Source organism: Flavobacterium sp. RNTU_13, assembly GCF_046614455.1.
In the GTDB taxonomy this organism is placed as follows: Bacteria; Bacteroidota; Bacteroidia; order Flavobacteriales; family Flavobacteriaceae; genus Flavobacterium.
In genome coordinates this window covers 1-57,671 of the sequence record NZ_JBKJHB010000003.1, presented here as the reverse complement: position 1 = coordinate 57,671, position 57,671 = coordinate 1, and the positions used below count along the sequence as shown (strand labels likewise).

General features: G+C 41.6%; 44 protein-coding genes (1 of these 44 running past the window's edge). 25 read left to right on the top strand and 19 right to left on the bottom strand.

All coding sequences use genetic code 11. The features are described 5' to 3' along the window. From ACLI08_RS08500 to rpmH, 3 genes are all read right to left on the bottom strand, one after another. A protein-coding gene (locus tag ACLI08_RS08500; RefSeq protein ID WP_411428053.1) for a CotH kinase family protein crosses the window boundary here: on the bottom strand, positions 1–1,628 show its 5' portion. The gene continues 442 nt to the left of window position 1, outside the view; the window shows 1,628 of its 2,070 coding nt (coding positions 1–1,628); its start codon is at positions 1,626–1,628; its stop codon lies beyond the left edge, outside the window. A gap of 170 nt (positions 1,629–1,798) precedes the next feature. Further along, positions 1,799–4,651, bottom strand: coding sequence for a carbamoyl-phosphate synthase large subunit (gene carB, locus ACLI08_RS08495; protein ID WP_411428052.1), 2,853 nt, complete (start codon positions 4,649–4,651; stop codon positions 1,799–1,801). Positions 4,652–4,835: 184 nt separating this feature from the next. After that, on the bottom strand, positions 4,836–4,997 hold the full coding sequence (rpmH, locus tag ACLI08_RS08490; RefSeq protein ID WP_411407396.1) for a 50S ribosomal protein L34: 162 nt from the start codon (positions 4,995–4,997) through the stop codon (positions 4,836–4,838). 176 nt (positions 4,998–5,173) lie between these two features. On the opposite strand from rpmH, the gene ACLI08_RS08485 reads away from it, so the two are divergent. From ACLI08_RS08485 to ACLI08_RS08465, 5 genes are all read left to right on the top strand, one after another. Beyond that, positions 5,174–5,713 carry a DUF2892 domain-containing protein gene (locus ACLI08_RS08485; RefSeq protein ID WP_411428051.1) on the top strand — a complete coding sequence of 180 codons (540 nt, stop codon included), beginning with the start codon at positions 5,174–5,176 and terminating at the stop codon, positions 5,711–5,713. Between the two features lie 192 nt (positions 5,714–5,905). After that, the gene (locus ACLI08_RS08480; protein WP_411428050.1) at positions 5,906–8,284 is read left to right on the top strand and encodes a TonB-dependent receptor; all 2,379 of its coding nucleotides are present in this window, start codon (positions 5,906–5,908) and stop codon (positions 8,282–8,284) included. 18 nt (positions 8,285–8,302) lie between these two features. Continuing rightward, positions 8,303–9,121 (top strand): DUF4249 domain-containing protein, encoded by an 819-nt coding sequence (locus tag ACLI08_RS08475; protein ID WP_411428049.1) that lies wholly within the window; start codon positions 8,303–8,305, stop codon positions 9,119–9,121. Positions 9,122–9,386: 265 nt separating this feature from the next. Then, positions 9,387–10,049, top strand: coding sequence for a thiamine diphosphokinase (locus tag ACLI08_RS08470; RefSeq protein WP_411428048.1), 663 nt, complete (start codon positions 9,387–9,389; stop codon positions 10,047–10,049). A gap of 15 nt (positions 10,050–10,064) precedes the next feature. Then, positions 10,065–10,562, top strand: a complete 498-nt coding sequence (locus ACLI08_RS08465; RefSeq protein ID WP_411428047.1) for an N-acetyltransferase family protein — start codon at positions 10,065–10,067, stop codon at positions 10,560–10,562. Positions 10,563–10,619: 57 nt separating this feature from the next. Here the strand turns inward: ACLI08_RS08465 and ACLI08_RS08460 are convergent, their stop codons facing one another. From ACLI08_RS08460 to corA, 4 genes are all read right to left on the bottom strand, one after another. Further along, positions 10,620–11,420, bottom strand: coding sequence for an AraC family transcriptional regulator (locus ACLI08_RS08460; RefSeq protein ID WP_411428046.1), 801 nt, complete (start codon positions 11,418–11,420; stop codon positions 10,620–10,622). A gap of 96 nt (positions 11,421–11,516) precedes the next feature. Beyond that, positions 11,517–12,395, bottom strand: coding sequence for an oxidoreductase (locus tag ACLI08_RS08455; RefSeq protein ID WP_411428045.1), 879 nt, complete (start codon positions 12,393–12,395; stop codon positions 11,517–11,519). Between the two features lie 96 nt (positions 12,396–12,491). Continuing rightward, positions 12,492–13,196, bottom strand: a complete 705-nt coding sequence (locus ACLI08_RS08450; RefSeq protein WP_411428044.1) for a DUF1003 domain-containing protein — start codon at positions 13,194–13,196, stop codon at positions 12,492–12,494. 4 nt (positions 13,197–13,200) lie between these two features. Further along, complete coding sequence (gene corA, locus ACLI08_RS08445; RefSeq protein WP_411428043.1) at positions 13,201–14,283, bottom strand: magnesium/cobalt transporter CorA; 1,083 nt, start codon at positions 14,281–14,283, stop codon at positions 13,201–13,203. Between the two features lie 76 nt (positions 14,284–14,359). Here corA and hutI point away from each other — a divergent pair, with 76 nt between their 5' ends. From hutI to ACLI08_RS08395, 10 genes are all read left to right on the top strand, one after another. Beyond that, the gene (gene hutI, locus ACLI08_RS08440; RefSeq protein ID WP_411428042.1) at positions 14,360–15,595 is read left to right on the top strand and encodes an imidazolonepropionase; all 1,236 of its coding nucleotides are present in this window, start codon (positions 14,360–14,362) and stop codon (positions 15,593–15,595) included. 74 nt (positions 15,596–15,669) lie between these two features. After that, on the top strand, positions 15,670–15,957 hold the full coding sequence (locus ACLI08_RS08435; RefSeq protein ID WP_411428041.1) for a DUF3817 domain-containing protein: 288 nt from the start codon (positions 15,670–15,672) through the stop codon (positions 15,955–15,957). Next, positions 15,957–17,204 carry a mechanosensitive ion channel family protein gene (locus ACLI08_RS08430; RefSeq protein ID WP_411428040.1) on the top strand — a complete coding sequence of 416 codons (1,248 nt, stop codon included), beginning with the start codon at positions 15,957–15,959 and terminating at the stop codon, positions 17,202–17,204. The genes ACLI08_RS08435 and ACLI08_RS08430 overlap by 1 nt, the downstream gene beginning before the upstream one ends. Before the next feature lie 39 nt (positions 17,205–17,243). Continuing rightward, complete coding sequence (locus ACLI08_RS08425; RefSeq protein ID WP_411428039.1) at positions 17,244–17,831, top strand: hypothetical protein; 588 nt, start codon at positions 17,244–17,246, stop codon at positions 17,829–17,831. Positions 17,832–18,255: 424 nt separating this feature from the next. Beyond that, entirely contained in the window at positions 18,256–18,954 is a 699-nt protein-coding gene (locus ACLI08_RS08420) for a TlpA family protein disulfide reductase (protein ID WP_411428038.1), read from the top strand. A gap of 160 nt (positions 18,955–19,114) precedes the next feature. Next, a complete protein-coding gene (locus tag ACLI08_RS08415; protein WP_411428037.1) occupies positions 19,115–19,666 on the top strand; it encodes a sigma-70 family RNA polymerase sigma factor in 552 nt (183 codons plus the stop codon). Between the two features lie 128 nt (positions 19,667–19,794). Beyond that, positions 19,795–20,724 carry a FecR family protein gene (locus ACLI08_RS08410; RefSeq protein ID WP_411428036.1) on the top strand — a complete coding sequence of 310 codons (930 nt, stop codon included), beginning with the start codon at positions 19,795–19,797 and terminating at the stop codon, positions 20,722–20,724. Positions 20,725–20,848: 124 nt separating this feature from the next. After that, positions 20,849–24,253 carry a SusC/RagA family TonB-linked outer membrane protein gene (locus tag ACLI08_RS08405; RefSeq protein ID WP_411428035.1) on the top strand — a complete coding sequence of 1,135 codons (3,405 nt, stop codon included), beginning with the start codon at positions 20,849–20,851 and terminating at the stop codon, positions 24,251–24,253. A gap of 27 nt (positions 24,254–24,280) precedes the next feature. Then, positions 24,281–25,798, top strand: a complete 1,518-nt coding sequence (locus ACLI08_RS08400) for a SusD/RagB family nutrient-binding outer membrane lipoprotein (protein ID WP_411428034.1) — start codon at positions 24,281–24,283, stop codon at positions 25,796–25,798. A 361-nt stretch (positions 25,799–26,159) separates the two neighbouring features. Beyond that, positions 26,160–26,606, top strand: a complete 447-nt coding sequence (locus ACLI08_RS08395; protein WP_411428033.1) for a response regulator — start codon at positions 26,160–26,162, stop codon at positions 26,604–26,606. Between the two features lie 70 nt (positions 26,607–26,676). On the opposite strand, the gene ccsA is transcribed toward ACLI08_RS08395, so the two are convergent. After that, a complete protein-coding gene (gene ccsA, locus ACLI08_RS08390) occupies positions 26,677–29,823 on the bottom strand; it encodes a cytochrome c biogenesis protein CcsA (protein WP_411428032.1) in 3,147 nt (1,048 codons plus the stop codon). A 206-nt stretch (positions 29,824–30,029) separates the two neighbouring features. Between ccsA and ACLI08_RS08385 the strand changes: the two genes are divergently transcribed. After that, positions 30,030–31,955 (top strand): M1 family metallopeptidase, encoded by a 1,926-nt coding sequence (locus tag ACLI08_RS08385; protein WP_411428031.1) that lies wholly within the window; start codon positions 30,030–30,032, stop codon positions 31,953–31,955. Between the two features lie 32 nt (positions 31,956–31,987). On the opposite strand, the gene ACLI08_RS08380 is transcribed toward ACLI08_RS08385, so the two are convergent. The 4 genes from ACLI08_RS08380 to rlmD all read right to left on the bottom strand — a co-directional run bounded on the left by ACLI08_RS08380 (position 31,988) and on the right by rlmD (position 35,392). Continuing rightward, a complete protein-coding gene (locus tag ACLI08_RS08380) occupies positions 31,988–32,332 on the bottom strand; it encodes a hypothetical protein (protein WP_411428030.1) in 345 nt (114 codons plus the stop codon). A gap of 320 nt (positions 32,333–32,652) precedes the next feature. Next, positions 32,653–33,456: a DUF6048 family protein gene (locus ACLI08_RS08375; RefSeq protein WP_411428029.1), complete on the bottom strand. Its 804-nt coding sequence runs from the start codon at positions 33,454–33,456 to the stop codon at positions 32,653–32,655. After that, positions 33,437–33,967, bottom strand: coding sequence for a DUF6452 family protein (locus ACLI08_RS08370; RefSeq protein ID WP_411428028.1), 531 nt, complete (start codon positions 33,965–33,967; stop codon positions 33,437–33,439). The genes ACLI08_RS08375 and ACLI08_RS08370 overlap by 20 nt, the downstream gene beginning before the upstream one ends. Positions 33,968–33,979: 12 nt before the next feature. Next, on the bottom strand, positions 33,980–35,392 hold the full coding sequence (gene rlmD, locus ACLI08_RS08365; RefSeq protein WP_411428027.1) for a 23S rRNA (uracil(1939)-C(5))-methyltransferase RlmD: 1,413 nt from the start codon (positions 35,390–35,392) through the stop codon (positions 33,980–33,982). Positions 35,393–35,507: 115 nt separating this feature from the next. Between rlmD and ACLI08_RS08360 the strand changes: the two genes are divergently transcribed. The 6 genes from ACLI08_RS08360 (at position 35,508) to ACLI08_RS08335 (ending at position 40,512) form a co-directional block, all read left to right on the top strand. Continuing rightward, on the top strand, positions 35,508–36,359 hold the full coding sequence (locus ACLI08_RS08360) for a tetratricopeptide repeat protein (protein ID WP_411428026.1): 852 nt from the start codon (positions 35,508–35,510) through the stop codon (positions 36,357–36,359). Between the two features lie 6 nt (positions 36,360–36,365). Continuing rightward, entirely contained in the window at positions 36,366–36,923 is a 558-nt protein-coding gene (locus tag ACLI08_RS08355) for a DUF1697 domain-containing protein (RefSeq protein WP_411428025.1), read from the top strand. 2 nt (positions 36,924–36,925) lie between these two features. Beyond that, positions 36,926–37,903 (top strand): helix-turn-helix transcriptional regulator, encoded by a 978-nt coding sequence (locus tag ACLI08_RS08350; RefSeq protein ID WP_411428024.1) that lies wholly within the window; start codon positions 36,926–36,928, stop codon positions 37,901–37,903. A gap of 132 nt (positions 37,904–38,035) precedes the next feature. Continuing rightward, complete coding sequence (gene rocD, locus ACLI08_RS08345; RefSeq protein ID WP_411428023.1) at positions 38,036–39,280, top strand: ornithine--oxo-acid transaminase; 1,245 nt, start codon at positions 38,036–38,038, stop codon at positions 39,278–39,280. A gap of 19 nt (positions 39,281–39,299) precedes the next feature. Continuing rightward, complete coding sequence (locus ACLI08_RS08340; protein WP_411428022.1) at positions 39,300–39,761, top strand: hypothetical protein; 462 nt, start codon at positions 39,300–39,302, stop codon at positions 39,759–39,761. Between the two features lie 181 nt (positions 39,762–39,942). Next, positions 39,943–40,512: a Smr/MutS family protein gene (locus ACLI08_RS08335; RefSeq protein WP_411428021.1), complete on the top strand. Its 570-nt coding sequence runs from the start codon at positions 39,943–39,945 to the stop codon at positions 40,510–40,512. 50 nt (positions 40,513–40,562) lie between these two features. Here the strand turns inward: ACLI08_RS08335 and ACLI08_RS08330 are convergent, their stop codons facing one another. The 4 genes from ACLI08_RS08330 to ACLI08_RS08315 are packed head-to-tail and all read right to left on the bottom strand — an operon-like array spanning position 40,563 to position 44,731. Further along, positions 40,563–41,207 (bottom strand): alpha/beta hydrolase, encoded by a 645-nt coding sequence (locus ACLI08_RS08330; RefSeq protein WP_411428020.1) that lies wholly within the window; start codon positions 41,205–41,207, stop codon positions 40,563–40,565. A gap of 3 nt (positions 41,208–41,210) precedes the next feature. Then, positions 41,211–41,558, bottom strand: coding sequence for a hypothetical protein (locus ACLI08_RS08325; RefSeq protein ID WP_411428019.1), 348 nt, complete (start codon positions 41,556–41,558; stop codon positions 41,211–41,213). Continuing rightward, positions 41,548–42,804 carry a dihydroorotase gene (locus ACLI08_RS08320; RefSeq protein WP_411428018.1) on the bottom strand — a complete coding sequence of 419 codons (1,257 nt, stop codon included), beginning with the start codon at positions 42,802–42,804 and terminating at the stop codon, positions 41,548–41,550. Before ACLI08_RS08320 ends, ACLI08_RS08325 begins: the two co-directional genes overlap by 11 nt. Position 42,805: 1 nt before the next feature. Continuing rightward, positions 42,806–44,731, bottom strand: a complete 1,926-nt coding sequence (locus tag ACLI08_RS08315) for a BatA domain-containing protein (protein ID WP_411428017.1) — start codon at positions 44,729–44,731, stop codon at positions 42,806–42,808. A gap of 116 nt (positions 44,732–44,847) precedes the next feature. Here ACLI08_RS08315 and ACLI08_RS08310 point away from each other — a divergent pair, with 116 nt between their 5' ends. Further along, positions 44,848–45,954, top strand: coding sequence for a lactonase family protein (locus tag ACLI08_RS08310; protein WP_411428016.1), 1,107 nt, complete (start codon positions 44,848–44,850; stop codon positions 45,952–45,954). 73 nt (positions 45,955–46,027) lie between these two features. On the opposite strand, the gene ACLI08_RS08305 is transcribed toward ACLI08_RS08310, so the two are convergent. After that, positions 46,028–47,374 carry a DEAD/DEAH box helicase gene (locus ACLI08_RS08305; RefSeq protein WP_411428015.1) on the bottom strand — a complete coding sequence of 449 codons (1,347 nt, stop codon included), beginning with the start codon at positions 47,372–47,374 and terminating at the stop codon, positions 46,028–46,030. Positions 47,375–47,547: 173 nt separating this feature from the next. Beyond that, the gene (locus tag ACLI08_RS08300; RefSeq protein WP_411428014.1) at positions 47,548–53,031 is read right to left on the bottom strand and encodes a T9SS sorting signal type C domain-containing protein; all 5,484 of its coding nucleotides are present in this window, start codon (positions 53,029–53,031) and stop codon (positions 47,548–47,550) included. A 450-nt stretch (positions 53,032–53,481) separates the two neighbouring features. Between ACLI08_RS08300 and ACLI08_RS08295 the strand changes: the two genes are divergently transcribed. Next, the gene (locus tag ACLI08_RS08295) at positions 53,482–53,751 is read left to right on the top strand and encodes a hypothetical protein (protein WP_411428013.1); all 270 of its coding nucleotides are present in this window, start codon (positions 53,482–53,484) and stop codon (positions 53,749–53,751) included. 65 nt (positions 53,752–53,816) lie between these two features. Here ACLI08_RS08295 and ACLI08_RS08290 read toward each other — a convergent pair whose 3' ends face one another. Then, a complete protein-coding gene (locus ACLI08_RS08290) occupies positions 53,817–56,201 on the bottom strand; it encodes a T9SS type A sorting domain-containing protein (RefSeq protein WP_411428012.1) in 2,385 nt (794 codons plus the stop codon). A gap of 216 nt (positions 56,202–56,417) precedes the next feature. Here ACLI08_RS08290 and lysA point away from each other — a divergent pair, with 216 nt between their 5' ends. After that, on the top strand, positions 56,418–57,650 hold the full coding sequence (gene lysA, locus ACLI08_RS08285) for a diaminopimelate decarboxylase (RefSeq protein ID WP_411428402.1): 1,233 nt from the start codon (positions 56,418–56,420) through the stop codon (positions 57,648–57,650). The last annotated feature ends 21 nt before the right edge of the window (positions 57,651–57,671 follow it).

Sequence of the window (57,671 nt, the reverse complement as noted above, 5' to 3'; positions counted from 1 at the left end):
CGCTGAAACTCCCCGAACGGCGCAAAACCAAAACGCTGCTGAAATACCGCTGCATTATTCGCTATATAGGCCACAGCTCCTGCCTCTAGGGTACTGTTAGCAGGGAACTGGTACGACACCCCAAGCTCCCTTAGGTATACCCCGGTAAGGTTTACGGTAGTAGTGCCGGTATTTTTTATTCGTATAAATTCTAAATCTTCAGACACGGTAAACTGGCTATCGGTAGCCGGGTGGTAACTAATACCATTTATTACCAAAGATGGCAACACAGGATTATCGCACGCGCTATGACTACCTATATGGTTAGTAATCCATGAAATACGGGTTTGTATCCAAGATTTCATGTTGTTCACTTCGCCATGCCAGTTAGGTACCGTACCCCACGCCTGCTGTTCCCTTTGGGCTGCTTCGCCTATAAGGGCTGTGGTATTGTTTATTAGGGTTTCAATAGCTGCATGACTTAGCGGGCCTCCCGCCGCGGTAACCTGGTGCCAGCGGCGCGACAGGTAACAACGGAAAGTGCTGCTGTTGTACAAGTCCAACCAGAATTTAGACCCGGTGTTATCCCAATTATCAAATTGCCACACATCAGTAAAGCTGCGGTTTAACCCATACATAAACAGGTCGTTGCCAAACGTAAGGTTAAAATCCCATATAGGCCCAGCGCGGAGTTTTCCGCCAATATCTTTATGGAAGTAGGTACTTATCTGGTAACCGTCTACGTTAGAAGCCAGCTCGTTCATAACCATAAAATCTACAAACGTAGGTATATCTATAACCGACGGATAACCGGTAGCAAGATCTGTATTGTTGCTTCGCGATGTACCCGAAAGCGTGTTAAACTGCTGGTAAATGTAGTTGTTCTGCGTTACGGTAACGTCTGCTGGTTTAGGCAGTTCGTGTATATAATCGGTTGTACCGTTGTACGATGACATGGTCCACGCCACAGGGTCTCCCCCGGTGGTTTTATCTGCCTTCGTAATGTAACCGCCCGTAAGCGCCACCCCCGAAGCCGCTGCTGCGTCTATCTTTTGTATGTTTATGCGGTTGCTGTCGTCTTTAAGCTTTTCCTGTATTATGTAGAGCCCTTTGTACACCCCGTTTATAATAACCTCACAGTACTGTGTGCGTGTGGTGTAATACCCCATAGCACGCGAAAGATTGTACGCTATATAATCCCGCATTAACGATGGATCGAATGCCAAACCGTTTAGTATCCAGTCTTTTTCTTTCGGCATACCCATTATACTTACGCTTTTCTTGGTGGTATTGTCATTTTCGTAGGTCGTCCAGCTGTATTGTTTTTTTGGCAAATCCTGAGACGACGAGCCACGTATTTCTATCTTAATACGCCCGTTATAGTTAAGGTAACCCGATGTGTTTTGGTCGCTAACATAGTTAGTAGTGCCATCGGTATGGTAAATTATTTTCATGCCGGCGGCAATCTTAGGCTCGTCGGGTATTTCCATAGGCTGCCCTGTGTTTGGGTCAACATCGGTACTGATAATTACAATGGGTAAGTTACTTTGGGTAAAGTTAACGGCGTTTTGTGCAAGGGTTTTTATCCCGGTACAGCAAAACAGCAATAACAATAACGCCTTAAATGAGATAGGTAGTTTGTGTTTCATGGAAAGGTATTCTGTTTAAACAAATATAACGTTAATTTAATGTAAACAAAATACACATTAGCCATCATACTGATTTATAACAAAATATATTTTCCGTTACCAAAAAAATAAACGGAGCCACCCAAAATGGCAGCTCCGTTCCTATTCAAAAGATATAAAAGATACAAAGATTACTTGCTCAGGTACATTTTCCTGCGGCTGTACAGCTCGTAGAACTGGTCATCTTTAAGGTCGTCTATAAACAGGATGCTTTCTCCTGTAGACTTCATTTCAGGCCCAAGTTTCTTATTAACACCCGGGAACTTGTTAAACGAGAACACCGGTTGCTTTATAGCAAAGCCTTTTAGCTGAGGGTTAAATGTAAAATCTTTCAGCTTCTTTTCGCCCAGCATCACTTTGGTTGCAAAGTTTACATAAGGCTCTCCGTATGCCTTGGCAATAAACGGTACAGTACGGCTTGCCCTTGGGTTAGCTTCAATAATGTATACCGTATCATCTTTAATGGCAAACTGTATGTTTATAAGGCCTACCGTTTTTAGCGCAAGGGCTATTTTTTTGGTATGGTCTTTAATCTGCTGCATTACAAACTCGCCCAGGTTAAACGGTGGCAGCGTAGCATTACTGTCGCCACTGTGTACACCACACGGCTCTATGTGCTCCATGATACCGATGATGTATACATCTTCGCCATCGCATATAGCATCAGCCTCGGCTTCTATGGCACCATCAAGATAGTGGTCTAAAAGCAGCTTGTTACCAGGTATGCTCTTAAGCAGGTCTATAACGTGCTCCTCAAGTTCCTGCTTGTTGATTACAATTTTCATTCCCTGGCCACCCAATACGTAACTTGGCCTTACCAGTAGCGGAAAATCAAGCGTATCAGCAAGCTGGCTTGCTTCTTCGGCACTTTCTGCCACGCCAAACCTTGGGAAAGGAATTTCCAGTTCGGTAAGCAGGTCAGAGAAGCGGCCACGGTCTTCAGCAAGATCCAGTGCGTCAAAGCTGGTGCCTATAATTTTTATGCCGTAGCGATCCAGTTTTTCGGCAAGCTTAAGGGCGGTTTGCCCACCAAGCTGCACTATAACACCTTCAGGCTTTTCATGGCGGATGATGTCGTATATGTGTTCCCAGAACACCGGTTCAAAGTACAGCTTGTGTGCCGTATCAAAATCGGTAGATACCGTTTCCGGGTTACAGTTTATCATTATGGTTTCGTAACCGCATTCGGCTGCAGCCAGTACACCGTGTACGCACGAGTAGTCAAACTCTATACCCTGGCCTATACGGTTTGGCCCTGAGCCTAAAACAATTACTTTTTTCTTGTCGGTTACTACACTTTCGTTGTGTACGTAGCGGGTACCATCTGGCCTTTCTATTTCAGCCTCAAATGTTGAGTAGTAGTACGGCGTTTTAGCGGTAAACTCTGCAGCGCAGGTATCTACCAGCTTGTACACACGTTTTACACCAAGCTCATCTCTCTTGTTGTATACCTCGCTCTCTTTACAGCCCAGCATATGTGCCAGCTGCCTGTCGGCGAAACCTTTTTGTTTCGCCTCAAGAAGTAAATCTTTCGGAAGCGTATCTATAGTATAGTTAGAAATCTCTTTTTCAAGAAGATAAAGCTCCTCGTATTGCTTAAGGAACCACATATCTATCTGGGTAATCTCGTGAATACGGCTTAATGGGATACCCATTTGTATGGCATCATAAATCACAAACACACGATCCCAGCTGGCATGTGTAAGTTTTTCAATGATTTGCTCATAGTTGGTATAGCCTTTTCCATCTGCACCCAGCCCATTACGCTTAATTTCAAGCGATTGTGTAGCCTTATGCAGGGCCTCCTGAAACGAGCGGCCTATACCCATAACCTCCCCTACTGATTTCATTTGCAGGCCAAGGGTACGGTCTGCACCTTCAAACTTGTCAAAGTTCCAACGCGGTATTTTTACAATTACATAGTCAAGCGTAGGCTCAAACAAAGCCGATGTAGACTTGGTAATCTGGTTTTGCAGTTCATCAAGCGTGTAGCCAAGTGCCAGTTTAGCGGCAATTTTAGCAATCGGGTAGCCCGTAGCTTTAGAAGCCAGCGCCGACGAGCGCGATACCCTGGGGTTAATTTCTATGGCTACAATGTCTTCTTTTTCGTCCGGGCTTACGGCAAACTGCACGTTACACCCTCCGGCAAAGTTACCTATGCTGCGCATCATTTTTATAGCCATATCCCTCATTTTCTGGAATGTGGCATCGCTAAGCGTCATGGCAGGCGCTACGGTAATACTGTCTCCGGTATGGATACCCATAGGATCCATGTTTTCTATAGAACAGATAATAACTACGTTATCGTTTTTATCCCTAAGCAGCTCCAGCTCGTATTCTTTCCAGCCGAAAAGCGCTTTATCTATAAGTACTTCGTGTATTGGCGAAGCTTCAAGGCCACGGGTAAGCAGCTCATCAAAATCTTCTTTTTTATGTACAAAAGCAGCCCCTGTACCACCAAGCGTAAACGAAGGGCGTATTACCAGCGGAAAGCCAAACTCCTGTGCAATTTCTTTACCCTTAAGGAAAGAGTTGGCCGTTTTAGCCGGTGCAGCAGGTATCTCGATTTTCTCAAGCAGTTGTTTAAACTGCTCACGGTCTTCGGTAACGTTAATGGCATTTACATCAACCCCTATAAGGCGCACGTTAAAATCCTGCCATATCCCCTTATCTTCAGCCTCAAGGCAAAGGTTAAGTGCGGTTTGCCCGCCCATGGTAGGCAGTACGGCATCAATATTTGGGTGAGCCTTTAAAATCTCTATGATTGATTTTGTGTTAAGCGGCTTCAGATATATATGATCGGCCATAGAAGGGTCGGTCATAATGGTAGCCGGGTTAGAGTTAATCAGTATAACTTCTATCCCTTCCTCTTTTAGGGAACGTGCGGCCTGTGAGCCCGAGTAGTCAAATTCGCAGGCCTGGCCTATGATAATGGGGCCCGAACCTATAATCAGTACAGATTTAATGGAATTGTCTTTTGGCATTGTGTGTTGTAGTGTTGTGTTTAGTATTAGCCTGAGGCTGTGCAAAATTACGTAATAATAAGCTTAAGTGTAACTGCCAAAATTACTTTAACAATAAAGTTTTAAGCAGTTTAGGGCACAAAAGGGTATAAAAAAAGGCGTTACCAAAAATAAGTAACACCTTTATGTATGTTTTATACAAACATTATTTCTTATGTCTTGGTTCGCTAGACACAGTTAGTTTGTGACGGCCTTTAGCCCTTCTGCGAGCAAGCACTTTTCTACCGTTGGCTGAAGCCATTCTCTCCATAAAACCGTGCTTGTTTCTTCTTTTTCTTTGTGATGGTTGAAAAGTTCTCTTACTCATTGCTTTTGTATCTTTAAATCTTTATGAATATCTTTAAATCGGGACTTGAAATCCTTTTTCCAAAACCGAGTGCAAATATACAAAGGTTTTTTTTTCTCACAAGTGCTTTTATAAAAATTATTTAAAACCAAATTTGCTACATTTGCAACCGCAAATTTAAACATACTATATATAATATGTTCAATAAAAATATAAAGCTGGTGCTTGCAGTAGCAATACTGGCAATAGCCGTGTGGCAATTTACCGAAAATAACATAGGAAACGGCATTTTTCTTATACTTATAGCAGCACTGGTTGTACTTACCTATTTTAAGAACGAAGTAATAATAATGGCGTTCTTTAAACTTAGGAAGCAGGACATGGAAGGCGCCGACAGGATTCTTAATAAAATTAAAGACCCGGCAGGCGCGCTGGTACCTAAGCAGGAAGGCTACTATAACTACCTTAAGGGCATTATAACCAGCCAGACCAACCTTAATGCAGCAGAGAAATACTTACGCCGTGCCGTAGAACTTGGCCTTAACATGCCCGAAGACCTGGCTATGGCGAAATTGCAGCTTGCAGGCATTGCCATAACTAAAAACAGGAAGGTTGAAGCCGAAAAGTTATTGGCAGAAGCCAAAAAACTGGACAGTAAGGGTATGCTGAAAGACCAGATAAACATGATGAAGGCTAACCTTAAACGTGGGCCTGTACAACAAATGAGAAGATATTAATGCTAATATTTACACCAACCGCCTTTATGGCGGTTTTTTTATGCATTGAACTCGCGTGCCTATATGGGCAACGACTTTCTAAACGAAAAAATACTATGTAGTTTCTTGTTAAATTTTGGTAAATTACGGTAACAAAGGGCACTAAAAAGCGTCTAACCATCGTTAAAAATCGTCAATCACTAAAAAAACGTTATGAGAAAACCCTTTAAAGAGTATTTATGGATATTCTTTCTGTTTTTATCCTTCGGGATGTTTGCGCAGGAAAAAGTTACACTGAGTGGTACCATTACCGATGCCGCAACCACCGAAACCCTGATAGGCGCCAGTGTGTATATTAAGGAAATACAGGCAGGCACTACAACAAATGAGTATGGTTTCTATTCGCTCTCTGTTCCTAAGGGCACCTACACGCTACAGGTTAGCTATGTCAGTTTTGGTACCATTGAAGAAACCATTAACCTTACTACAAACGTAAAAAAGAACTACAGCCTTACAAGTAGTGCCAGCGAACTGCAGGAAGTGGTAATTAATGCAGACAAACCCCGTGCCGATGTACGTACACCACAAATGGGGCTTAATAAGCTTACGGTAGCAGAAATAAAAAAGATGCCGGTAGTACTGGGAGAGGTAGACGTTATAAAATCGATACTACAACTACCTGGTGTAACTAACGCAGGCGAAGGCTCATCTGGCTTTAACGTACGCGGGGGTGGTGCCGACCAAAACCTTATCTTACTTGATGAGGCTACGCTGTTTAACTCGTCGCATCTTTTCGGTTTCTTTTCGGTTTTTAATGCCGATGCTATTAAAGACCTTAAACTGTACAAAGGCGGCGTACCGGCCCGTTACGGAGGCCGTGTGGCCAGCGTACTGGATATTTACCAAAAAGAAGGTAATAAAGAAAAATTTCACGCCAACGGAGGTATCGGCCTGATTTCGAGCAGGCTGTTACTGGAAGGCCCCATAGTAAAAGACCGCGGATCGTTCCTTATAGGCGGACGTACGAGCTACGCGCACCTGTTTCTGAAACTGGCCAATAACGACAACTCGGCATCATTTTACGACCTTAACACCAAGCTGAGCTACAAGCTAAACGATAACAACAACCTATACCTTTCAGGGTACTTTGGGCGCGACTTGTTTAATATCAGCAGTAATTTTGATAACACGTATGGCAACACGCTATTGAACCTGCGCTGGAATCACCTGTATAACGATAAGCTGTTTAGCAACATGAGCTTTATTTACAGCGACTACTACTACGGGCTTACGCTTGATTTCATTGGGTTTAAATGGGATAGCGGCATAAAGAACTTTAACTTTAAGTACGACTTTAAGCACTACGTGTCTAACAAAATGAAGCTAACCTATGGTGTTAATGCGCTGTATTACGACTTTAACCCCGGCAAGATAACTCCTACCAGCAGCAGTTCTGCCATTAACGCAGACCAACTGGACAAAAAATACGCGTTTGAACCCGCCATTTACCTTGATGCAGAACATCAGCTAACCGACAAGTTAACGGTAAGTTACGGCCTGCGCTACAGCCTTTTCTACAGGCTTGGTAACCAAACAATAAATACCTACGCTAATAACCAACCTGTAGCGTATGACCCTGAGCTGAAAATTTATGAAAAAGCAACCCCCACAGGCACAAGGCAGTACGGAAGCGGCGATGCTATAGCTTCATTCAGCAACCCGGAACCCAGAGCCGCGCTGTCTTACCAGATTAATGATGACGCATCTATAAAAGCCAGCTATAACCGCATGGCACAGTACCTGCATCTTATAAGCAACACGGCCTCTCCTACCCCGCTTGATGTGTGGGCGCCAAGCGACAACTACCTGAAACCACAACTACAAGACCAGTGGTCTGCAGGGTATTTCAGGAATTTAAAAGACAACAAGTATTCTATTGAAACAGAGGTGTTTTACAAAAAAGTAAAAAACAGGCTGGACTATATAGACGGTGCCGATCTTATTGCTAACAACGCCATAGAACAAATAGTACTAAACGGACGCATGAGAGCCTATGGCCTTGAGTTACTGGTACGTAAAAACGAAGGCAGGCTTACGGGATGGGTATCGTATACGCTGTCGCGTTCAGAACAGCAAACTCCTGGGCGTACCGCTGAAGAAATAGGTATAAACAACGGAAAATGGTACAAAACAGGCTATGATAAGCTGCATAACCTGGCGGTAACCAGCTCTTACGAACTGAGTAAAAAATGGAGTTTCGGGGCTATATTTACCTTGCAAAGTGGCAGGCCGGTTACCTACCCTAACGGGCAATATCACTACGGAGATATTACCATACCGAGCTATGGCCTGCGTAACGAAAACAGGCTCCCTGCGTACCATCACCTTGATGTATCGGCAACCTTAACACCTCAAAATCAACAAGGTAAAAAATGGCAAAGCGAATGGGTATTCAGCATATACAACCTCTATAACAGGAAAAATGCGGCCTCTATAACCTTTGCCCAAAACCAGGACACAGGAGTTAACGAAGCTACCCGTTTATCTATATTCGGTATAATACCAAGCGTTACATACAACTTTAAGTTTTAACTTAATAAAGCATTGAAAATGAAGAAGATATTCTACCTATATATACTGGCAGCAGCCCTGTTTACCTCTTGTGAAGATGTAGTACACGTAGACCTTGAAACCGCTGCACCTAAGCTGGTTATAGATGCCTCACTGGACTGGACAAAAGGCACAGACGGCAGTAACCAGGTTATAAAACTAACAACCACAAGCAGTTACTATTCAGATACGGTACCGCCAGCCACAGGCGCCACCGTATATGTAACCGATGATACAGGAACGGTTTACAACTTTATAGACAGCACAAATACAGGCACTTACACGTGTACTGATTTTGATCCTGCTATAGGGCGCAGCTACACCCTAACCATATTATACCAAAACGAAACCTACACTGGTACTGAAACACTTTATGAAGTTCCTGATATTGTGAACATTACACAAATAAACGACGGCGGTTTCTTAGGAGATGAAACAGAGGTACGCTTCTATTTTCAGGACAACGGCGAGGAAGACAACTACTATTTAACCCGCTTTGACTCTCCTACGCTGCCTTATCCTGCTTATGGCGCCAGCGACGACCAGTTTACGCAGGGAAACCTGGACTTCAGCCTGTTTAGCGATAAAGACCTTAAAGCAGGTCAAACACTTGGTATTAAGCTATATGGAATCTCTAAAAGATACAAAAACTATATGGATAAACTTATAGAAGTATCAGGCGGCGGTGGCGGAGGCCCCTTTAGTACGCCACCGGCAACCGTGCGCGGAAATATGGTAAACCGCACTAACGAGGCAAACTATCCTTTTGGGTATTTTAGGGTTACGCAGGTAGACAGTCAGCAGTACACCATTCAGTAAGTAAATTCGTAGCTATTAATTTAGCATAAAAAGATATTCCGCAATCCGTTTGTTTTTTAATGAAAAAAACAAACGGATTTTGTGTTTTCTGTCATTCTATAAAAAATAAAAAACTACTGAAAAACAAATATTTAAAAAATATTCTTCCGCTTATTATATCACTTTTTTTAAAAACCTGCCGTATATAGCCTTTACACTTCACTGCACAACTGCCTTCAGTAAAATATAAATATTACTTACTACCTTTGTAAAAAACGTAAACTGCATGTCATCTCACCACATTGTACGCGACGACCAAGAGCCCGCACTTATTATAGCCAACGGAGCCGCCTGCTCTAAAGAACTCCTGGGCCAGTTGCTGGAATGGTCGCCACTGGTTATAGTGCTGGACAGCGCCATGGATAGGGTGCTGGAGCTGGGCATTAAGGTAGACGTGCTCCTGGGTGATTTTGATAGGGGCTTTAATCCGGAAAAATACCTGGAACAGCAATATCCGTTGGAAATTGTGCATACACCAGATCAGGAAAAAACCGACCTGGAAAAAGCATTTGATTACCTGATTACCCGCAACATACCTGCGGTAAATGTAATCTGGGCCACCGGAAAGCGCGCTGACCATACCATAACTAACATTACCAACATTGTACGCTTTAGAGACAAGTTAAAAATAGTAGTGCTAGACGACCACAGCAAGATTTTTTTGCTCCCGCAGAAATTTGAAAAATGGTATCCGGCAGGCACGCCTATTTCCCTGATACCCATAGGAAAAGTAGATGGCATAACCACTAAAAACCTAAAATACCCATTACATAATGAACCCCTTACCATAGGCTATCGCACCGGCAGCAGCAATGAGGCCGATAAAGATGGCATAGTGGTTATAGAGCACAGCGAAGGCGATTTATTATTAATGGAATGTTTTGATTAAACCTAGAGCTAAATAATGCAAACTGTAAGACAAGCCACCATTGCCGACCTGCCGTTTATAAGGCAGGTAATGAACCACAATATACTGCACAGCACTGCTCTGTATGATTACCAGCCAAAAACCGAAGCTGAAATAAACCAGTGGTTTACTGATAAACTACACGGTAACTGGCCCGTTATTATTGCAGAGCAAAAGGGTACCCCTACCGGCTTTGCGACCTATGGAACCTTCAGGTTTAAAGACGGTTTTAAACCCACTGTAGAGCATTCTGTGTACGTGGACGAAGGGCAGCATGGTAAAGGTGTGGGGCGCATACTCCTCTCCCACCTTATAGACCTGTGCCGTAGCGAAGGCTACCACTGTATGGTGGGCTGTATTGATGCGGATAACGCGGGCAGCATAGCATTCCATAAAAAATTTGGTTTTACCGAAGCCGGGGTTTTAAAGGAAGTAGCATATAAATTTGATAAATGGCTGGATTTACTGTTTATGCAACTGTTATTAGAGGAGTAACTGCTTTTTGGCTTTGTAATCCCATCGGATTCAAACTGTGTATTTTTATAAGGTGTATTAAAATAACTGCGTAGGCGCTTTACCAAAAGCCTTTTTAAAGGCGAATGAAAAGTGAGAAAGGTTTTCAAACCCTACTTCTATGTATACATCGGATACTTTTTCGCCTTTTTGAGTAATTCTGTACAGTGCTTCTTCAAGACGTTTTTGCTGTAGCCACCGGCTGGGTGTACTACCAAAGAGTTTTTGGAAATCGCGTTTAAAAGTAGACAGGCTTCTACCGGTTAGATAGGCAAAGCGCTCTAGTGGTACGTTAAACCTGAAATTACGCTGCATAAAATCCTTAAGGTCTATCTTGCCCGGCTCGCTAACATCCAGTAAAATTCCGGCCAACTCCGGTTTTGTCTGTAATAGTAACAATGCTATTTCATTCACTTTTAGTTGCTTAAGCGCATCCGTCATGGGCGCACCACTGTTTAGGTAAGCAATGAGCGACTGCGCATAACCCGCATATAACGGATTGGGATCCAGTTTTATAACAGCCGTATCATTAGTAGGTTTATGTAAAGCATTGGTATGTTGTAACTTTATGCCTTGCAGCACATTACTATCAATACGGATAGAAAGCGATTTATATTCAGACCCATCGGCACCGGGCATTTTAGAAAACTTAGCCAGCTGGTTACGCACATAAAAACCGCTGTCGCCTGCGTTAAGCACGTACTCATTTTTGCCATCGTTAATCCGCAACGTGCCCGACTCCACGTAATTAAATACATGAAAGGGTATAAAGTTTTCTCCCTCACGGCTCAGCCGCGTATAGCAGGAGTATATAATCCCGTCTATTACCGAAGTATTCATGTTATTCATTTTAGTAGTACCAACACTTCACAGATTGCTTCTAACATACAGTTTTATACTATTTGTTAGAAGCAATCCGCAAAATGCTGTAACTATTTATTTTTTCAGATATGCTTTACCCATTTCCGTCTCCAGGAAATTTTCAGCGTCATCATGGTCTGTACTCAGGCTTACATCCATCCAATCCTCCATTTCCTTAGCGCGCCATGCATCGGCACTTTTAAGAAAACCTATGGCTTCGCTGCCCAGCACCAGATGCACCGGAGGATTAGTATGAACAGCCAAGTCTAACAGTACTTTGGCAGCTTTATCAGGATCGCCCACTGGTACAAAAGTACCGCTTTGAAAAAAGTCCATACGCTGGTTAACCGTAGCATACTCTTCTATACGTGGAGCATAGGTCATACTATTGCCTGCCCAGTCGGTACGGAAACCTCCCGGCTCTACCGAAGTAACTTTTATACCAAGTTCAGCCACTTCATTTGCCAATGATTCCGTGAATCCTGTTAACCCGAACTTAGCTGCCTGATAAATACTTACCCCAGCTGTACCCATGCGCCCGCCTATAGAACTGATTTGTAGTATACGCCCGCTGCGCTGTTTACGCATATAAGGCAGTACTGCCCTTGTAACTTCTATGGGTGCGTACAAATTGGTTTCAAGCTGGCTGCGCACCTGTTCGTCAGTAAATGCCTCGGTAGCACCGGTAATTCCAAACCCAGCGTTGTTTACCAAAACATCTATCTTGCCGAAATGGCTTACGGCCTCGGCTACCGCCAAATGTACTTTGTCATAATCGGTAACATCCAGTTGAATAGGCAATATCTGATCCGGGTATTGTGCTACAAAGCCCTCTAATTGTTTCACATTACGCGCTGTAGCCGCCACCAAATCACCACTTTTTAGCACAGCTTCGGTAAGGCTTTTTCCTAAACCGCGCGAGCTTCCTGTAATGAACCATACTTTTTGCATCATATTTTATTTAAAGATTATGATACAAATTTCGGGCTATTAAGGAATTGGCATTTTGTTGAAACGTTCAATTTTACTTTGCTGAAAAGTCCACTTTTCTTATTCCTCCTTCTTCTCTACCCTTGCCAGTATATCGTTCATCATATCTATCTGAACTTTTTGTACCTCTATAAGTGTTTGTTCCTGGTGCAGTATCAAGTGATCCAGTTTTTCGTGCAGCAGCCTGATTTCCAGTTCTGATTTAAGGTTTACCATATAGTCGTTTTTGGCGCGGCTGCGGTCTTTTTCCTCCTGCCTGTTCTGGCTCATCATAATCACAGGTGCCTGTAACGCAGCCACACAAGACAATATAAGGTTAAGAAGTATAAACGGGTAAGGGTCGAATCCTTTATTAAAGAACACAAAGGCATTAATAAAAATCCACACCAACAGAAATACCACAAACGAAATGATAAACGTCCAGCTTCCGCCAAAGTCGGCCACCTTATCAGCTACGCGCTGCCCCAGGGTTAGGTTGGCACTATCTTCATCTTCATCAGGGTTGCCACTTACCAGGCTTTTATCGCGCATGGCCTGCACCACCCTTTTTTCAAGGTCGTCCAGCTGGCCTACTTCCCGCTGCAAAAACTCAGATATATACCGCTCCCGGTAGTCGTTTAGCTCACTAAGTGCAAGGTGGCAGTTTTCATCAAAATCAGGGTTATCCCTCTTTATCAGTTCAATAATTGGCTTCCGCACCAGTTTAGCCAAAACCTTTTCGCTTTGCGGAAACTCTTTTTTAGAAATATCGCTTATAAAATTCATACCGTTAAAACCAGTCTTTTTTCTTAAAATAAATTACCATCAGTATAATGGTAACCAACATAACGCCCAGCACTATATAGTAACCGTTATGGGTATGCAGTTCGGGCATGTTGTCAAAATTCATACCATACACCCCTACAATAAACGTAAGCGGCATAAAAATAACCGAAAACACCGTAAGGGTTTTCATAATCTCATTCATACGCTGCCCCTGAGCCGCAAAATGGAAGTTACTGGCACTATCGAGCGATACCAGGTCGTAATCGGTTTGATCCAGCAATTCCAGGCACTTTTGATGCAGGCGTGCAAAATATACGTGGGTAGATTTGCGAATGGTTTCATACTCCTCCTCATCGCGCACACTTTTAAGGCTCAGTAATGCCTCGCGCAATGGCGTTATGGCACGTTTTAAGAATACAAGATTGTCTTTGGCGTGTTCTATACCTTCAATAAAATTAGCCTTGTAATTTTCACGAGCCTGGTCGTTTAGCATGGATATACGTTCTTCATAACTTTCTATAGTTATAAAGAAATTCTCCATAATGGCATCGAGCATAAGATACAGCAGATAGTCGTTTTTCTTCTTCCTTACAATACCGGTGCCGGTACGTATGCGCTCGCGAATGTGGCTAAAGTAATCCCTCCGTTTTTCCTGAAACGAAATTATGGTGTTTCCCTTTAGCAAAAAGCTTACCTGTTCGGTTTTCACCATGCCTGCCTGTTCTTCAGGCAATACTGATTTTACACTAAAAAACAGTACATCGCCCAGTTCCTCTATACGGGTACGCCGGTGCACGTTAAGGATATCGCCCACTATAAGCGGCTCTATTTTTACAAGTTCGCCTATACGTTTTATAAGTTCTACATCGTGCAACCCATGCACGTTAAGCCACTTTATATCATGCTCTTGTTTAGGGTCGGAACACTCCTTCACTACCCGTTCCAGGTTTACGTTTTTATACTCCTCGTAGCCATCCTCATTAAAAACAAAGAGCTGCATTTGCACGGGATCTTCTTTATATTCGCCGTTATATTCAAAGTTATTGGGCTGTACCTTACGTACTTTGCTGTATTCTATCCTTTTCACAAAAAGTGCGGTATTTCTTTAGCATAAATATAGGAGTTTTTTAAAAGGGATGTTATTTTTACCAAAACTTTAAACCATGGCTTTACTTATAACCAACATAAAAGAACTATTACAGGTTAGGGATACGCCCACCGAAAAAGTGAGTGGCAGCGAAATGGCTACACTACCCACCCTGCACAACGCCTGGCTGCTGATGCAAAACGGTACCATAACCGGCTACGGTACTATGGAAACCTGCCCGGCCGACTTTAGCGGTGAAATAATAGATGCCACCGGAAAAACCGTACTACCCACCTGGTGCGACAGCCATACCCATTTGGTATACGCCGGTAACCGCGAGCAGGAATTTGTAGACCGCATAAACGGACTTAGCTATGAGGAAATAGCCAACCGTGGCGGGGGTATTTTAAACTCGGCAAAAAGGCTTAATGAAACCCATGAAGACGAGTTATACGAACAAAGCCGCAAGCGCCTGGAAGAAGTTATGCAACTGGGCACAGGAGCCATTGAAATAAAGTCGGGGTACGGGCTTACAGTTGAAGGCGAACTTAAAATGCTGCGCGTGATTAAACGCCTGCGCGAAAATTACCCTGTTGCCATAAAGGCTACGTTCTTGGGTGCACATGCGTTCCCAACCGAATATAAAGAAAATCACACTGCTTACATAGACCTGATTATTAATGAGATGCTTCCGGCTATTGCAAGTGAAGGATTAGCAGACTATATAGATGCGTTTTGCGAAACGGGTTACTTCTCAGTTGCCGAAACGGAGCGTATTATGGAGGCCGGAAAACAATACGGTCTGGAGGCCAAAATCCACGTAAACCAGTTTACAGCCATAGAGGGGATTGCCGCCTGTGTAAAGCACAACGCCCTAAGCGTAGACCACCTTGAAATTGTAAGCGATACGGATATTGAAGCCCTTAAAAACAGCCGTACCATGCCTGTGGCTTTACCTACTTGTTCGTTTTTTATAAGTATACCGTATACCCCGGCAAGGAAGCTGCTTAACGCAGGGCTACCCCTGGCACTGGCTACCGACTATAACCCCGGCACTACACCCAGCGGCAACATGAACCTGGTTGTAGCCACCGCCTGCATAAAAATGAAAATGACCCCGGAAGAAGCTATAAATGCCGCCACTATAAACGGCGCTTATGCTATGGGGCTAAGCAGCACGCATGGTAGCATTACGGTAGGCAAAAAAGCAAGTGTAATTATTACCAAACCGCTTAACTCGTTTTACGAACTACCGTATGCATTTGGCTCTAACCTTATAGATACCGTAATAATAAACGGACAAAAGATTTAACAGTATAACTAATGGTTTGGGCTTCTTAATACCAGTGTCCTTACCTACCTTTGCTAAAATTAACGACGTACATCATGACAAAATTTTTTAAGCTAATAGCCACACTGGAAGGGCTTTCGTTACTGGGTCTGTTTTTTGTAGCCATGCCCATGAAATACATTTACGGAAACGACAGCCTGATAAACCCCATAGGTACCGCGCACGGCTTACTGTTTGTAGCGTATATAATTTTGGCGTTTCTGCTAAAAGTGCAACAAAACTGGTCCATAAAAAAGTTTTTAATTGTAGCCCTGGCATCGGTAGTGCCATTTGGTACGTTTTACATAGAGTGGAAATACTTTAAAACACCGCAAAGCAACTAATGGATTTATTCCGCTGGGCATATCATCTGCTAAGGAAGCTGCATTTTACGCAGAGCGCTGCCGTGTATGGCAACCTTGCCGTAAACCTGATTGGCATAGCACTACTATCGTTAGTACTTTACCACGTGGCACGCCGCGCTTTTAAGTGGGTAGCCATAGTTATGGCCAGGCGTACAAGTACTTCGTTTGATGATTTTCTGGTGTTAAACGGTGTGCCTAAACGCACCGCATGGATAGCACCTTTGCTGCTGGTACAAAACACCGTTCCTTTAGCCCTGGAGGGTTTTGTGTACTGGGAATACCTTTTCAGTAAAGGCTTTACCATACTTACCCTGCTACTCGCCATACGTATTATAGGCAGCGTTATGCGATCGCTACGCGATTACCTGAAACAGCAACCCGGATATAACGACAAGCCCATAGACAGCTACATACAGGTAGTAATGATAATGCTGTGGATTTTTGCAGCCATTACCATGCTGCTTATTTTGTTTAACGTGCAGTTTGGCGCCCTGCTGGGTACCCTGGGTACGGTATCGGCAGTAATTATCCTTATTTTTAAAGATACGCTGCTGGGCTTTGTGGCAAGCATACAAATATCAGTTAACGACATAGTACGCATAGGCGACTGGATAACATTTGAAAAATTTGGTGCCGACGGCTATGTTACCGAAATTAACCTGGCTACCGTACGCGTACAAAACTTTGACAATACCTTTACCACGGTACCTACCTACAGCCTGATTTCCGACTCGTTTAAAAACTGGCGCGGTATGCTTAATTCGGGTGGCAGGCGTATAAAGCGCCACATACTGATTAAGGCGAACAGCGTTAAGTTTATTACCGAACCCGAAATTGAACGACTGAAAAAAATACAGCTGGTTACCGAATACCTTACCCACAGGCAGGCCGATATAGAAAAATACAACACAGACAACAACGTAGATAAATCGCTTGCCATAAACGGGCGTAACCTTACTAACCTGGGCGTGTTTCGTAAATACATAAACAGCTACATAGAAAACCACCCGGGCGTAAACAGCGAACTTACCATAATGTGCCGCCACCTGCAGCCTACAGATAAGGGTATACCGCTGGAAATTTATATGTTTACCAAAGACAAACGCTGGATAAACCACGAGTACATTATGGCGGATATTTTTGACCATATTATAGCTGCTGTGGGGTATTTCGACTTAGAGGTGTTTGAACTGCCCTCGCAGGGAAAAGAGGTTGTTGAGGGATAAATTATTTTATCGCATGCAAAACCAAAACCATCCACAAAAATGATTACCATTTCGAAAACTCGCTTACTCGCCTACATACTCTACACCTGTCTTGCACTGTTTATCATAAAGCTATTAATACCTGTAGGCGACCATAATTTTGGTATGGGAAAAGTAGTATTACTACTTTTGTTCGGTACTATATTTACTTTTCTGTTTTTAATGTCAGCAAGTAAGAGTATCTTCCGTATTATTAAAAAACAAGGAAGCTTCCGCTGGTATACTGCTGTTGTATTCTTCGTTACGTTAACTATTGCATTAATTACTTCGGAAGCCGATTACGGTAAATTTTGGACATCGGTACGCTTAGTAGGAACCACTAACTATGAACAATACAGCAAAGACGGAGAACTTATATTATTTAATAACGGAACATTTGAGGCACGTGTTATACATGTAGACTTTGGTGAGGTTTATACAGGAGATTACCAAATAAGCCACGACACAGTAACATTGATAAGACCAAACGTTATAACTAAAACTGAAAACACATTTTGTAACCGATATGTATTTGATGTAGCCCGTACTACACTATTACCCTTACAAAGTGGCTTCCGTGAAATACAAATACAACAACAGGGTAAATAATAAGTAGTACGGCTATAACTTCTCCCCATTAAAAAACCCCAACTGAATTCGAACAAACTTTTAACAAAACAATCAAAATACGATTAAATTTCCTACTAAATAAGTAAAATGTGTTATTTTAATCACAAACAAAAGGCAATAAAATCAGGTAAATAGTTAACGAATTGTATTTTATATACTACTTTATTACACATAATACAAAATACACTGGTTCAGTAAAATCAATTTTTTGTAATCAATTTTTAGATATTAGCATCATTACAATTTAACATTTTAACATTTCTACAAGGTTTTCGTGCATACACTTAAAAATATTCAAATTCATACTGATTATGAACATCTTAAAATATGCAAAAGTAACTGAGGCTGAATTTTATATACATTTATTAGGTAATTTTATAGTACCCCAATCACCGTATATATTATGAAGCAAATAATTACATATTACCTTCTATTTTTACTGCCGCTGTTTGGCTACAGCCAGGCAGACAGTTTGCAGTTTTCTAATGCCATACGCATCAATTTTGCCAAATACAAACAAGAGTCGGAAACTGCATACCGCACCGGCGATACAGAGCGCGGACAGTACCTGTTTGATTCGCTGGTGCAAAACCGCCTAAAGGGCACGTACTTCAACGAGTTTAAGTTTAAAAAAGTACACGGCGGCAAGTTTAAGCTGGAAAAAATTACCAAGCCCGTGGTGCTTATCACCTATGCATCGTGGTGCATACCGGGAACCGGCGAAATCCCTGCCATAAATAAACTGGCACAAAAGTACCGTAAAGAGGTGCAGTACGTAGTGGTATTTTGGGACAGGCGCCATGAAATGAAAAAAATGGCCGGTAAGTTTAGCCATAACGTAATTGTATGTTATGCACATGAATCGTACCGAAATGATGCCCCTATTGTAGCATCGTTAAAACATACACTGGGCTTCCCTACTGCTTTTTACCTTGATGACCAGCACCGGGTGGTAGACATAGAGCGCTGTGGTGGTGGCATCTCACTAAAAAAAACACAGTACCAAAAAGGATATGCACTTAACTACAATAAATATCTCGAAGGGCTACACGGGTTATTAATGAACTTCGAGCTTAAAAAAGAAATGCTGGCTGTAAAATAGCCGGCATTTCTTTTACTTTAATGTTACTTGTCCCCTAACCCTCACCTGCTTATAAGCAAACACCACTGCGGCTAAAACTTAACCAAAACATTACGTTCTGTTCTGCTGAAAAATAAACCACGGATTTAGCTTTGTCATATTTTTAACCGATAAGCTAAAAATGGCTACGAATACTTTTTTAAACAAAAAGTTGGTTTTTAATACCATATACACCGAAAACTGGAGGGGCCTGTACGTATTTGCATTAAAAATACTTCAGAATAAAGAATCTGCCGAAGACGTTCTTCAGGAAATATTCACCGATTTTTGGGTACGGATGGAACATACCGAAATTGCCAGCCACAAAGCCTATCTGTATCAGGCGGTAAGAAACCAGTGCGCCAAAAAATTTGCCAGTAAAAGCCTAACCACTGTAGAACTTGAACTGCTGGCGCAGTCTTTTTTACTTGCCGATGAAGAAGAAACTGCAGCAATACCCAGTGAAGAACTGGTTGAAGAAGTGTACAAGGCTGCCGAAAGCCTGCTGCCGCCCAAGTGCCACCAAATATTTACCCTGCGTTTTAGCCAGCAAATGAGCATAGCCGATATTGCATTGTTGTTAGAGATTTCTAACAGCACGGTAGAAAACCAAATTAATAAAGCCCTTAAAATACTCCGTAGCGAAAACATAGGTAACCTTGCTTTTGCTTTACTTATTGCCTGCGCAAACTAAGATTTACGTTACCTCAACGTTACGTGTTTTAACAAATTGTAAGGTTTCATTTTTGCAGTAGGTGCATAGCCTTTTTGCGGTACTTATATATAAACAAAGCTCATTTATATATAAAGCACATGGGTAACATGCATAAAAACATTTTTAAAAAATATAGCACCGGTAACGCCACGCCGAAGGAAGAAAAGGCGGTAAATATTTTCTTTGACGCCCTTGCCGAACAGCAAACTTTTGCTGCCGATGAGCTTACACCACAAACCGGCGCATTACTACTTAGTAAAATAGAAAAGCGCATAGCGCAGAACAACCGAAGGCCATACTTTAGGGTGGCTGCTGCTGCCGTGTTATTAATAACAGCAGGATTGTTATACTCAGTTTATTCAACGGAGCACCAGGCCGAAATGAAAACCGTTTCGGCACAGCTGGGCAAGCAGCAAAAAGTAATCCTGCCAGATGCATCTGTAGTATACCTTAATTCGGGTAGTAGCCTTACATACCCTGTAGCGTTTGATAAAGAATCGAGAGAGGTAACGCTAACCGGCGAAGCTTACTTTGAAGTAGAGCATAAAACCACGCACCCTTTTATAATTACATCCCGCCATTTAAAAACCCAAGTACTAGGAACGCGCTTTATAGTATCTAACTATTGCGGAGATGTAGCTGCGGTTACTGTAGTATCCGGAAAAGTAAAAGTTACAGACAAAAAATCAAATGCCTCAGAAATTATTACCAAAGGGCAACGGGTGGTTTATAATCCGGAGAAAGCGGCATTAACTAAAACCACTAATGTTAATACTACTAACTATCTCGCTTGGAAAGACGGTCGTATCTTCTTTGACCACGCCAATATTAAACAGGTATTGCAAACACTGCACCGCAGGTATAACGTAACGCTAAGTGTTAACTCGCCATATTACAACTGCAGTACCATAAGCGGCAGCTTTAAGGGTAACGACCTGCAAGGGGTACTTAGCAGCATTCGCTTTATAAACAACATGGACTATACCAGCCCACAAAACGACACCATTAAAATCACTCTTAAACCTTGTAAAAACTAATATGCCTATGATTGTATAAAAGACTACTCCCTGTTTACAAACAAAAAACCCGAACATGGCGGCCACCAATTATCGGGTTACAATTAATCGTTACAATTAACTAATAAACAAAGATATTACAATTATGTATCTTGACAGAAAAAAAAATACCGCAAGAAAAATTCTGCTTTTATTTTTTCTAACGCTGGGCTGCCTGCAACAGGCGCTCGCTATAAACACACACAACGCCCCCGGGCTGGAAACCACAAATGTAAAATTAACCACTAACGTTACCGACTTAAAGGTACTTTTTAAAGCCATAGAGAGTCAGACTACGTATTCTGTACTTTACACAGACGAGGTTACGTATCAAAAAACGAAAAACGCCGTTACTGCCGGAAACAAAACGCTTAAAGACCTGCTTGATGAAGCTGCGTTAAAATTTAACCTTGCTTACCTGGTAGCAGATAACGTAATTACTGTTAAAGTAAAGGCAGGCAATCAGGTAAAGAGCCAACAAAAAATAAAAGTTACAGGAAAAATTACCGACAGTAAAAACGAGCCGCTTCCGGGCGTTAGTGTTCTGATAAAAGGCACAGCTCTTAGTAGCCAAACCGATATGGACGGTAGTTACAGCATCATGGCAGAAGTAGGCCAAACCCTTGTGTTTTCTTACATAGGTTTTAAAACCGAAGAAAAAACTGTTACGCCTAACACGCTACTAAATATAACATTACAGGAAGAGGCTTCTCAGCTTACCGAAATGGTAATTACAGCACTAGGTATAAAACGTGAGGAAAAAGCACTGGGCTATGCCGTACAAAAGGTAAAAGGAAGCACCGTACAAACGGTTAAAGGTGTAGATGTAGCTACATCATTAACCGGAAAAGTATCAGGCCTTCTGGTAAAAAACAGTACCGAATTTACCGAAGCGCCTACCATAGAGTTACGCGGCGAAAATCCTTTGCTGGTTATAGATGGTGTACCTTATGGCAATATGACACTAAGAGATGTACCTGCAGATGACATAGAAACGGTAAGCGTACTTAAAGGTGCTACGGCATCGGCGCTATACGGTTACAGGGGTGCCAGTGGTGCTATTGTGGTTACTACCAAAAAAGGCGGCACAGACAGAGATGGGCTTAGCGTAAGCTTTAACAGCAGTACCATGCTTACCGCAGGCTATCTGGCAATACCGAAACAGCAAACCACCTTTGGCCGACAAATAAATGCGGCTACAAATACCTATACAGGCACCGGAGCCTGGGGCGTACCTATGGAAGGCCAGCAGGTAATACAATGGGATCCTGTTACAAAATCATACCAGTCTATGCCTTACCTGGCACGCGGTAAAGACAATTTTAAAAACTTTCTGCAACAAGGCTATATATTTAACAATAACCTTAGTATAGCGCAACACGGCGAGCACGGAAATATACGCTCATCGGCTACGTGGGTAAACAACCGCGGCCAGTACCCTAACTCTGAGTTTGACAAGTATACCTATACGCTGGCAGGAGATATAAACATAGATAAATTTAAGTTTACATCATCTATATCATTAAATAAGCAAACTTCGCCAAACATAGGTTTTAGTGGTTATACCGCTTACGACCCTATGTACAACATTTTGGTTTGGTCTGCTCCTGATTACGACATCCGCCAGTACAAAGACTATTGGCTGGTAAAAAACGAATCGCAAAACAATAGCTATACCGGCACAAACAACAACCCTTATTTTGACCGTAACGAGCGTATACACAGCCTGGACCGCCAGGTGTTTAACGGGTTTATGTCCGGTACATACGAAATCGCTCCCTGGCTAAATGCCACACTACGCGCCGGTTTTGACACCTATAATAACCAGCAGGTAATACGGGTTTCAAAAGGATCGCTGGTTTCGGCCGGGGCTGCTACGGTAATATTAAACGGAGCACAGGTTTGGGGAGAATCGTTAAAGGGTTCGTACAGCGAGGGTTTAGGCACAGGTTACAGTGTTAACCAGGATTTCCTTTTAACGGGTAACAAAAAATTTGGCGATTTCGACATCGACGGGCTTTTTGGAGAAACAATTTATTACACGCAAGATAAAGGTATAGAATCTCAAACCCAGGGCGGGCTTTCTATTCCGGGATTCTATTCTATTAAAGCGTCTATTAATGCACCACTGGTAAATTCATCGGTTTCAAAAAGACAGGTAAACAGTATATACGGGCGCCTGGGCGCATCATGGAAAAGCATGGTGTTTTTAGAAGGAACCCTTCGTAACGACTGGAGCTCTACCCTACCGCAAGCCACACGTTCTTACCTGTACCCATCGGTAGCGGCAAGCTTCCTTCCATCAGAAATATTACCGAAATACGACTGGCTTTCGTTCTGGAAACTGCGCGGCTCATGGACGTCATCTAAAACTCCTGCCGGCGTGTACGATATTAACTCGGTGTATACTATTAACAACAACGCATGGGGAAGCAACACCTCTGCAACCTACCCAGATACGGTAAGAAACAGTACAGTAAATCCGCAGGCGTCAGACACGTGGGAAATTGGTACTGCATCGAGCCTGTTTAAAAACCGTTTTTTGTTTGACTTTACCTACTACTCTAAGCGTATGTATGATTTCCTTACCGCTACAGGGGTAAGCAGCGCTTCGGGCTTTAGCTCTAACTATGTTAACACAGGTGAAGAAATAACCCGCAGGGGAATAGAAATTACGGCTAACATAACACCTGTAAAACTACAGGACTGGCAGTGGGACATTACGGCAAACTGGTCTAAATACGCCCGATACTATACAAAACTGGATAGTAAGTTTTCTGCAAACAACCCATGGGTAAAGGTAGGTAATCGTGTAGATGCCTTTGTACTAAATGATCTCCAGAAAGATAACAACGGAAACATGATCTATGAAAACGGATTACCGGTGTACTCTGCTTATCAATCGGTGTACGGATATGCAGATCCTGACTGGATATGGGGACTATCATCTGCCCTACGATACAAAAACTTTACGCTAAACGTGTCGTTAGACGGACGTGTAGGAGGCCTTGCGCAAAGTACTACCGAAATGTACATGTGGCAATCAGGTAACCACCCTGATTCTGTAAACGACATACGCTATAAAGATGTAACAACAGGAACCGCTAACTATGTGGGCAGTGGAGTGAAGGTAGTTTCGGGTAGTGCCACCTACGATGCTTTTGGTAATATCACTTCAGATACAAGGCAATACGCACCAAATGATGTTCCGGTAACGTACCAAAGCTACATACAAAGAATACACAAAGGTACAGCATGGGGCGGCGCGCCATCTCCGTACGATACTTACAGTACAACATTTATAAAACTACGCGAACTATCTATAAGCTATAACGTACCACAATCGGCATGTAAGTTTATAGGCGCTAAGAGCGCAGCGGTATCTGCCATTGGTCAAAACCTGTTTTTATGGGCTAAAGACTTTAAATACTCTGATCCAGACAGCGGCGTAGACAATTTTAGCGATCCATCGCAGCGCTTTATAGGCGGTAACCTGAAACTTGAATTTTAATAGTCGACATAATAAATAATGACGGACATGAAAAAAATTATTGGAGCAATAGCCATAATGCTTACAATTACCGGCTGCAGCAATTTTGACGATATAAATACCAACCCTAATACACCTACCGAAGTAAGTGCTTCATTATTGTGTACAAATATTATACTTAGTGTAACCAAGTATCAGGGCGCCGATGCAAAAGCGTACATATCAGACAACGCCCTGCCAAAATATGTAGCCTATGCTAATGAAGGGCAATTGGGCACCCAGTACAACTTTATAAGTAACGCAAGCTTTGGCAGCATGACCATACTGCCCGATGTAGAGAAAATGCTACAGGCAGCACAAGGAACACCAGCCGAAAATTCTTATAAGGGTATTGCGTACTTTGTAAGGGCTTACACATTTTATTTGCTTACCATGAAAATGGGCGATATACCGTACAGCGAGTCAGGACAAGGGGCTTTAGGCAACTTTAAGCCAAAGTACGATACCCAGAAACAGGTTTTCCAGGGAATACTAACAGAGTTGGAGGAAGCAAGCGCAGCCTTTGCCGCCGGGGCTACATTTGCGGGAGACCCTACCCCTTTTGCCGGGGATAATACTAAATGGCAGCGTGCGGTAAACGCTTTTGAGCTTAAAGTATTAATGAGCCTGAGCAACAAAGCTAACGATGCAGAACTACGCATACCGCAGCGTTTTGCAGCTATTGTAAACGACAATAAACTGCTGGAAAATGCTAACCAATACCTTGGGCTGGAGTATAACAGTGTAAGCAGGCATCCGTTATACAGCACTAACGATATGTTTACGGGCCGTACAATTTTAAGTACCACGGTGGTAGATAACCTTAAATTGCTTAACGACAAACGCCTGTATTATTTTGGGGAGCCTGCCGAGGCTAAAAGGATAGCAGGTATACCGGCTACAAGTCCTGATGCGTATGTAGGGGTAGATACTGCCATAGACTACGCAGGGCTAAATGCTACGTATGCTACAGGCACCTACTCCAGGATAAACCTTAAATACCAGACCGATCAGGCCAGCGAACCGCGCCGCATGCTTACTTATGCAGAACAGCAGCTTATTTTAGCTGAAGCGCGCATACGCGGATGGATAAGCAGCGGTACTACACAGCAGTATTACGAAAGTGGGGTTAAAGCAGCACTTACTATGGTTATGAATTCTAATGCGGCATACGCGCATGGAAACGCCTTAACCCAGGCCGATATTGACGGTTATTTTACCGGACAGGCTGCTTTTGCTACGTCTCAGGAAAACCAGCTGATGCAGATAGGGCTGCAACGTTACCTGCTTAACTTTTTAATGGACGCAGATACCGCTTATTTTGAATACAGAAGAACGGGTTACCCTGCGCTTTCTATAAATCCGGCTACAAGCCTTAATGTAAATAATCCTGCTGCAGTGCCGGTGCGTTACCTATACCCCGCTTCAGAACTTACATTTAATGCAGAGCACTTAACCGAAGCACTTAACGGGCAATTTGGCGGTTACGATGAAATAAATAAGCGTATGTGGATTTTATCGCAATAAAAAAGTACACTTTATTACATAGTGGTTGTTTATTATTTTAATGCGTGGGGCTGTTTATTAAGTTAAACAGCCTCTTTTCATATACATAGTTTTAATAGTAATTATACTACAGAAACAATGTTGCTTTTAAAAAAATGCAACATTGCCAAAGGTATGTTATAAAGATGAATTTAAACTAATAAACTAAAGAAAACGCTACATTTGAAATAATATTTTTCACATTTTTTTAACACAAAAACAAAAAAATATTTACGCATAACTTAAGATCAAAACTAATTTTTATTTCCCATTAAATTTTTATTAATTTGCAGTAGCATTTGAGATTTCTCAATGTCTTAACAATCAAAAAAACCAAAATTTGATGAGACCAAATCCTCTGCACATAATGCTTGCCGATGACGATGAAGATGACCGTTTATTTTTTAAAGAGGCTTTTGAAGATGTAAAAATTGAGTACGCCTTAAGCACATTCCATGACGGGGAACAGCTTATGAACTACTTAAACGACCATGCCAACGCGCTGCCACACATTATTTTCCTTGATTTAAATATGCCAAGGAAAAGCGGTTTAGAATGTTTACGGGAAATACGGGCAGATGAACACCTTAAAAAAATCTCGGTAGCCATTTACTCTACCTCTTCTGCGGAACAGGATATTGAGGAAACGTTTGAAGCCGGAGCTAACGTATACATAAGGAAGCCTAACGACTTTAACATGCTTAAAAAAGTACTTAGTGATGTAGTACACATTAACTGGCAATACATAGCCGATGGTTTAAATAAAGATAACTTTATACTTAGCCTTTAATTTTTTATCGTATAAAACAAAATACCCTGATAGTTTTCTATCAGGGTATTTTGTTTTATACGGTATGCTGTTACTTGGCTTTCTTCAGGTACTTGTTGTATTTTACGTAAGCAAACCCTCCTATTACAAATGCGCCAAGCGCCATATAAAAGAAATACGCCGGTGTACGAACCTCGCCGCTGGCGTAGCTGTGTAGCCCGGTAAGGTAGAAGTTAACCCCAAAATATGTCATAAGTATAGAGGCAAACGCAAGTACGGTAAAAAAGTTGAAAATCCAGGTACCGCGTAGCGCAGGTACAAATCGCATGTGTATAACAAAAGCATATACCATAATACTTACAAGCGCCCAGGTTTCTTTAGGATCCCAGCCCCAGTAACGGCCCCAGCTTTCATTAGCCCACTGCCCGCCAAGAAAGTTACCTATGGTAAGCATAACCAGTCCTATGGTAAGCGCCATTTCTGTAACGTAGGTAAGCTCTTTTATATTAAGATCCAGTTTTTCTTTATTGTTTTTGTTTACAAACATCATTAACACTAACGACACTAAACCTAAAATTGTACTTAGTGTAAAGGGACCGTAACTACCTACAATAACCGCAACGTGTATCATAAGCCAGTACGAGTTTAAAACCGGTACAAGATTACCTATCTCAGGGTCTGTCCAGCTCCAGTGCGCTACCATCAATACCATTGATGTTACAAAGGCTGTAGAAGCCACCGTAAGTTGCGACTTACGCCCAAACGCAAGCCCGAAGAACATTGTAGCCCACGCTACATAAATAACCGATTCGTAAGCGTTACTCCACGGTGCATGCCCGGAAATGTACCAACGAGCAATAAGCCCCAGTGTGTGCAGTAAAAACAAAAATCCTATGATTCCGTGGAATGTATTAACTGTTATATTAATCCATTTACGGGTATAAAAAATCTTTAAAATGGTAAATACTAACATCAGTAATCCGGCATACAGGTAATACTGAAACAACTTTTTAAAGATATCGTACTTGTTGTACATTATCTCTGCTTCTACTTTATCTTCAGATGGTATTACCGAAGCACCAAATTTCTTTTGGTAAGCAGAAAGTGCTTTAAGTATATCATCGGCGGTTTTATAGTTCTTGCTCTGTACTGCGGCGCCCAACGATGAAAAATAATACGGAACAATGTTACGTATGGTATCCAGCCCTTTTATATTACCCTGCGCGGCTTCCGGGTACGATGCCCATTTGTTACCCTTATCGCCGGGTATAGGCAGTATGCGCATTACCTGGCCGGTAAGCGCCCAGTTAAGCAGGCGTATACGCTTATCCAGGTTTATAAAGTCTTGCTGTACAGAAGTAACTTCTCTTTCATGGCTGGCATCGTTTAGTATCTTATCCAGCTTGTAGTTACCCTGCTCGTCAAAAAAGTCGGCTAGTGCTGCATACTTTGTCCCCTTTTCTATACCGGCAACTTTATAAATGCTGTCGTTTTTTGTTACCATGTATATTACCGGCACCTCGTACCACATACGGTCCATAAGTGCCATAGATAAAAATGCCTGGTCAGCATTCATACCACGATAAGTATCGCTATGGCTTACTTTACGAAGCAACTCTGAAGAAAAGGTATTGGCAGGTTTCATCCTTCCACCGGCATCCTGTATAATAATACGGCCAAATTTAGCCGCGTGTTCTTCGCTAACTTTATACTTTTCAAAAATAGAATCAAGCTGTTTATCTGTAGGGCGCTGGTGTGTATGATTATGCCCATCGCCTTCGGTATGGTTGTGCTGTGCCGAAGCAAACAAGGACACAAACAAAAGAATGGCACTGGCCATAGCCGCTTTCTTTTCTTTTATTTTGTCGAGCTTCTTTTTAAGGTCGCCAAAACGTGTATTTTTATCAAACATAATTACCATAAGGCCTGTATATAAAAGAAAGTAACCAATGTAAGAAAGCCATGTACCCCACTGGTCGTGGTTTACCGAAAGCTTAGTACCCTTTTCATCAGGATCGTAACCGCTCTGGAAAAATCGGTATCCCCTGTAATCCAGCACGTGGTTCATATAAATATGGGCGTCAAATTTCTTTTTGTCCTGCGCGTCGTCTACCACCACTTTACTTTCAAAGGATGCATAGCCACCTTCGCTGCCCTGCATACCCGGGTATTTGTTTGCTATAAAGTCTTTTAACGTAACCGAGAACGGAAGCTCATAGGTTTTACTACCGTACATAAGTGTAAAATCAAGCTTACCGATTTTAAATGCTACCGGCACACCTATTTTTTCTTTACCGCCAAGCAGTGTAATTTCTTTTTCTTCGCCCTGGCTTTTTACAGTAAGTACAAGTGCAGCATCATCTTTGGTTTTAAAATTACCATTTGATTCATACGCCACCTTACCCTTAATGGCAGGCTCAGGAAATACAAACATAGCCCCAGCCACCTGGTACAGTGAACGGAACATAAGCGGCTGTGCCGCATCTTTCAGCACTTTACCCTGCATCCTGTCAGCCATGCGCATAAAGCTTCCTTCAAAAGGAGTGGTAATAGTGTAGTTATCTCCGGCTTTTGTAATGTTTACAGCACCCGCAGTAGGTTTATTAAACGCAAAAAGTATATTGTTAATACTCTGCACCTCGCCAGCCTTCAGGAAACGGTCTTTACGCTGCCCGGTGCTTTGCTCTACCATTTTTATATACTCAGTACCATTAGGGTCTGTTTTAACCACTTCTTTAGCGCCAAGTATAAATTTTTTATATTCTACCTCAAAAGGAATATCAGCAAAGTCATTCTTTATGCTAAAGTAGTTAGAGGCTATAAAAGGCACCTCGTGGCTGCTCATTAAAATCTTTTCTTCAAATGTGCGGCGCATGGTCTGTCCTTTATAGTCGCCATCTACCATTATGGTAAGATAGGGCCTGTCGCTGTAAAAATGCGTTTCGGTGGCACCTTCACGTATCGGCATCATGCCCTCGTAACTAATATAACGGGTAACAAATGCACCTATCAAAATAAAAATAAAGGAAAGGTGTAGCAATAGCGTAGCCCATTTTTCTTTCTTATGAAGGCTGTAGCGCTTTATGTTCCCGAAAAAGTTTAGCACAAACACAAACATTATTGCCTCAAACCACCATGCATTGTAAATGAATACACGTGCGGTTTCGGTGTTATAGGCATCTTCTATAAAAGTTCCTATGGCCATTGCTGCGGCAAAAACCACAAATAAAACGGCCATTAATCGGGTTGATGAAATGAAGGATATAACTTTGTTCATTGTAGTATACAGAGGTATTGAAAAAACGATACAAAAGTACTCAAAACTTTAGTTTTTCGTGGCTCATCATATCTTAAAATTCGTAATTATTTAGATAATTCAGTATTCAACTTACAGGCAAGTTAGGTATCTTTGGCGCAAGCATAACCTTGTATAATTGTATATTGATGAAAACATCAAAAATTGCCCTGCTGGCCTGTTTTAGTTCTATGGCTGTTTTTTCGCAGGAGTTTGAACCTAATAACCAACAGAAATTTGACGATGCTTTGTACAGCCGTGGCAATACCTACCGCGCTGCAAGCGGCGTGCCCGGCCCGCAGTACTGGCAAAACAGCGCCAGCTATGTAATAGAGGCCGAGCTGGATGATGTAGCAAACACGGTTAAAGGTAAAATGACCATGACCTATATAAACAACAGCCCGCAAGAGCTGGATTATATATGGATGTATGTAGAGCAAAACAGGTTTACCGAAGACTCCAGAGGTACCCTTACCACCCCAATAAAAGGTAACCGTTACAATGGCGATACCGATGGCGGATTTAGAATAACATCGCTATCAGCCAAAAGCAAAGGTGAAGAAAGCAGCCGTTTCCTTATAGACGACACCCGTATGCAGGTATACTTTAATGCCCCTATTAAGGCAAATGGAGGCAAAGCTACCGTATCGTTAAACTTTGAGTTTAAAATACCTGAGGCCGGCATGGACCGTATGGGCCGTCTTACTACCGAAGGTGGAACCACCTACTCTATTGCACAATGGTATCCTAGGGTAGCCGTGTATGACGATGTTAACGGGTGGAATGTGGAGCCGTACCTGGGTGCAGGAGAATTTTATGTAGAGTATGGCGACTTTGATTACAAGGTAACAGTGCCTTATAACCATATTGTAGTAGGTTCAGGAGCGCTGGTTAACGCTAAAGAGGTACTTACTAAAGAGGAGTACAACAGATACGTGCAGGCACAAAACAGCGATAAAACGTTGTACATAATATCACCTGACGAAGCGGGGAATGCTGCAGTAACGCGCCCGGTAAAAAACGGAAAAGTTACGTGGCATTTTAAAATGGAAAACACGCGCGATGTGGCTTTTGCTTCGGCGAAGAACTTTATTTGGGATGCCGCACGCATAAACCTGCCCAGCGGAAGAAAAGCATTGGCGCAATCTGCCTACACTAAAGAAGCAGATGGCAAGGAAGCATGGGGCCGAAGTACAGAATATGCTAAAGCCAGTATAGAGCACTACAGCAATACCTGGTTTGAATACCCTTACCCGGCTGCCGTTAACGTTGCGAGTAATGTAAGCGGTATGGAATACCCGGGACTGGCGTTTTGTGGCGCTACAAGTGCAGGAGCCGAATTGTGGGACGTTACAGACCATGAGTTAGGCCACAACTGGTTCCCTATGATTGTGGGTACCAACGAAAGGCGTTATGCCTGGATGGACGAAGGCTTTAATACCTTTATTAACTATTATAGTTCTACAGCGTTTAATAATAACGAATACCCAAGCCTTACTGCTCGCAGCCGTATGCACACGCCATGGCTAAAAAGCCGCTACCGCGAAAGCATAGCTACCTACCCTGATATTGCACGCTCTGTAAACCTGGGCTACACTGCCTACTACAAGCCTGCAACGGGTATGATTATGCTTAGGGAATATATACTGGGGCACGACAGGTTTGACTTTGCATTTAGAAGCTACATAAAAAACTGGGCGTTTAAGCACCCTCAACCCTCAGATTTTTTTAATGCCATGAATAACGGTGCCGGTGACAACCTAAACTGGTTCTGGAAAGGGTGGTTTCTGGGCAACGGAAACATAGACCTGGGGATAAGCGAAGTAAGCGAAGACAAAGCAGGGTATATTGTAACGTTTACCAATAAAGGCGACATACCTATGCCGGTAGTGTACAAGGTAACGTATGCAGACAATACCAGCGAAACCCTTAAGCTACCCGTAGAAATATGGTACAGGGGTAACGAGTGGCGTCACCTGATAAAGACCTCTAGAAAAATTAAGTCGATTGATATTGACCCCGGGAGGTTTATTCCGGATGTAAATCTTTCTGACAATATATGGGAAAAAGAATAACAAAAAGGCAGCTGTCTATAGCTGCTTTTTTGTTATGCCTGAGCTAACACCTGAAATTTAGCATTAAAATCTACGACCTCTACAGGGGCGTGTATATCTATGCTTGAAGCCAGCTTAGGAAACAATTTATCTTTACTTATTAAATCAGCGGGATTAAGCGCGGTTTGTAACAATATAAAAGTGGTAAAATCAGTAATGTGAGATAAATAATTTTTAAGTTCTTCGCATACACCGGTATCCCGCCTTGAGCTGACTATTACAGCGCTGCCGGATTTAAGCAGGTCTTTTGCCGATGCCCAAAGGCTTTTATTTTGGCTTACATTTAAAAGAGATAACGAAGATGAAGGGAGTTCTAAAACTACAAAATAACTATCCATAAACTGTTGCATTTTACTAAAGCAAATCTATACGCAAGTTACCGCTTTAAACATGACAAAAATCATCTGCACAGCAATATAACCAAAACACAACATTATGACTTATAACAAAACAATAAATAAACTGAATATCAATCCGATAAAATATTGAACGAAAAAAAAGTAAATTCAGTTAATATTTAAATAACGTAATTTACCTGAAAACATCATACTCTACAGGTTGATTTTATGTTTTTTTCCGCGCTATATATAAAACAAAACAGCACCATTACACAGAGTACGTATTGGTGCTGCTTCGTTATTATTGCGAGGAAAACTATTTACTGCTTTTTGTCTGAAGCTTTACCACTCTTTGATTCGTCTGTTTTCTTTGACGCTGATTTTTTATACAACGGGATAAAATAAGAGACAGTATAATTTATGCCCACACCAAAGCTACCATCGTAGGTACGGTTAAATCCCGGTATATAAAGGTTATCAAAACCTGCAGGTTTTTTATTAGCCAGCAGCGTATTTAACCTTACACTAAAGCCCATAAATATGTTGCTTATAACTTCAGCCTTCACCCCTCCAACTACTTCCAGCCAGTGCGCCGACAGCCCACTGAAATTACTACCGGGATAACGGGTAACGTCATCAAAATAATTGTCGGTTTCGTCGGTACTGGTTACATCAGAATTTTGGTACACTTTATAAGAATTTACACGCTGCGAGAAAGTAGAAAAACCGTACCTGGCACCTACGTAAATCATATTATTCATATCCAGCCAGTTCTCGTAAGCATTGTAGTCAAAACCCAGTTTAATGTAGCTGCCTTTAGCGGTAAAGTTTATACGGTCGTCATCAATATCAAATGTAACACTACCGGCCTCACCGGCTGCATATATCTTTTTAGTTAAGCGGTAATCTGCCACAACCTCAAGGCCTTTAAACCCTTTCTCGTAAAATGTTCTGGCAAAACGGTATACGTCTACGCCCACGCGCAGGCCGTAGCGGTCATATTTTGGCTTTACACTTAGCACGGTGTTGGTGGTATCGGCGTTTTTCACCTTAAGTTCCTGCTGCTGCTGCGCAAATCCGTTAAACGAAGCGAGGAGCAAAACACTAAAAATAGATCTTAACATGTACTTCATCTTCGTTTATAATTTCAGGATTTTCTATACGTGCATCACGCAGCCAGTCGGCACCGTCGTTTCCGGTGGTAAGCACCGGGTTAACGTCAGTAGGCAGGCTGGGATTTAGCGTAAACAGTGTTTTAAAACCACACGCGCGCGATACATACTCATCTCGTGCTGTATATTTAAACTCAAGGTAATCAATATCTTCAAGCTTCTGCCCGGTATCGCTGTTATGGGTATATTTAAAGCCCCATTTTACAGATGTAGCATCTACCTTAAGCGGAACAGATGTAATGCTGTCTACTCTGCCTATGGCTATGGTATCCTGCATTCCCTCTACAAAAATTTTAAGGTTAGATACTGTTTTGTACGCTCCCCTGTTTTCGTTGTTGTAAAAAGCTACCTGCATATTAGGCGTGGTAAGGGTACCTTCTGCGCATATATCATCTTTTTCGCAGCTCATCATATAAGCCCCAATGATACACAACAGTACGGCACTGCCAATAAATCTTTTCATAGCGGTTTTTAATTATCGTTTTTCCAGAAGCACCACGTTTTCTACATGGTGGGTTTGCGGGAACATATCTACCGGCCTTACACGGGTTACTTTGTATACCTCATCCATAAGGGCAAGGTCCCGCGCTTGCGTAGCCGAATTACAGCTTACATATACCACACGCTGCGGCGCTATGCGCAGTATCTGGTCTACCACATCTTTGTGCATACCATCGCGCGGAGGGTCTGTAATAATTACATCGGGCTGTCCGTGGGTTTCTATAAACTCAGCATTAAATACATCCTTCATATCTCCTACAAAAAACTCGCAATTGGTAATATTATTGCGTACCGCATTTTCCTTGGCATCGGCTATGGCTTCGGGCACTGCCTCTACCCCAATTACCTTACCTGCCTTACGCGACACAAACTGCGCTATGGTACCTGTACCTGTATAAAGGTCGTATACCAGTTCGTTACCTGTAAGGCCAGCAAACTCGCGTGTGATGCTATACAGTTCGTACGCCTGCTCAGAGTTGGTTTGGTAAAACGACTTAGCGTTTATTTTAAACGTAAGGCCTTCCATTTCTTCCAGTATAAAATCACGCCCTTTGTACAGTACCACATGCTGGTCGTACAGGGTATCATTTGCTTTTTGGTTAATTACGTATTGTAATGATGTAATACCGGGGAATGTATCGGCCAGGTAATCCATAAGCAGTTCGCGCTGCTCTTTGTTATCATCAAAAAACTGAATAAGCACCATTATTTCCCCCGTACTTGCTGTACGTATCATAAGCGTGCGCAGCAAACCACTGTGTTCCCTTGGGTTAAAAAACGCCATACCATGCTTGTTAGCAAAATCACGAATGCTGTTGCGTATGGCATTGCTTGGGTCGCCCTGAAGGTGGCAGTGGGTAATATCAAGAATTTTATCCCACATACGCGGAATATGGAAACCAAGGGCATTGCCACGTTCTATTTCTTCACCGCTTTGTGCCTCCTCATCGGTTATCCAGCGGGCGTTAGAAAAAGAAAACTCCATTTTATTACGGTAGTAAAACTGCTTGTCGCTCCCCTTAATAGGTTCAAAATCGGGCAACTCTATTTTACCAATGCGCTTAAGGTGGTTATACACCTCGTTATTTTTGTAATAAAGCTGTTTTTCGTATTGCATATTTTGCCACTTACAGCCACCGCACGAACCAAAATGCTGGCATGGCGGAATTACCCTGTCGGCACTGTACTCATGAAAATGCACGGCTTTACCCTCATAATACGCTTTACGTTTTTTAAAGGTTTGCACATCTACCACATCGCCTGGTACAACATTAGGTATAAAAATAACTTTACCATCTGGTGCTTTAGCTACCGATACACCTTTAGCGCCGGCATCTAGCACTGCAACATTAGTAAATACAATCTTGTCTGTTTTCTTTTTTCCCATGCGGCAAAAATACGTTTTTTAGCGTAAATATTTACGTATTTAAAACGGAGGGTAAATTAAGGTGAACGGTTAAAATTATTATCTTCGCCCTATAACCAATTAACCTGTCTTACACATGAAACCACTATTGCTTTTTATTGCTACATTTTTATTTTCTGTTCATATGGCCTATGGCCAGAAAGACGGACTTTATTTTGATAAAAAATACTATGAGTGCGAAAACAAATGGGTAGCGCTACCACAAAAAGAAGTAGAAAACACATACATCTATGGGTTTGTTTACCTTGATGGCAGTGCCGGATACACGTTTGATGTTCAGGGTAATTTTAGCGTAAATAGTGGTAAATTTTCTAAAGACAATACACAAAGAGAAAGCAGCTTAAAATATCGGCTTCCTAAGAGATATGCGCTTTTGGCGATACTACCTGATATCGCCTTAAAACAAATGGGATTACCCAAAGAGCCGGACTGGCTGAAAATTTACAGGGAAGGAGAAGATAATACAGACAGGCTGGTAAATAAAGGCTTTTTGTTAAATGATGTAGAAGCTTCTGCCGAAGCCATACCTGTACTGCTTAAAGCGTACGGCAAAGATCCACATTACAAAGGGCTTGAGTTTGAACTGGCATTTGCATACAATGCCACAGAGCAATACACTACAGCCATCGAAGTGCTGAAAAAAGCGCTTTCTGTAGACCCTGAAAATTATATGTTTTATAGGGAGTTAGGATATTCTTACCTACATAACCAAAATGCAGCCGAAGCAGAAAAACTATATACCAAAGGTATTTCTATATCTAAAGATGACGACCAAAGTGCAGAGATGGCTTTTAATATGGCAGGACATTACTATGGTTTAAAGGATAAGGTTAACTTTGCAAAATGGGCAGCAACGGCAAAAAAGTACATGAAAGATACTTCGCCATTTAAGCCCTATTTAGAAAAAATGGAAACCGAACTTAAATAAAACAGTATGCCAGCATACCTTGCCCTTTTTAGAGCCGTAAACGTTAGCGGACACAACGTTATAAAAATGGAACATTTACGAAGGCTGATGGAAGCCAACGGGTTTAAAAATGTAGCCACCTACATACAAAGCGGCAATGTAATTTTTGAAACGGAAGAAACAGACAAGGCTAAAACCGGCCGTACAATAGAACAACTATTATATAAAGAATACGGACACGATGTTTTTACCTTTATACTGGATAAAGCTGATTTGCAGAAAGCCATACAAAACAATCCTTATACTACTGCCGAACCTGAACCGCAGGGCGTTAAAAAATATTTTGTAACGTTTCTTTCGGGCGAGGCTACCACACAGGGTATGGATCAGTTAAAAAAATATAACCGCAGCGACGACGAGTTTAAAGCTGTGGGAAACATACTGTACTTAAAACTATCGCGCAGTGCTGCCGATTCTAAGCTTACCAATTCTTTTATTGAAGGGAAACTGGGGCTGAAAGCCACCATACGCAACTGGAACACCACGCTGAAATTAATGGAGATGCTAAACGAACCTTCTGTATAGCAATGAACCGTTTTGACCGTATTACCGCCATATTAATACAACTACAATCTAAAAAGGTTGTAAAAGCGCAGGATCTTGCCGATAGGTTTGGTATAAGCCTGCGCACGGTGTACCGTGATATACGATCGTTAGAAGAGGCAGGTATACCACTATATGGCGAGGCGGGCGTGGGATATTCTTTGGTAGAGGGCTACCGCCTTCCCCCTGTTATGTTTACCCCAGAGGAGGCAGTGGCCTTTATAACCGCCGGTAAACTTATGGAAAAGTTTACCGATAGTGGTGTACAGGGCAACTTTGCTTCCGCACTTTATAAGGTAAAGGCAGTATTGCGCAGCACCGAAAAAGATTTAGTAGACAGCCTTGAAAACCAAATAGATGTACTTACCTACCATAAAAACATACCACAAGGCAGTACCGCCCTGGATACGTTGCTAAAAGCTATTGCAGAAAAAAAAGCTGTGAGTATGACCTACAAAGCATTTGGCAAAGAAAATGAAAACGAACGCACTGCAGAGCCCATAGGTGTTTTTCATGAAAATGGCTATTGGTATACTATAGCATGGTGCCATTTACGAAACGAATACAGGCAGTTCCGTATAGACCGCATTGTGAAAATACAGCTTACCACTACTGCACAGCAAGGCCACGTAAGCCTTAAGGAATACCAGCAGCTATACCCTAAATCCTGGGAGCAATATCCTTATGAAAAAGTGGTGCTCAGGATAAAGAAAAACACAGTGCCCTACTTAAACGAAAGGCGCCATTTTTACGGCTTTACAGAAGAAAAAGATTTGGGCGACCTGGTAGAGATGACATTTTTTACACAATGGGCCGAAGAAGGCTTGCTACGCTGGTACCTTATGTTTGCAGACAGCGCAGAAATAATATCTCCAGACTGGCTTAAAACAAGCGCCGCAACTTTACTGGCACGCATCATTGAAAAGAATAACTTTAACGTGCCTGTGCAAAATCAACAATAAATTACACAATCCATATTTATTTATTGTTTAATCTAAAATATCCTTAAATTTTATTAATTTGCACTAAAAAGGATGATTTCTCTCCTATTAAGAAGGAATTGACGATTTTACTTTTACGAAAATTACTTCATTATGCCGGTTTTAGACAAAATTAATACCGAGAACGCCATTGCTCTGGAAGACAAATACGGAGCACACAACTACCACCCGCTTCCCGTAGTATTATCTCGCGGTGATGGCGCTTACGTATGGGACGCTGAAGGAAAACGCTACTATGATTTTCTTTCGGCTTATTCTGCCGTAAACCAGGGACACTGCCACCCGAAGATTGTAAATGCACTTGTTAACCAGGCACAGACCCTTACATTAACCTCGCGCGCTTTTTATAACGACCAGCTAGGCCGTTATGAGGAGTACGTAACCAAATTCTTTGGGTTTGATAAGGTATTACCCATGAATACCGGCGCCGAAGCAGTGGAGACTGCCATAAAACTTTGCCGTAAATGGGCTTATGAAAAGAAGGGCATTGCAGAGCATGAAGCAAAAATAATTGTATGCGATGGCAATTTCCACGGGCGCACCACCACTATTATATCGTTTAGTAACGACGAAAACGCACGTAAAAATTTTGGCCCTTATACAGCCGGTTTTATAAGCATACCTTATGATGATATTGCCGCGCTGAACCACGTATTAAAAACGGAAACTAATATTGCAGGTTTACTTATAGAGCCTATTCAGGGCGAAGCAGGCGTGTATGTGCCTGCCGATGGTTATTTGGCTCAGGCCAAAACCTTGTGCGAACAAAACAACGTACTGTTTATAGCAGACGAGGTACAAACAGGAATAGCCCGTACAGGTAAGCTCCTTGCCGTACATCATGAAAATGTGCAGCCCGATATACTTATACTGGGTAAGGCATTATCGGGCGGGGCATATCCTGTAAGTGCTGTACTGGCAAACGACGATATAATGAATGTAATAAAACCGGGGCAACACGGCTCTACTTTTGGCGGGAATCCTATTGCTGCGGCAGTGGCAGTAGCTGCATTAGAAGTAGTGAAAGAAGAAAAACTTGCCGAAAATGCAGAACACCTTGGAAATGTTTTCAGGAAAAAAATGAATGCGTATATTGCAGGCAGTAACATAGTGTCGCTGGTACGCGGAAAAGGTTTGCTTAATGCCATTGTAATAAATGACACTGAAGACAGCTCTACAGCATGGGATATTTGTGTAGCTATGATGCACAATGGCCTGCTTGCCAAGCCTACACACGGTAATATTATACGTTTTGCACCACCGCTTGTAATGACTGAAGAACAACTTGAGGAATGCGTTACCATAATTACCAACACGTTACAGGAATTTGAAAAGTAACTAATCAATTTTTTATATTATGGAGCAATTCTACAAAGATTCCTCTTTCGAATCATTTGAATTACGTGTAACCGAAGAAGCTAAAAATCACCTGCGCGTAGCAGGCGGATGGGGCCTGTTTATTTCTATTGTAGGCTTTATTATCATTGGGCTTTCACTGCTAATGTCATTCATTGTAATGGTAGGAGCCGGTAATATGCCCGCAGGTGCCATGCCTTTTAATCCTGCGGTTGTGGGCGTATTCATGTTAGTGTTTAATATTTTTTGGGCCATACCGGTAGTTACCTTATTCCGTTTCTCGATTAAAGCCCGTAACGCCGTTGCCGACATGAACACAGAGCAGCTTACACAGGCATTTGCAAACCTTAAGTACAACCTTATGTTTGCGGGTATCCTTATCATTTTAAGTATTGTAATGTATTTCGTCTTGATAATCGCGGTAGTTTCTACTGCTGCTGCAGGCCTTGGCGGACGCTTTTAATTTTTTGTATTGAAGTTAGTTTATATCATAATAATATTTGCGTGCGGTTTTGTAGCGTTGTATCAGCAATCGCTACCTAAGCCAAACCCACTGATAATGGCACCCTGCATAATGGTATTTATGCTTGGGCTTATGAAATTAATGAGTAAAGTACCGGGAAAAAAAGAAAGGGATAATAACGATGAAGTTTAAGGCAGGCGATAAAGTTACCGTTATAGACGATTCTTTTAGCGGAACAGTAAAGTCTTACAAAAAAGATGGCAGCGTTGCTATAATTACTACAGAAGGATTTGAACTTCTTTTTTCTGAAGCAGAACTTTTAATGAATAATAACAGCGAAATAGGCTCTTTCTTTGCAGGGAAGAGCCTTAGTGCTGTTATAAAGGAAAAGGAAACACCGGGTAAATACAAACCAAAACCTTCTATCCTATCTGAAAAAAAATCCCGTAAGGAAAATGTGGTCATAGAAATAGACCTGCATATAGAAAAACTGGTGCGAAATAAAAAAGGGATGAGCAATTATGACATCCTTACCCTGCAAATGGATACCGCGCGCCATCATGTAGAATACGCCATAAAAAATCGTATTCCCCGGGTGGTATTTATTCACGGTGTGGGCGAAGGTGTATTAAAATCAGAACTCGACTATTTACTGGGGCGTTATGAACAAGTAACCTTTGGCGACGCAAACTACCAAAAATATGGCCTAGGGGCCACTGAGGTTTACATAAAGCAAAACCCCGGAAGATAAAATAAGACAAAAAGAAGCGGATTTATATAATTATAAGTCCGCTTCTTTTTTTATTTAGACAACCACTTTAGCAGGTCATAGAAATTTTGGGGTGCTACCCCATGCCCTACCGGATATTCATGGTACTCATTTTTAATACCAAGGCCATTTAAGTATTCCGGGGCTTTACGTGCCCACTCCACAGGTATTACCTGATCTACAGTGCCATGCGAAATAAAGAAATCCAGGGCATCTGCACCGTTACCCTTACCGTTTTCCGGTAATATGGGTGTATGTAAATAGCCGCTTAACGCCGCCACACGCTGCACTTTTTCAGGAAAGTTAAGCGCTACCGCATAGCTTAATATAGCGCCCTGGCTAAATCCTATGAGCGTTACCCTGTTTTTGTCTACCGGATAGTTGCTTACCACTTCGTCAATAAAACGGGCTATTAAGTCGCGTGATTGCACCGCCTGGGTGTCATCGGTAAACTTGTTCATGTCTGCATCAAAGTTAATGGCATACCATGCAAAGCCATAACCCGGCAATGTATACGGCGCGCGTACTGAGATGATAAGGTACTCGTTTGGCAACTGGTCTGCAAAGCCAAACAAATCTTCTTCATTACTGCCATAACCGTGTACAAGAACAAGTAAAGGATAACTTTCCTGCTGTAATTTTGGCTGGCGTATAAGGTGATATAATGAGAAATCCATAGACTAAAAATTTTTAAAAAACTTTTGGAACAAATTTCCCAAAAGCGGAATAGGCCGTGTTTGCCCTGCTATGGCGGTGTAGATACCGTAGGTCCATAAAATAGATATAAAAATCCAAAACGGATATACAATCATAGGGTTCCAGTAACCGCTAAGAGTATACCCTATAATAATAAAAAGTAGCGAAAGCCCCAGCGCCTGTCTTACATGGAAAGAGGCATAGGGATTCTTATCTTCTGAGTTCATAGAAAGCGCTATAAACGCGCCTACCACAAGTATATATGCCGTAATGGCGGCGGGCTTACCCTTTTCTATTACTTCCGGGCTAAACGAAGTATTACTATTTTGCATTTAAAACCAATTTACCATTATTATAAATGCCATACGCTTTCCCTTTTAGGCTCTGGCCAAAAAACGCTGAATTTTTTGACTTAGATAATACATCAGACTCAGTAAATGTGCTATTACCGTCGGGGTTAAACAGCGTAAAAGATGCCGCAGCGCCCTCTTGTATAGATACACTTTGCAAACCAAATACAGATCGGGCAGCGGTAAGTTTTTCTATAACAACATCCAGCGGAAGTATCGTATTTAATGCTCCGAAAGCTGTTTCTAAACCTATAGTACCATCTTTTGCAAGGTCAAACTCAAGTTTTTTAACCTCCACATCAAGCGGGTTGTGGTCTGATGTTATAACGTCTATAGTGCCATCCATTACTCCGTCTACAAGCGCCTTGCGCTCGTCCTCAGGGCGTAGTGGTGGCAGTAGTTTATAATTACTGTCAAAATCAGCCAGCACCTCATCGGTAAACAACAGGTTGTGCACAGCCACACTACAGGTTACGTTAAGGCCTTTAGCCTTTGCTTCCCTTATAAGCTGCACAGACCTGGCTGTACTAATGGTAGGTATATGCAACTTGCCACCGGTATACTCTAGCAGGTACAGGTTACGCGCTACCTGAAGTTCTTCGGCAAGTGCGGGGATACCCTTTAATCCCAGGCGGGTACTTACTTCACCCTCATGCACCACACCCTTCCCTTTAATTTTATCGTCTTGCGCCAATGCTATAACAAGCCCATTAAAATCCTGAACATACTGTAATGCTATTTTAAGCAAATTAGCATCCTGCAAGGCTTTCTGGTAATCGCCAAAGGCTATGGCGCCGGCATTCTTCATATCAAAAAGTTCGGCTATATCTTTACCTTCACTGCCTTTTGTTAATGCCCCTATGGGATGAATTTTTGTTGCAGTATGTGCCGACTTGCTCAACAGAAAGAAAATATCAGCCTGTTTATCGGCTACGGGTGCACCACTTGGCTGTACAGCCACGTCTGTAAATCCGCTTTTCGCTGCTACATCAAGGCCGTTAGCTATCGTTTCCCTATCTTCATGCCCCGGTTCACCAAAACTTACCGAACTGTCGAACCAGCCTTGTGAAACGTGAAGGTTATCTAACTCAATGTTTTCGAAATCAGGCGCAGACAGCTCTTTACCAATTTTAGAAATTATTCCGTTTTGTACCTCAATATCTACAGTTTGTTTGTGGTACGCACTGGATGGATCTACAATAACGGCGTTTTTAAAGATCAGGTTCATTTTATTTTACAAATTTTTGTATCAGTAATTCGGCAATCAGTAATAACAAGGTAGCCATTACAAACCATTTCCATAATTCGCTGGCAGTCCTTGAAGAGGTAATATCGTTAAATACGGTAGCGATAGAATCTGCTTTAGTAAAGCCACTAAAAGCACCGGTATTTTTATTCGTAAGGTCGCTTTCGGTACGCGGATAGTTAAAACTTATATCCTTTAGCTTTTCGTTTCCTTTATACACGGTATAATTACCGGCAGTTTCGGGGTAACTGCCAAAAGACAGTTTTACTTTATTACTAAGCAACTGCTGCGCAGGCACAAAATCACTTGTACCATTTTTTACAGTAACTACCTCATCTTTGCCCAAAACAGTATCTATTAGCAAACTCTGGTTAGCGCCTATGGTTATGGCACTCACACCTGTTTTACCGCTGTTTTGCCCCATATTGTAAAAGGTAGGAACAATAAGCGGCGAGTTCTGAAAATTAGACGCCGGCTTGTTAATCGGGGCAGCAAACACGTACACATTACCCAGCTTATTTGTTACCGCCGCCAAAAATGGAGATTGGTCTGCATAGCTCAGTACTGGTACCGCATTGCCCGAAAGGGTAAAACTACCGATTACCTGAGGGTATTGAAAATTCTCGATTTTCTTTTCAAAAACCGTTTGATATAGCGGATGGTTGAAGGCAATTTTTGTAATCTGCTTCTCTGCCTTTGCATAGGCTTTGTATTGTACCCCGCCAAATACCGATACCAAATTGTTAAGCGACTGGACGCTGCTATTTACTGCAGGTATTACCACAACGTTACCACCTTTTGCGTAAAAATCTTTTAGGGTGGTAACTAATGACTGCGGTATGTCTTCCAGTTCGTTTAGTATAATGGCATCCTGTTTTTCAAGGCTGTTATAATCCAGTGTGTTTAGCGGCGTGCTTGTAAAATTAAATTCGTCAGCGGTATAAATCCTGCCCAGGAAGTTATTTTTATCTGCACTACCCACGGCGAGCACATTAGACTTTTGCGGCTTAGAAATACTGAAATAATACGTATTATCATACGCCAGGCTATTATCTGTAAGTGTTACATAACCGTTAAAATCTTTTTTAGGGATGGTAAAAGCAGTGCTGTTTTTTTCAGCGTCAAACTTCACAAGTGTTTTTGCAAGTAATGATTTACCGTTGTAAAGCGCTACCGGTATATCGCCCTCTACATCGCCATATGCTTTAAGATTAACTTTAACCTCGTAGAAGTTATCCATTACCTGAGAGATGTAAACACTGTCTACAGCCACGTTACGCACGTTCTCGGCTTCTGGAGTAATAGCATAAGTTGTAGCGTTTTCAAAGCCCGAAACATACTTTGCGTCAAGGTTTACCGCATCAGATATTACCACAACATCTTTGCCTACCACCGGATTCTTTGTGCGGGCTTTGGTAAACATAAAATCAGGACGGAAAGCCACATCGGTATACTGCAGGTTTTGCAAATCCTTTTGAACGGATTTAATATCAGTATCCCACCAGGCTCCGTTATTTGTAATCAAGGAAAACTGCTGGTTTTCGGGAGTGTTTTCAAGGAGATCCTGTACGGCACGCTTGAGCAACTCGCCACGGTTACCCTTGGCTTGCATAGAAAAAGAATTATCCAGCAGCACTACAAGCTCATTACTGCGCTTATCATCGTCTTTTGCTTTAAAAAACGGCTGGGCAAACGCTATAATCAGCGCGGCAAGCAGCAATAGTCGCGTAGTAAGCAACAGCCATTTTTTAATGACTGAGCTTTTGCGGGTTTGCATATTAAGCTCCTTAAGGAAACGGACATTGGTAAAATATTGCTTTTTAAACCGCCTTAACTGGAACAGGTGCACCAATACAGGGATAATAAGCAAAAACAAGAAGTATATAATGTCCGGGTGTTTAAACTGCATTCGTTTGAAAGTTTGTCAAAAATACACATTTTTATCCGAATGGAAAACGTTAAATAGCAAGGCAATTTTTACATACTGCTTAAATACCTTACTTTTGCAGATATAATATACCTACAATGAAATTAATCAAAGCTTTAGCCCTTTTTACCGTAATAACCGCCTCTGCACAGGATAATTATAATCTTTTGGTGGGCACGTATACCAATGCCTGCCAGAGCAAAGGTATTTATGTGTATGATTTTAATGTAAATACGCTTGAAGCCAAGCTAAAATCAAGTACAGATGCGGTTATAAATCCCAGCTATTTAACGGTTACAAAAGATAAGAAATACCTTTACAGCGTTAACGAAGATGGTGCAAAAAGTACCGTAAGCTCGTTTAAGTATAATGCCGCTACAGGTAAGATAGACTTTATAAATAAAAAAGACAGCGGCGGAGCCGACCCGTGCTATATTATAAATGACGACAAAAATGTTATAGTGGCTAACTACACAGGTGGTACTATCAGCGTTTTTGAGCGGAAGCCAGACGGCAGCCTTTCAGATGCCGTACAGGTAGTAAAGCATAGCGGTAACGGGCCAGACAAATCAAGGCAGGAGGCGCCACACCTGCACATGGTATATTTTAGCCCCGATAAAAAGTATGTATTTGCTAACGACCTGGGTACAGACAAAATTTACATGTACAGCTATAACGCAGATGGCAAAGCAAAAACGCTTACACTAAAACAATCTTTTTCTGTAAAGGCCGGAAGCGGGCCAAGGCACCTGGTGTTTAATCCTAACGGTACCTTTGTACACCTGTTGCAGGAGCTTGATGGTACACTAACCACCCTTGATTACACCAATGATAAGCTTACAACCGTACAGGAAATAAATGTAAACCCTAACCTGCTGGGTGGTAAGCACGGCGCCGCAGACATTCACTTTAGTAACGACGGTAAGTTTTTGTATACCACAAACCGCGGTGATGCCAATACTGTTTCTGTGTTCAGGGTACATGCTAATGGTATGCTGAGCATGGTGCAGCAAATAAGCACCCAGGGCAGTGGCCCGCGTAATTTTATTGTGGGGCCAAACGATGGGTTTGTGCTTATTGCCAACCAAAACACAAACAACATAGCCATTTTTAAGCGCGATAAAAGTACCGGCTTCCTGAGCTACACCGGAAAAAAGATAGAGCTTTGCTCACCGGTATGCCTGGTGTTTACAGCCAATAAATAATTTGTACTTAATATTATAATGCAAAACGCCCAGAAAATCCGGGCGTTTTTATTGATAGTAGGTAAAGACGATATTATTTCTTTTTCTTTTTACCGGCAGCACGTTTTGCTTCTACCGCACGGTTCCTTGGGGCTGTTTTACGCGGTGTACGCTTGCCCGGCCCTCCCAGGTTTACCTTTTTGTTTTTGTCTTTTTTATCGTGGAAAGCTCCCCCACCCTCAAGTTTAGGCCTCTTAAGCAGGAATTTTACCTTTTTCTTGTCTTTTTCAAACTCCAGTAGCTTCTCCTCTATCTTTACGTTTTCGGGCATAGATAGCAGCGTGATTTCCTTTTCCATAAGCACTTCTGCCGCCAGCTGGATTTCTTCTTCCCTTGGCGATATAAAGCTTATGGCTGTACCTTCTTTATCCGCACGGCCTGTACGCCCTATACGGTGAATGTACTGTTCAGGCACTTCAGGGAACTCCATATTTATTACATGGGTAATATCTGAAATATCTAAACCACGTGCCATAACATCGGTAGTTACAATACCCCTTAGTTCGCCACGCTGAAACTCGGCCATGGTATTAAGCCTGTAGTTTTGAGACTTATTAGAGTGTATAACCCCAAACTGGCCCGAAAAATCATCATCGAGCGCCGTCATTACAAGGTCGGCTGTTTTTTTATTGTTTACAAAAACAAGCACGCGCTCCATGCTTTCATCTTCCAAAAGCTGTTTCAGCAAGTTTATTTTTGTAAGGAAGTTAGGCACTACATAACCTGTTTGTGCAATTTTTTCAAGCGGTGTACCACTTGGAGCCAGCGAAACCTCCTCAGGGAAATCAAAAAACTCATTCAGCATTTCATCCACTTCATCGGTCATGGTAGCCGAAAATAGTATGTTTTGCCTTTTCTCCTTAAGCATGGTAAGTATTGAGGTTACCTGAAAGCGGAAACCCAGATTCAGTATTTCGTCAAACTCATCTACTACAAGTTTTTGCAGTGCATCAAAACGTATAACATTATCCAGCGCCAGGTCCATAACACGGCCAGGTGTACCTACAAGTATATCTACACCCTGGTATACCAAGGTTTTCTGTGTATTGATATTAACTCCACCATATACACCCAGTACACGTACCGACATATATTTGGTTAGCTTTTCTACTTCGTCTGCCACCTGAACCACAAGTTCACGCGTAGGTACCAGTATAAGTACCCTTGGTGTATCTGTAGCCATAAACTTCCATTGTTTTAATATAGGAAGCAAGTAGGCAAAGGTTTTACCCGTACCCGTTTGTGCAATACCCATCATATCCCTGCCGCTCATTATTACAGGCATAGCGCGTTCCTGTATGGGTGTAGGCGTTGTAAAGCCCAACTCGTCTATGGCTTTTTGTAATGATTTAGGTAAATCCAGGTCTAAAAATGTGGACATTTTGTATACGTTTTAGCTGCAAAGATAATCCAAATACTCTTTAGGCAGAAATTTGCAGGCATTTAAAGGCTGTGCCCACAAAATCCTTAAAACAAAAAGCCGCTTTCAGCGTAGCATTTGCTACACACGGAAAGCGGCATTATTACAAGAAAGTATCTTTTACACGCTATGTGCTACAGAAATATTTTCTTGGTTGTTTTTTTGTTGTTAATGTCGGTTACCTGAACAATAAGCACCTGCTGCGCCGATGAAATACTGCTGCTGGTGTAAGTAGTAGCATTAATTCCGGCCTCGCTGTAAATTACTCTTCCGGTTAAATCAAACACTTCTACTTTGGCAATTATACTGTTAGCGGTTACCACACCTATGGTGTTGTTTTTAGCAAATACAATAACATCACTTACACTGTCTGGGGTATGTTTACCCAACGCCGTGGTGGTATAAATGATTTCGAACCTGTTAGCATACGTGCCTGCTTCTGCTGCAAAGGTATATGAGCTCTGTGTAAGATCTCTTATTATACCCTCCTGCTTGTCATTCAGGTAAATATGCTGCCCCGATGTAAATACTCCTTCAGTCTTAGGCAGTGCTATGGTAAAAGTTGTGGCAGCATCTGTCCTGAACTGTAATGGCAACACATCATTATCTGCAAAAGCAGCCCTTGCCTCTACCGAAAGCTCCTGATCCTGTACTAGCGAACCTAAGAATGTGGCGCTTTCGTTATTGTATAATCCGTCGTATCCATCATCATAACCTGCAGAAGTTTCCGGCAGGTATGCCACAAGCATTTGCCCGTACTCTGCACCGGTGTTATCGGTAAGGCTTAACCAGTAACGGTCTTTTTCTGCCTGCCTGAAGAATTGTGATACGTTTGCAGACCTACGCATACTATTGTTAAATACAACACTACTTACACCAGACTTGGTCTGCACAAGGAAGCCCTGACCTTTAGAAAGCAATGTGTCATCTGAATAGTAACTAAATCCGTTATTGTACGTACAACCTGCTGCCGTACAAACAGAATACGATACAGGATTTCGACTGTCGTTGCGTTTTCTCCAAACCCAGATTGTACCATTTATGTTGGCAGCGTTAGCGGTAAGGAAGTCAGAAATTTTAATAGGCGACGGGTAAGGATTACCTACAAGGTTATATCGGGTATTGCCCGTGCTGCCCGATGTTACAGGCACAGAAATATTACCATTGTTAGGTGTACCTGTAAAAGTACCAGTCCAAGCCGCCGGCTGCGGATTAGATGCGCTATACGGTGTCCAGCTATTTGGCATACGTATAAGGTATCCTTTACCTGTGCTGAATGTATCTCCAGAATTTGCCCTGGCAAATGCATTAGTTAACGGATTGAAGGTATAGAACCTGTTTGAAACCGTTTCAGGCGAAAACTGGGCCAGTGTTTGTCCACCAGTTACCGGTGTACTCCACATAGAGTAATCAAAAAGGAATAACGGTGACGAATTTTTAAACACATTAACTGTACCGGTATTCTGCGCGTTAGTAGTTTGGATAAGGTTGGCAGTATCGGCAAAATTAATCGTACTGCCATCTGCTACTGTTACACTTCCTGCAACAGTAAGGTCTACGCCAGGATTAACGGTTACCACCGCGTTGTTATCTACTACCAACGTACATGCAGCAAAGTCGGCTGTGATATTTAAGTCTCCCAATATATTAGCTACCGTGCCCGAAACAGGAAGTCCGTTAGACCATGAGGTACCGTCCCAGGTAGTGGTATTTACCGTTACAATACCGCTGCCGGAATAAACAGTACCACAGTTACCATTAGCTATCACTGCACGATAATACGTAGTAGCGGCAATTCCTGAAACTGTAAGTGTGGCGGTGGTATTGTTTATGCTTACCACTCCCCCGGTAAAGGAAGCATCCGGAGCCGACTCCCAGCGTGTTACCGTTCCTGTTAACCCTGATAAAGTTAGCGTAGCGCCACTTGTAGCAGGACAAATGGTAGTGCTACCATTTACTGTAACCGGGGCAAGTGTATTATATACTGTATATGCAGCTGTGTAAACGCCTCCGTTGTAATACACCTTCATATCGCCTGTAGCTATATTAGATGGTGTAGCTAGCGTAAGTGTTGTAGGGGTAGCACTGCTTATGGTAGCATTTACTGCCTGGCCCGAAGTATTTACAAAGGTAACTTTTGTAACCAGTGTCATATTAGTACCTGTTACTGTAACAACCTGGCCTGCTGCCGAACTGCAATACTGGTTCCTGCTCACAGCAGTTATAGTAGCGGTTTGGCCTGTAAATTCATCGGCACCTATGTCTGGTGTGGTGGTACTGCGGGTATCACCATCAAAGTCGGTTGTTACTGTACTAAGCGGTAAGGCATTTCCATCGGCAATGGTTACGCTATTGTTAGGTATGCGAAGGTAGTTCGTTGCTGATGGCGTAGTACTGGCAAACGGAACATTTTCTGTAAATGAATTACTTTCCCTTGGGGTAAGTATGGTTTTTGCAGCCGCAACAGTCTGCGCGGTAGTACTTCCCTGTTGCAGTATTAAAATATTTGTTGCCGGCGTACCTACATAGAAAATATTATTGTTAGAGTCTGTACTATAGTTTTCCATATTGGTAGCACTACGGTACAAGGCTGCTACCCTCCCTGATCCCTTAGGCACAGAGGTATTTACAATTATGTTATTCTTTAGTGTAAGGCTACACACTGTAGCGGTAGCAGATGCCCTGTGATAAATACCGAATACCCCGAGGTTAGTGCCTGACGATGTTGCATTTAAGTAAACAGTATTATTGTAAATATAGAATGCCGATGTTGCACCAGAATTACAGCGTATAGCGTTAATAGCGTTAGTACTGTTAGACAACGGCGCTGTAAGTGCTCCTATGTAATTGTTATATGCGTTAACTGTAGTTCCGCCGGTAAAGTTAAGTCCTAAAACTACACCGTTAGCACCAGATGCGCTCATAGACAGACCTGTAATTTTATTTCTATAGATATTTACCGTAGTACCGTTAGTTACTATAACACCCGAAACAGAAGGCCCGGTTACAGCCGAATGGTTAAAGCCGGAAAATGCGTTCTCATAAATATTTACAGTACCCGTTGCAGCTGTTACCTGCACACCTGCCACAGCCGTAGAACTTGCAGATGAAGAGTAATCTGCAAACGTATTATTTCTTATATTTAATACAGAAGAACTACTTGTGGTACCAATACCATACACAGATGCTCCTGTGCTACCCAAGTTGGTTATTGTGTTACCTGCAACATCAAGCCTTGTAGCTGTAGAAATACTACCCAGATTTATACCATATAGGATAGCCTGGCTGCTTATGTAAGAAATAGTGTTATTAGACACCGCTGAAACAGACCCAAAGCCACTTAGGTTAAAAATATATGCCTGACCTGTTCCTACAGTCCAGTTAGAAAAAGTGTTTGATGAAATTGTTTTTACAGGTGATCCTGTATCAGTTGAATAAATACCATAGGCTGTTGTAGTGCCACCCAGGGTTACATTAGAAAAATTATTATTGCTTATAGTAAGCTGGGCCGAATTTGAAGACGCTGGCGTGCCACCAAAATAAGCGTAAAAAGTACCCGATGTGTTTTTAGAAAACGAGCCTACAATGGCATTATTTGTAATGGTGTATATAGAACTTGCCGGCATTGCTACGTCATTTCTAAGTAGTGATACCGTTTTTGCAGCTGTATTAATAGAAAGGTTTGTAAACGTATTACCATCCATAGTCATGCTAAGTGCCTGAGATATGTTATATAAGAAACTTATTGTAGTTTGGCTAGATGCGGTAAACACTACATTACGGAAATCATTGTTGTTTAAGCGGATTAAATTAGTAGGCGTAGTGTTAGATGAGGTAGCAATACCGATTACCGAAGTATTATCCGCTGCGGTAGTATAGGTTCCGAATACAGCAGATGCATCTCCCAGATGGTTACCGGAAATATCCAGAGTAGAAGAAACTGTTCCTGACTGTTGTATACCGGTAAGATATCCTTTGTTTAGCTGTGTGCCGCGTATGGTATTGTTTTGAATATATACCTGTGTACCTGTTCCTGATGTTTGGATTCCTATAAGGTAACCTGTACCATCCATCCTTAAATTTTCGGCAAGGTTGTTATTTATAGTAATATTTGCTGCTGCGGTAACGCGGTAAGGCCTCAACGCTCCAGACACATTAGTATAAACACTACAATTTCTCACAGTGTTATTATTCATAATCTGTGTTGAACCGCTAGATGTATTGTTAATGCCATAAACACTGGACTGATATGTGCTTGTTAGTCCCGAAACCCCTGCCGTTAACGATCCCGAAACCGATCCGCCGATAGTATTATAATTAGATGTATAGTTAGCCGAACTTAACAAGGATATTGCTATAAGGGTTGAAGGCAAATCAGCAGCACTCACAGATGAGATGCCGGCTACACTATTGTAGCTTACTGTAGCGCTATTAGTTGCCTGCATATAAATACCATACAGCGTAGTAGTGTATGTAGCGGCGGTAGATGCAGAAACAACTACAGAACCTGCAGTGTCTACACTACCTATGGTATTATTGTTCACATTATAGCTATAGCCATTAGCAATAATACCTACAAACGGAGATACATTGCTCCCCATGTTAACCGTGTTTTTAATACCCGCAATGGTGTTGTAAGATATTGTTGTACTACCTGCGGTAGTAGAAGTCACCACATCTATACCCCTCACAGAATAAGAGCTGGAACCGCTAAAAATACTATAACCCGTGCCTGCCTCATTAGAAAAACCTAATATGTTGTTAGAAATATTGTGCCCTGAATTAGCCGATGTACTTGCCAAAATGAAACGATGATACGTGGTAGCACTTAATGCAGCTGTAGTACGTTCTGCCGTCTGGAAAATTTTATTAGATGTAATGGTGGCATTATCTGTATCTGTGTTAAGATAGATACCCTCAGACGACACCGTAGCAGAAAAGCAGTCCTGTATAATGTTATTAGAAATAACAAGGTTACTGTTCGCAACCGAAGAACTGCTACCGTTTGAAGAAATACCACAGGCCGGCAGGTTAGTACCACTCGGCATTATGGTACAATAACTTATTTCGTTATTGTCATTACCTGTAGTGGTACCGCCAGACAGTACCACAGCACCCGAAAAAGTATTGGTACCCGACGCCTTAATGGTACAATTCTGTATTTGGTTGTAAGAAGCATCGTTAAGTAACAAAATAGTGGCAAGCCCCCAGTTGTTAGATGTAGATGTATTTTCTACCGTAAGCGAATTTCCTCCTGTGTTTAAGCCGTTTATATAAACGTTGTCCGCACCGTTAAGCCTGATTAAAGAGTTAGTATTATTACCTACAATGGTACGCGCTCCGGATGGCCTGATGTTTACCCGGCTCCAGGCTCCCTGATTTAATATTGCCGACGTGGTCCCCTCATTTGTGTCGGCAGTAATAGTGATGTTAATTGTGGCGTTTGTTTGCGCCGATGCATTAATTGCGTTAAACGCTAATCGTAAAGATGTGTAAGAGCCGTTACCCGATACCGCCCCCGAAACGGTAACCTGTGAGTATGCACTTACGCAAAACAAGCCGATGAGAATATTTAAAAAAATACTAATTCTCATCCATTTTTCTGATAGATTCTGCATAAATAAAATGAATTTTAACAATTATTTATTAGGTTTTTCCCTAAATCAAATCTATAGATTTACCTATATTGTCAAAATAACATAGATCAATACAACCACTTTTCAGAAAAATTTATATTTTATGTTTAATTTTAATGACAAACGAAAAATAACTTACCCTTTTTTAAAAAGTAAATAACAAAACGCGGTAAATAAATTTTGTAAGAAAATAAATACTAACAAATGTTAATTTATTAACAAGTCTTATGTTAAAACCGTACACAATGAAAAGTGCAATAATTAAATTTCAATCCTAAAATTAATTCGCTGAATGTTTAAGCTAAATACTAAAATTTACGTATTTATTTTTTAAATAGAAACAAATTGTTTTTTACTGCAACTTTTACCTTATTTTTAAGAGTGCATAAATTTCCTATTTGCTACCTTTAAAATAAAACGCAGATAAACAGTATGGAACAGTCAATAGAAAAGATAGCAGGGATATTACTTGATGAAGGTATAAATAGCAATATTCAGTACAGCATTACTGCCTATTCGTTAAATACAAAACTCAGCTTTAAATTTGAAAACGCCACTGATTTATTGGCACTTTTAAAGCAAACTGATGCAACATCAAATCCTGATAAAGCACTCATAGAAAAAGCAATTATAGATGCGGGTTTAAATCCTGAGCAGTTTTTCTACGTTAATTTCTTTAAAGAAAAAGTAACGGAATTATAAAGACAGAACCGTTTCCCTTTTTGGGAAACGGTTCTGCTTATTTTCTCGTAGCTTATTTTTTTGAATTATTTCACTACAAGTTTTTGGGTTTGCTCACCTGAACCGGTTTTTACGGTAACCATATACACACCACTTTGTAACGTAGATATGTCTATAGCATTATTGTTACCGGTTATGCGGCTTGTAAGTAACTCTTTACCTAGTACATCTGATATAACCACCGCAGCATCTGAACCGGTAACAGCGGGTGCTATCATTACTGTGGCCTTTGCCGGGTTAGGATACATAGTAAATACATTAGCGTTTACCGTTTGTGTACCTGATACTGTAGTTACCGTAGTTGTTACGGTGTTAGTAATTATTGGTTCATTAAAATCAAAATAAATCGCTGCCGATTGGCTCATGCTATCACCTACACCTACAGTTGCGGCAGGCTTAATCCTAAACGAAACGTAGCCATGGCTTTCCGCTTCGTCAGCACTCTCGTAAGCGAGATTAATATTATCAAAAACAAATTCCAGCATACCATCGGTACGATTTACCCTGTATCCATGGCTCGATGTTATACTTTGAAAAGTATCTATGTCCAGGTTGTCATCTACAGCAACAACTACCCTCACACGCTCTGCATTTGCAGTACCGGTATTTTGAAAACGAACCGTATAGTTAAGGAACTCGTCAGTTTGTGCTTCTGTAATCCATTCACCTTCGTGTACATGTATATCATTAGGGTCATAAGAATTGGTAGCTACAATATCATAATTAAAAGTATCATTTTCCGGATTAACATCGGTGCCAGATACTGTTACTGCTGCTCCAACAGAAATTAATGTACCTAAATTAACCGTAGGAGGTGTAGCCACTAAAAAGTTTACATAATGCCATACTCCATTTCCTGGCAGTATATCTTCGTACGTCCAGGTTATAGTATTACCGTTAACAGTACCTCCATCTGCATAGGTTACCGTGAGTAAAGCAGGGTCGTAAGTAAGGCTTATTGTACCGTTTTGTTCGGTAACATTACCCAGATTATATGCTCCTACCACATAAGAGGTTTCAAACCCCGGGCGAGGCAAATTGTTCGGATAAACATATACCGCCAAATCACTAAACGGTTCCGGAGTAGTTACGCAAAAGTTCTGGGTTATCGGTACACCGGTGTAGTCAATAGTAGCATATTGTAAATCAAACAAATAATTCTGTGAATTTATATTTGTAATCCATAAGTAACCACTTCCCTGTGGCAGATTGTAAAAATGATAACTGCCATCAGCTTCGGTAAAGGTATAAAACACTGCATTACCTATATTACAAGCTAATAACATTCCGCTGAGTGGCTGATCGTCTGCATCGCAGCCATTCCTTTCATCGTCAAAATGCACAATACCTGAAACACCTGCCTCGCCACTACACGTATTTGCAACAAGTTGTATTGGGGTTACAGTATATGTGCAAAAATCAAAAGTGGTTTGCATATATACCGTTTGGTTGGGTTGGGTATTTAAAAAGTATTCAGGTGTTGTAATAAGGTCTACACCCTGGTTTCCTTCCCAGGAAAGATAAAATTGCGCATAATGATTATTGGCTGGAGCCAACTGCCAAAGATTAAAAACCCCTATACCACTATTCTGTTCTAATTCGCAAGAGGTTAACGTTTGTGGGTCCTCAGTAAGTGTTTCTCCCGAAGTAATCGTTACAGTAAAAGAATCTTCATAAACACACGCCCCATCTGTTGGGGTGGCATATACATATATAGTAGCAGACTCCGTTAAAAGTGTGCCGGCATTATATTGTGTATTTCCGGGAGTAAGCGGACCTCCCGGCATACTATAGTAATTTCCGGATATAAGTGGCTGAAAAATGTATCCGGTACAGCTTACAACGTCTTCTATAGGGGGAATACCTGAATTTAATATAGTTACATAGAAATAAGTATCTATAATACAGGTGTTAGTACCTTCCTGTCCGTAAACATATATAATAGCATTCTCAGTTACACTCGATCCGGGAGGAAGAGGGTTACCGCTGCCACCGGGGTGTGTATAAAAACTTAAACCTGTTGGTAATGCGTCTAATACATATTGAGAACACACAGTTATGCTATCATGATGGTAAGAGCCTGAGCCAATAAATAAATTGAACGAATAAAGAGAAAAACTCCCTGTTTGTAAATCATCCAAACGTGCATACACAGTTTGCTGAGGCCATGAAGATAGTATAAAAGCATTAGGATTTGCAATGGCATTTGTACCTGTCGAAGCATCGGCAACTGTAATGTAAAAAGTTACCTGTGAGTTATTCGGGTCCTCGTTGCCCATTATTTCCGGAATACGAGTGGTAAGATCAAAAACCTCGTTATTACATTGATACATATCCGGAACAGGGGATATTTGTTGTGAAAAACCTAGACCAAACACAAAGAAAAAAACAGTGAGTAAAATATTTTTCATAGCTTTTTAAGTTTAATTTGTATTTAAATTTAACATTTTAACATAAAAAAACCCTACTTAAAAATACTAAAAAATTATCTGATAATGAAACTGGGTGATATATTTCCGATAAAAACAAAATTAAGTTACATATAAAACAAAATGTTATTTTTTGTTATTCTTTAGGTAGTAAATTGGTTCTCTGCTAATTGATAAGTAATTTTGCAGGATAACACGATTAAGATGGATGCGAAGACATTACTGCAACTTGCAGAAGAATTTGGAAACCCGCTGTATGTTTACGACGCGGAAAAAATACAAACACAGTATCATAAACTGGAGAAAGCTTTTAGTAAGGTAAAGCAACTAAGAATAAACTATGCTGTAAAAGCGTTAAGTAATATATCAGTATTAAAGTTATTAAAACAATTAGGATCCGGGCTGGATACAGTTTCAATCCAGGAAGTACAGCTGGGGCTTATGGCGGGGTACCAACCCGAAAAAATAATCTATACCCCTAACGGTGTTTCTTTGGAAGAAATTGAAGAAGTTGCAGCACTTGGTGTACAAATTAATATAGATAACCTTTCTGTACTGGAACAGTTTGGCGCAAAGCATCCCAGTGTACCGGTGTGCATCAGGATAAACCCTCACGTAATGGCCGGCGGAAATAGTAATATTTCGGTAGGGCATATAGATAGTAAGTTTGGTATTTCTATCCATCAGCTTCCGCACCTGTTAAGAATTGTGCAAAACACAGGTATGCATATAAATGGTATACACATGCACACAGGATCTGATATATTAGATATTGAGGTTTTTCTGTATGCCGCAGAAATATTATTTGATACGGCTAAAAACTTTAAAGAACTGGAATTTATTGATTTTGGTAGCGGATTTAAAGTGCCGTATAAAAAAGACGATATTCATACCGATATTGAAGAATTGGGTAAAAAACTCAGTAAAAGATACAATAGCTTTTGTGCAGAATACGGCAAGGACTTAACCCTTTGTTTTGAACCCGGTAAATTTCTGGTAAGCGAGGCCGGATATTTTATAGCTAAAGTAAATGTGGTAAAACAAACCACTTCTACAGTGTTTGCAGGGGTTGACAGTGGCTTTAACCATCTTATACGCCCTATGTTGTACGGCTCATACCACCATATAGAAAATCTTTCTAACCCGAAAGGCAAGGAACGATTTTATAGCGTGGTAGGTTATATATGCGAAACAGACACCTTTGCCAGCAACAGGCGTATTGCCGAGATCAAAGAAGGTGATTTGCTTTGTTTCCGTAATTCCGGAGCGTATTGTTTCTCTATGTCGAGTAACTATAACTCAAGAGTACGCCCTGCTGAAGTTTTATGGTACAACGGAAAAGGACACTTAATACGCAAACGTGAAACGTTTGATGATATAATACGTAACCAGGTTGTAATAGACTTAGAACCTGCCACCGTAAAAATTTAGGTTATATATATATTGTTTGTA

What these genes read in the sequence shown, in the direction of transcription:
- ACLI08_RS08360 (WP_411428026.1), top strand. Translation starts at nt 35,508, where the DNA reads ATGAAACCACTATTGCTTTTTATTGCTACATTTTTATTTTCTGTTCAT.
- ACLI08_RS08310 (WP_411428016.1), top strand. Translation starts at nt 44,848, where the DNA reads ATGAAATTAATCAAAGCTTTAGCCCTTTTTACCGTAATAACCGCCTCT.
- ACLI08_RS08340 (WP_411428022.1), top strand. Translation starts at nt 39,300, where the DNA reads ATGGAGCAATTCTACAAAGATTCCTCTTTCGAATCATTTGAATTACGT.
- ACLI08_RS08370 (WP_411428028.1), bottom strand. Translation starts at nt 33,967, where the DNA reads ATGAAAAGATTTATTGGCAGTGCCGTACTGTTGTGTATCATTGGGGCT.
- ACLI08_RS08475 (WP_411428049.1), top strand. Translation starts at nt 8,303, where the DNA reads ATGAAGAAGATATTCTACCTATATATACTGGCAGCAGCCCTGTTTACC.
- ACLI08_RS08325 (WP_411428019.1), bottom strand. Translation starts at nt 41,558, where the DNA reads ATGCAAAATAGTAATACTTCGTTTAGCCCGGAAGTAATAGAAAAGGGT.
- hutI (WP_411428042.1), top strand. Translation starts at nt 14,360, where the DNA reads ATGGCTTTACTTATAACCAACATAAAAGAACTATTACAGGTTAGGGAT.
- ACLI08_RS08465 (WP_411428047.1), top strand. Translation starts at nt 10,065, where the DNA reads ATGCAAACTGTAAGACAAGCCACCATTGCCGACCTGCCGTTTATAAGG.
- ACLI08_RS08315 (WP_411428017.1), bottom strand. Translation starts at nt 44,731, where the DNA reads ATGCAGTTTAAACACCCGGACATTATATACTTCTTGTTTTTGCTTATT.
- ACLI08_RS08400 (WP_411428034.1), top strand. Translation starts at nt 24,281, where the DNA reads ATGAAAAAAATTATTGGAGCAATAGCCATAATGCTTACAATTACCGGC.
- rlmD (WP_411428027.1), bottom strand. Translation starts at nt 35,392, where the DNA reads ATGGGAAAAAAGAAAACAGACAAGATTGTATTTACTAATGTTGCAGTG.
- ACLI08_RS08330 (WP_411428020.1), bottom strand. Translation starts at nt 41,207, where the DNA reads ATGGATTTCTCATTATATCACCTTATACGCCAGCCAAAATTACAGCAG.
- ACLI08_RS08480 (WP_411428050.1), top strand. Translation starts at nt 5,906, where the DNA reads ATGAGAAAACCCTTTAAAGAGTATTTATGGATATTCTTTCTGTTTTTA.
- ACLI08_RS08355 (WP_411428025.1), top strand. Translation starts at nt 36,366, where the DNA reads ATGCCAGCATACCTTGCCCTTTTTAGAGCCGTAAACGTTAGCGGACAC.
- ACLI08_RS08395 (WP_411428033.1), top strand. Translation starts at nt 26,160, where the DNA reads ATGAGACCAAATCCTCTGCACATAATGCTTGCCGATGACGATGAAGAT.
- ACLI08_RS08410 (WP_411428036.1), top strand. Translation starts at nt 19,795, where the DNA reads ATGCATAAAAACATTTTTAAAAAATATAGCACCGGTAACGCCACGCCG.
- ACLI08_RS08415 (WP_411428037.1), top strand. Translation starts at nt 19,115, where the DNA reads ATGGCTACGAATACTTTTTTAAACAAAAAGTTGGTTTTTAATACCATA.
- rpmH (WP_411407396.1), bottom strand. Translation starts at nt 4,997, where the DNA reads ATGAGTAAGAGAACTTTTCAACCATCACAAAGAAAAAGAAGAAACAAG.
- ACLI08_RS08295 (WP_411428013.1), top strand. Translation starts at nt 53,482, where the DNA reads ATGGAACAGTCAATAGAAAAGATAGCAGGGATATTACTTGATGAAGGT.
- ACLI08_RS08350 (WP_411428024.1), top strand. Translation starts at nt 36,926, where the DNA reads ATGAACCGTTTTGACCGTATTACCGCCATATTAATACAACTACAATCT.
- ACLI08_RS08375 (WP_411428029.1), bottom strand. Translation starts at nt 33,456, where the DNA reads ATGTTAAGATCTATTTTTAGTGTTTTGCTCCTCGCTTCGTTTAACGGA.
- ACLI08_RS08470 (WP_411428048.1), top strand. Translation starts at nt 9,387, where the DNA reads ATGTCATCTCACCACATTGTACGCGACGACCAAGAGCCCGCACTTATT.
- ACLI08_RS08420 (WP_411428038.1), top strand. Translation starts at nt 18,256, where the DNA reads ATGAAGCAAATAATTACATATTACCTTCTATTTTTACTGCCGCTGTTT.
- ACLI08_RS08380 (WP_411428030.1), bottom strand. Translation starts at nt 32,332, where the DNA reads ATGGATAGTTATTTTGTAGTTTTAGAACTCCCTTCATCTTCGTTATCT.
- carB (WP_411428052.1), bottom strand. Translation starts at nt 4,651, where the DNA reads ATGCCAAAAGACAATTCCATTAAATCTGTACTGATTATAGGTTCGGGC.
- ACLI08_RS08320 (WP_411428018.1), bottom strand. Translation starts at nt 42,804, where the DNA reads ATGAACCTGATCTTTAAAAACGCCGTTATTGTAGATCCATCCAGTGCG.
- ccsA (WP_411428032.1), bottom strand. Translation starts at nt 29,823, where the DNA reads ATGGCCGTTTTATTTGTGGTTTTTGCCGCAGCAATGGCCATAGGAACT.
- ACLI08_RS08290 (WP_411428012.1), bottom strand. Translation starts at nt 56,201, where the DNA reads ATGAAAAATATTTTACTCACTGTTTTTTTCTTTGTGTTTGGTCTAGGT.
- ACLI08_RS08455 (WP_411428045.1), bottom strand. Translation starts at nt 12,395, where the DNA reads ATGATGCAAAAAGTATGGTTCATTACAGGAAGCTCGCGCGGTTTAGGA.
- ACLI08_RS08460 (WP_411428046.1), bottom strand. Translation starts at nt 11,420, where the DNA reads ATGAATACTTCGGTAATAGACGGGATTATATACTCCTGCTATACGCGG.
- ACLI08_RS08405 (WP_411428035.1), top strand. Translation starts at nt 20,849, where the DNA reads ATGTATCTTGACAGAAAAAAAAATACCGCAAGAAAAATTCTGCTTTTA.
- ACLI08_RS08435 (WP_411428041.1), top strand. Translation starts at nt 15,670, where the DNA reads ATGACAAAATTTTTTAAGCTAATAGCCACACTGGAAGGGCTTTCGTTA.
- rocD (WP_411428023.1), top strand. Translation starts at nt 38,036, where the DNA reads ATGCCGGTTTTAGACAAAATTAATACCGAGAACGCCATTGCTCTGGAA.
- ACLI08_RS08305 (WP_411428015.1), bottom strand. Translation starts at nt 47,374, where the DNA reads ATGTCCACATTTTTAGACCTGGATTTACCTAAATCATTACAAAAAGCC.
- ACLI08_RS08430 (WP_411428040.1), top strand. Translation starts at nt 15,957, where the DNA reads ATGGATTTATTCCGCTGGGCATATCATCTGCTAAGGAAGCTGCATTTT.
- ACLI08_RS08485 (WP_411428051.1), top strand. Translation starts at nt 5,174, where the DNA reads ATGTTCAATAAAAATATAAAGCTGGTGCTTGCAGTAGCAATACTGGCA.
- ACLI08_RS08300 (WP_411428014.1), bottom strand. Translation starts at nt 53,031, where the DNA reads ATGCAGAATCTATCAGAAAAATGGATGAGAATTAGTATTTTTTTAAAT.
- ACLI08_RS08450 (WP_411428044.1), bottom strand. Translation starts at nt 13,196, where the DNA reads ATGAATTTTATAAGCGATATTTCTAAAAAAGAGTTTCCGCAAAGCGAA.
- ACLI08_RS08385 (WP_411428031.1), top strand. Translation starts at nt 30,030, where the DNA reads ATGAAAACATCAAAAATTGCCCTGCTGGCCTGTTTTAGTTCTATGGCT.
- ACLI08_RS08335 (WP_411428021.1), top strand. Translation starts at nt 39,943, where the DNA reads ATGAAGTTTAAGGCAGGCGATAAAGTTACCGTTATAGACGATTCTTTT.
- ACLI08_RS08425 (WP_411428039.1), top strand. Translation starts at nt 17,244, where the DNA reads ATGATTACCATTTCGAAAACTCGCTTACTCGCCTACATACTCTACACC.